Annotated in this window: 50 protein-coding genes (2 of these 50 cut by a window edge); 22 read left to right on the top strand and 28 right to left on the bottom strand. The window is 41.9% G+C overall.

Annotated features, from left to right (window positions below):
• Window positions 1-145, bottom strand: the start of a protein-coding gene (locus FHS57_RS20590) for a SusC/RagA family TonB-linked outer membrane protein (RefSeq protein ID WP_229601404.1). The gene continues 3,179 nt to the left of window position 1, outside the view; the window shows 145 of its 3,324 coding nt (coding positions 1-145); the start codon lies at window positions 143-145; the stop codon falls past the left edge of the window.
• Window positions 146-327: 182 nt separating this feature from the next.
• On the opposite strand from FHS57_RS20590, the gene FHS57_RS20585 reads away from it, so the two are divergent.
• The 4 genes from FHS57_RS20585 to FHS57_RS20570 all read left to right on the top strand — a co-directional run bounded on the left by FHS57_RS20585 (window position 328) and on the right by FHS57_RS20570 (window position 3,894).
• A complete protein-coding gene (locus tag FHS57_RS20585; RefSeq protein ID WP_183976990.1) occupies window positions 328-1,032 on the top strand; it encodes a FadR/GntR family transcriptional regulator in 705 nt (234 codons plus the stop codon).
• Window positions 1,033-1,088: 56 nt separating this feature from the next.
• Window positions 1,089-2,261, top strand: coding sequence for a sialidase family protein (locus tag FHS57_RS20580; RefSeq protein WP_183976988.1), 1,173 nt, complete (start codon window positions 1,089-1,091; stop codon window positions 2,259-2,261).
• A 6-nt stretch (window positions 2,262-2,267) separates the two neighbouring features.
• On the top strand, window positions 2,268-3,452 hold the full coding sequence (locus FHS57_RS20575; protein WP_183976986.1) for a n-acyl-d-glucosamine 2-epimerase: 1,185 nt from the start codon (window positions 2,268-2,270) through the stop codon (window positions 3,450-3,452).
• A gap of 139 nt (window positions 3,453-3,591) precedes the next feature.
• Window positions 3,592-3,894, top strand: a complete 303-nt coding sequence (locus FHS57_RS20570) for a T9SS type A sorting domain-containing protein (RefSeq protein WP_221225683.1) — start codon at window positions 3,592-3,594, stop codon at window positions 3,892-3,894.
• A 63-nt stretch (window positions 3,895-3,957) separates the two neighbouring features.
• Here the strand turns inward: FHS57_RS20570 and FHS57_RS20565 are convergent, their stop codons facing one another.
• The 4 genes from FHS57_RS20565 to FHS57_RS20550 all read right to left on the bottom strand — a co-directional run bounded on the left by FHS57_RS20565 (window position 3,958) and on the right by FHS57_RS20550 (window position 7,372).
• Window positions 3,958-4,671, bottom strand: coding sequence for a LolA-like protein (locus tag FHS57_RS20565; RefSeq protein ID WP_183976982.1), 714 nt, complete (start codon window positions 4,669-4,671; stop codon window positions 3,958-3,960).
• 15 nt (window positions 4,672-4,686) lie between these two features.
• Window positions 4,687-5,475 carry a tryptophan synthase subunit alpha gene (gene trpA, locus FHS57_RS20560; protein ID WP_183976980.1) on the bottom strand — a complete coding sequence of 263 codons (789 nt, stop codon included), beginning with the start codon at window positions 5,473-5,475 and terminating at the stop codon, window positions 4,687-4,689.
• A gap of 85 nt (window positions 5,476-5,560) precedes the next feature.
• Window positions 5,561-6,286 carry a LytR/AlgR family response regulator transcription factor gene (locus tag FHS57_RS20555; RefSeq protein WP_183976979.1) on the bottom strand — a complete coding sequence of 242 codons (726 nt, stop codon included), beginning with the start codon at window positions 6,284-6,286 and terminating at the stop codon, window positions 5,561-5,563.
• Between the two features lie 24 nt (window positions 6,287-6,310).
• Window positions 6,311-7,372 (bottom strand): sensor histidine kinase, encoded by a 1,062-nt coding sequence (locus FHS57_RS20550; protein WP_183976978.1) that lies wholly within the window; start codon window positions 7,370-7,372, stop codon window positions 6,311-6,313.
• 166 nt (window positions 7,373-7,538) lie between these two features.
• Here FHS57_RS20550 and FHS57_RS20545 point away from each other — a divergent pair, with 166 nt between their 5' ends.
• Both FHS57_RS20545 and FHS57_RS20540 read left to right on the top strand, forming a co-directional pair.
• On the top strand, window positions 7,539-8,348 hold the full coding sequence (locus FHS57_RS20545; protein WP_183976977.1) for a helix-turn-helix domain-containing protein: 810 nt from the start codon (window positions 7,539-7,541) through the stop codon (window positions 8,346-8,348).
• A 194-nt stretch (window positions 8,349-8,542) separates the two neighbouring features.
• Window positions 8,543-9,838 (top strand): alpha/beta fold hydrolase, encoded by a 1,296-nt coding sequence (locus FHS57_RS20540; protein WP_183976976.1) that lies wholly within the window; start codon window positions 8,543-8,545, stop codon window positions 9,836-9,838.
• Window positions 9,839-9,907: 69 nt separating this feature from the next.
• On the opposite strand, the gene FHS57_RS20535 is transcribed toward FHS57_RS20540, so the two are convergent.
• From FHS57_RS20535 to FHS57_RS20525, 3 genes are all read right to left on the bottom strand, one after another.
• Complete coding sequence (locus FHS57_RS20535) at window positions 9,908-10,741, bottom strand: TlpA family protein disulfide reductase (protein WP_183976975.1); 834 nt, start codon at window positions 10,739-10,741, stop codon at window positions 9,908-9,910.
• A 173-nt stretch (window positions 10,742-10,914) separates the two neighbouring features.
• Window positions 10,915-11,700, bottom strand: coding sequence for a helix-turn-helix domain-containing protein (locus FHS57_RS20530; protein WP_183976974.1), 786 nt, complete (start codon window positions 11,698-11,700; stop codon window positions 10,915-10,917).
• Window positions 11,697-12,734 carry an SDR family oxidoreductase gene (locus FHS57_RS20525; RefSeq protein ID WP_183976973.1) on the bottom strand — a complete coding sequence of 346 codons (1,038 nt, stop codon included), beginning with the start codon at window positions 12,732-12,734 and terminating at the stop codon, window positions 11,697-11,699. Before FHS57_RS20525 ends, FHS57_RS20530 begins: the two co-directional genes overlap by 4 nt.
• A 118-nt stretch (window positions 12,735-12,852) precedes the next feature.
• Between FHS57_RS20525 and FHS57_RS20520 the strand changes: the two genes are divergently transcribed.
• From FHS57_RS20520 to FHS57_RS20510, 3 genes are all read left to right on the top strand, one after another.
• Window positions 12,853-13,758, top strand: a complete 906-nt coding sequence (locus tag FHS57_RS20520) for a helix-turn-helix domain-containing protein (RefSeq protein ID WP_183976971.1) — start codon at window positions 12,853-12,855, stop codon at window positions 13,756-13,758.
• A 92-nt stretch (window positions 13,759-13,850) separates the two neighbouring features.
• Window positions 13,851-14,693 carry an SDR family oxidoreductase gene (locus tag FHS57_RS20515; RefSeq protein ID WP_183976969.1) on the top strand — a complete coding sequence of 281 codons (843 nt, stop codon included), beginning with the start codon at window positions 13,851-13,853 and terminating at the stop codon, window positions 14,691-14,693.
• 130 nt (window positions 14,694-14,823) lie between these two features.
• On the top strand, window positions 14,824-15,120 hold the full coding sequence (locus FHS57_RS20510; RefSeq protein ID WP_183976967.1) for a DUF805 domain-containing protein: 297 nt from the start codon (window positions 14,824-14,826) through the stop codon (window positions 15,118-15,120).
• A gap of 39 nt (window positions 15,121-15,159) precedes the next feature.
• Here the strand turns inward: FHS57_RS20510 and FHS57_RS20505 are convergent, their stop codons facing one another.
• Entirely contained in the window at window positions 15,160-16,581 is a 1,422-nt protein-coding gene (locus FHS57_RS20505) for an RNA polymerase sigma factor (RefSeq protein ID WP_183976965.1), read from the bottom strand.
• A 189-nt stretch (window positions 16,582-16,770) separates the two neighbouring features.
• Between FHS57_RS20505 and FHS57_RS20500 the strand changes: the two genes are divergently transcribed.
• The 5 genes from FHS57_RS20500 (at window position 16,771) to FHS57_RS20480 (ending at window position 23,867) form a co-directional block, all read left to right on the top strand.
• Window positions 16,771-19,194, top strand: a complete 2,424-nt coding sequence (locus FHS57_RS20500) for a TonB-dependent receptor (RefSeq protein ID WP_183976963.1) — start codon at window positions 16,771-16,773, stop codon at window positions 19,192-19,194.
• Between the two features lie 154 nt (window positions 19,195-19,348).
• Window positions 19,349-20,410 (top strand): AraC family transcriptional regulator, encoded by a 1,062-nt coding sequence (locus tag FHS57_RS20495; protein ID WP_183976961.1) that lies wholly within the window; start codon window positions 19,349-19,351, stop codon window positions 20,408-20,410.
• A gap of 109 nt (window positions 20,411-20,519) precedes the next feature.
• A complete protein-coding gene (locus tag FHS57_RS20490) occupies window positions 20,520-22,025 on the top strand; it encodes a PQQ-dependent sugar dehydrogenase (RefSeq protein ID WP_183976959.1) in 1,506 nt (501 codons plus the stop codon).
• A gap of 79 nt (window positions 22,026-22,104) precedes the next feature.
• The gene (locus FHS57_RS20485; protein WP_183976957.1) at window positions 22,105-23,010 is read left to right on the top strand and encodes a helix-turn-helix domain-containing protein; all 906 of its coding nucleotides are present in this window, start codon (window positions 22,105-22,107) and stop codon (window positions 23,008-23,010) included.
• A gap of 101 nt (window positions 23,011-23,111) precedes the next feature.
• Window positions 23,112-23,867, top strand: a complete 756-nt coding sequence (locus FHS57_RS20480; protein ID WP_183976955.1) for an SDR family NAD(P)-dependent oxidoreductase — start codon at window positions 23,112-23,114, stop codon at window positions 23,865-23,867.
• Window positions 23,868-23,873: 6 nt separating this feature from the next.
• Here FHS57_RS20480 and FHS57_RS20475 read toward each other — a convergent pair whose 3' ends face one another.
• Window positions 23,874-24,218 carry a YrdB family protein gene (locus tag FHS57_RS20475; RefSeq protein ID WP_183976953.1) on the bottom strand — a complete coding sequence of 115 codons (345 nt, stop codon included), beginning with the start codon at window positions 24,216-24,218 and terminating at the stop codon, window positions 23,874-23,876.
• Between the two features lie 45 nt (window positions 24,219-24,263).
• Window positions 24,264-25,109 (bottom strand): AraC family transcriptional regulator, encoded by an 846-nt coding sequence (locus FHS57_RS20470; protein WP_183976951.1) that lies wholly within the window; start codon window positions 25,107-25,109, stop codon window positions 24,264-24,266.
• A 191-nt stretch (window positions 25,110-25,300) separates the two neighbouring features.
• Here FHS57_RS20470 and FHS57_RS20465 point away from each other — a divergent pair, with 191 nt between their 5' ends.
• Entirely contained in the window at window positions 25,301-25,702 is a 402-nt protein-coding gene (locus FHS57_RS20465; RefSeq protein ID WP_183976949.1) for a Dabb family protein, read from the top strand.
• 137 nt (window positions 25,703-25,839) lie between these two features.
• Here the strand turns inward: FHS57_RS20465 and epsC are convergent, their stop codons facing one another.
• The gene (gene epsC / locus FHS57_RS20460; RefSeq protein WP_183976948.1) at window positions 25,840-26,646 is read right to left on the bottom strand and encodes a serine O-acetyltransferase EpsC; all 807 of its coding nucleotides are present in this window, start codon (window positions 26,644-26,646) and stop codon (window positions 25,840-25,842) included.
• 105 nt (window positions 26,647-26,751) lie between these two features.
• Here epsC and FHS57_RS20455 point away from each other — a divergent pair, with 105 nt between their 5' ends.
• Entirely contained in the window at window positions 26,752-27,741 is a 990-nt protein-coding gene (locus FHS57_RS20455) for an FAD:protein FMN transferase (protein ID WP_310587009.1), read from the top strand.
• Here FHS57_RS20455 and FHS57_RS20450 read toward each other — a convergent pair.
• From FHS57_RS20450 to FHS57_RS20440, 3 genes are all read right to left on the bottom strand, one after another.
• Window positions 27,732-28,643, bottom strand: a complete 912-nt coding sequence (locus FHS57_RS20450) for a helix-turn-helix domain-containing protein (protein WP_229601403.1) — start codon at window positions 28,641-28,643, stop codon at window positions 27,732-27,734. The two genes, FHS57_RS20455 and FHS57_RS20450, sit on opposite strands and share 10 nt — an antisense overlap.
• A gap of 130 nt (window positions 28,644-28,773) precedes the next feature.
• Window positions 28,774-29,076 (bottom strand): AtuA-related protein, encoded by a 303-nt coding sequence (locus FHS57_RS20445; RefSeq protein WP_183976945.1) that lies wholly within the window; start codon window positions 29,074-29,076, stop codon window positions 28,774-28,776.
• A gap of 4 nt (window positions 29,077-29,080) precedes the next feature.
• The gene (locus FHS57_RS20440) at window positions 29,081-30,460 is read right to left on the bottom strand and encodes an acyclic terpene utilization AtuA family protein (RefSeq protein WP_183976944.1); all 1,380 of its coding nucleotides are present in this window, start codon (window positions 30,458-30,460) and stop codon (window positions 29,081-29,083) included.
• Window positions 30,461-30,465: 5 nt separating this feature from the next.
• Between FHS57_RS20440 and FHS57_RS32200 the strand changes: the two genes are divergently transcribed.
• Entirely contained in the window at window positions 30,466-30,609 is a 144-nt protein-coding gene (locus FHS57_RS32200) for a hypothetical protein (protein ID WP_183976943.1), read from the top strand.
• A gap of 47 nt (window positions 30,610-30,656) precedes the next feature.
• A complete protein-coding gene (locus FHS57_RS32195; protein ID WP_183976942.1) occupies window positions 30,657-30,989 on the top strand; it encodes a hypothetical protein in 333 nt (110 codons plus the stop codon).
• A gap of 303 nt (window positions 30,990-31,292) precedes the next feature.
• On the opposite strand, the gene FHS57_RS20425 is transcribed toward FHS57_RS32195, so the two are convergent.
• The 10 genes from FHS57_RS20425 to FHS57_RS20380 form a co-directional block, all read right to left on the bottom strand.
• Window positions 31,293-32,588 (bottom strand): CitMHS family transporter, encoded by a 1,296-nt coding sequence (locus FHS57_RS20425; RefSeq protein ID WP_183976940.1) that lies wholly within the window; start codon window positions 32,586-32,588, stop codon window positions 31,293-31,295.
• A gap of 433 nt (window positions 32,589-33,021) precedes the next feature.
• Entirely contained in the window at window positions 33,022-34,647 is a 1,626-nt protein-coding gene (locus FHS57_RS20420; RefSeq protein ID WP_183976938.1) for a sulfatase family protein, read from the bottom strand.
• Between the two features lie 9 nt (window positions 34,648-34,656).
• On the bottom strand, window positions 34,657-35,523 hold the full coding sequence (locus tag FHS57_RS20415; protein WP_183976936.1) for an alpha/beta hydrolase: 867 nt from the start codon (window positions 35,521-35,523) through the stop codon (window positions 34,657-34,659).
• Window positions 35,524-35,544: 21 nt separating this feature from the next.
• Window positions 35,545-36,570 carry an alpha/beta hydrolase gene (locus FHS57_RS20410; RefSeq protein WP_183976934.1) on the bottom strand — a complete coding sequence of 342 codons (1,026 nt, stop codon included), beginning with the start codon at window positions 36,568-36,570 and terminating at the stop codon, window positions 35,545-35,547.
• Window positions 36,571-36,665: 95 nt separating this feature from the next.
• Window positions 36,666-37,673: a sugar phosphate isomerase/epimerase family protein gene (locus tag FHS57_RS20405; RefSeq protein WP_183976932.1), complete on the bottom strand. Its 1,008-nt coding sequence runs from the start codon at window positions 37,671-37,673 to the stop codon at window positions 36,666-36,668.
• A 317-nt stretch (window positions 37,674-37,990) separates the two neighbouring features.
• Complete coding sequence (locus FHS57_RS20400; RefSeq protein ID WP_183976930.1) at window positions 37,991-39,181, bottom strand: esterase; 1,191 nt, start codon at window positions 39,179-39,181, stop codon at window positions 37,991-37,993.
• 93 nt (window positions 39,182-39,274) lie between these two features.
• Window positions 39,275-40,882 carry a carboxylesterase/lipase family protein gene (locus FHS57_RS20395; protein ID WP_183976928.1) on the bottom strand — a complete coding sequence of 536 codons (1,608 nt, stop codon included), beginning with the start codon at window positions 40,880-40,882 and terminating at the stop codon, window positions 39,275-39,277.
• Between the two features lie 35 nt (window positions 40,883-40,917).
• Window positions 40,918-42,273 carry an amidohydrolase family protein gene (locus tag FHS57_RS20390; RefSeq protein WP_183976925.1) on the bottom strand — a complete coding sequence of 452 codons (1,356 nt, stop codon included), beginning with the start codon at window positions 42,271-42,273 and terminating at the stop codon, window positions 40,918-40,920.
• A 32-nt stretch (window positions 42,274-42,305) separates the two neighbouring features.
• Window positions 42,306-43,826, bottom strand: a complete 1,521-nt coding sequence (locus FHS57_RS20385; protein WP_183976923.1) for a carboxylesterase/lipase family protein — start codon at window positions 43,824-43,826, stop codon at window positions 42,306-42,308.
• 134 nt (window positions 43,827-43,960) lie between these two features.
• Complete coding sequence (locus FHS57_RS20380) at window positions 43,961-45,589, bottom strand: carboxylesterase/lipase family protein (RefSeq protein ID WP_183976921.1); 1,629 nt, start codon at window positions 45,587-45,589, stop codon at window positions 43,961-43,963.
• Between the two features lie 115 nt (window positions 45,590-45,704).
• Between FHS57_RS20380 and FHS57_RS20375 the strand changes: the two genes are divergently transcribed.
• Window positions 45,705-46,400 carry an NUDIX hydrolase gene (locus FHS57_RS20375; protein WP_183976919.1) on the top strand — a complete coding sequence of 232 codons (696 nt, stop codon included), beginning with the start codon at window positions 45,705-45,707 and terminating at the stop codon, window positions 46,398-46,400.
• A gap of 63 nt (window positions 46,401-46,463) precedes the next feature.
• Here the strand turns inward: FHS57_RS20375 and FHS57_RS20370 are convergent, their stop codons facing one another.
• The 3 genes from FHS57_RS20370 to FHS57_RS20360 all read right to left on the bottom strand — a co-directional run bounded on the left by FHS57_RS20370 (window position 46,464) and on the right by FHS57_RS20360 (window position 50,291).
• Window positions 46,464-47,291, bottom strand: coding sequence for a helix-turn-helix transcriptional regulator (locus tag FHS57_RS20370; protein ID WP_183976917.1), 828 nt, complete (start codon window positions 47,289-47,291; stop codon window positions 46,464-46,466).
• Window positions 47,292-47,562: 271 nt separating this feature from the next.
• On the bottom strand, window positions 47,563-49,563 hold the full coding sequence (locus FHS57_RS20365) for a sensor histidine kinase (RefSeq protein WP_221225681.1): 2,001 nt from the start codon (window positions 49,561-49,563) through the stop codon (window positions 47,563-47,565).
• Between the two features lie 32 nt (window positions 49,564-49,595).
• Entirely contained in the window at window positions 49,596-50,291 is a 696-nt protein-coding gene (locus FHS57_RS20360; RefSeq protein ID WP_183976913.1) for a LytR/AlgR family response regulator transcription factor, read from the bottom strand.
• Between the two features lie 875 nt (window positions 50,292-51,166).
• Between FHS57_RS20360 and FHS57_RS20355 the strand changes: the two genes are divergently transcribed.
• The 3 genes in view from FHS57_RS20355 to FHS57_RS20345 are tightly spaced (at most 49 nt apart) and all read left to right on the top strand, a layout consistent with a single transcriptional unit that may run on beyond the window.
• Window positions 51,167-53,254, top strand: a complete 2,088-nt coding sequence (locus FHS57_RS20355; RefSeq protein ID WP_183976911.1) for a hypothetical protein — start codon at window positions 51,167-51,169, stop codon at window positions 53,252-53,254.
• Between the two features lie 49 nt (window positions 53,255-53,303).
• Window positions 53,304-55,430, top strand: coding sequence for an RCC1 domain-containing protein (locus FHS57_RS20350; protein ID WP_183976909.1), 2,127 nt, complete (start codon window positions 53,304-53,306; stop codon window positions 55,428-55,430).
• 29 nt (window positions 55,431-55,459) lie between these two features.
• A protein-coding gene (locus FHS57_RS20345) for a cadherin-like domain-containing protein (protein WP_183976908.1) crosses the window boundary here: on the top strand, window positions 55,460-57,671 show its 5' portion. The gene runs 1,253 nt beyond the window's last position; the window shows 2,212 of its 3,465 coding nt (coding positions 1-2,212); the start codon lies at window positions 55,460-55,462; its stop codon lies beyond the right edge, outside the window.

The raw sequence follows: 57,671 nt of genomic DNA, 5'->3' as shown, positions 1-57,671 counted from the left end.
TAGCTCCAGGAAGTGATTGTTGGCGAGCGTCTAAAATCGTACCTGTTACTTGAAATTTAGCTGATTGGCCCTTTGCATCAATCATGAGCAACCAACTTACAATAAGTATGACATATTGTAGGGTTTTGTAAGAAATTCGATACATGTGTAACATAAAAAAGAGAATTGGTTTTATATGTATGATGTAACAAAGGTAATAAATAATACATAATGTCAAGAAAAATTGAAATTATTTTCAAAAAATAGGGTGTTTTGTTGCTTTTGACGAGAAGGTAGGCTAATTTAGCCGCATCGTTTCTGATATTAAGTAATACATATTATAAGCAAATGGATTATTCAGACATTCAAAATGATTTGCAACTGACCGATAATCAGACATTGGTGGACAAGGCCGAAACAAGTATGTTGGAGTTTTTTACCGAGCAGCGTTTCAAGGCAGGGGATGTAATTCCGAAAGAAATGGAATTGGCCGCTAATTTAGGCGTAAGTCGAACGGTGGTTCGGGAAGCAATTTCAAGGCTACGGATGAGAGGCTTGTTGGACACCCGAAAAAAGCGTGGAACGGTGATTACGAACCCCGATTTGTTGTCGTTGCTTGAAAAAAATCTTTACCCAGGTATTCTTGATGACACTACCCTTCGGAATATTTTTGAGCTACGAATGGTACTTGAAATTGGAATGGGCGATTTGATTTTTGAACGAGTGACTCAAAAAGACATCGACGAATTGTACCGCATTGTGGAAACGGAACCGACCAATACCGAAGAAATGATTTTTGACATTGAACAGGAGGTAAACTTCCACGGAAAGCTCTACGAAATCACGGGGAACGACACCTTGGCGCGTTTTCAGCAAATGTTGTTGCCCGTATTTGAGTACGTTCACAAAAGTGGAATTCTGCGAAAACAAGTGGTGCAAAAACGATTTGTGTCGCACCGAGGGTTGGTCGATGTCATTCAACATGGTACGCCCGAAACGTTCCGAAATGCCATGAGGAATCATTTCGAAAATCATTTTCAGCGGATTTTTTAAGCCAAACTTCGCTTGAGTACAAGCCTTAGATTTTAACCTAATAACACGCTAGTTCTATGTATTTACTATTTCTATTTACGTTTCTCCTCAATGTGGGTGTTGGGGAAACTGTTGAAAGTCAACAGTCATTACCTCAGGAGGTTACTGTATTTCAAAATGGACTTGAAGGATATAAATGTTACCGAATTCCTGCCATCGTCAAAGCACCTAATGGCGACTTGCTGGTTTTTGCTGAAGCACGCCGCAACAATTGTGGCGATTTTGGCGACGTGGAAATTGTAATGAAAAGTAGTTCTGACCAAGGAAAATCGTGGTCAGCGCTGCAAGTGGTGGCTGATAATGGTTCCGACCAAGCGGGAAACCAAGCGCCCGTTTTTGACCTTACCGATAAGCGCTACCCAAAAGGCCGCCTGTTCTTGTTTTACAACACAGGCACCGCCCACGAACAAGAAGTGCGCGAGGGAAAAGCCATGAGGGAGGTCTGGTTCAAAACAAGTATTGATAATGGACGTACGTGGACTGAGGCGGTCAACATCACGACGCAAGTATCAAAACCTAACCATCCAGCTACCAATCCAGCGTATCGTTTTCAAGAAGATTGGCGCTCGTATGCCAATACTCCTGGGCACGGCTTGCAAATTCAGAAAGGTACCTACAAAGGTCGAATCTATATCGCAGCCAATCATTCGGAAGGCTCTCCGCAGCCTAAGTCAAGAGATTACATTGCGCATGGGTTTTACACCGATGACCACGGCCAATCATTTAAACTATCTCCCAATGTAGCCTATGCGGGTAGTAATGAGGCGATTGCGGCAGAAACATCGGACGGCAGTTTGCTTTTTAATTGTCGCAATCAGTCGGGAGATGCCAAGTATCGAATTCAGGCTTTTACCAAAAATGCGGGTGAAACGTGGTCAGAAGTGAAAGTGATGACCGACTTGCCTGATCCCGTTTGTCAGGGAAGTATGATTGATTTTGAGCCCAAAAAAGGGAAAAAAGTGTTGATTTTTTCCAATTTAAACAGCCAAACAAAACGCGAAAAATTGACGATTCGGGTGAGTGAAGACGATGGGAAAAGCTGGTCGGCTGGTAAGGGAATTTATGCAGGTGCAGCGGCTTATTCCGACTTGGTGGTACAAAAAGACCAGCAAATTGGGGTTTTGTATGAAAAAGATGATTATACCAAAATCGTCTATGCTGTTTTTGGATATAACTGGTTGATGAATTAAAAAAACATGAAAAACAGCATTAATTCTTACCTAGCGCAATACCGTCAAAACCTCTTGGAAGACGTTATTCCCTTCTGGACAACGCATTCGCTCGACCGAGAAAAGGGGGGCTACTTTACTTGCCTCGACCAAAAAGGAAAAGTATATGATACCGATAAGTTTGTTTGGCTACAAGGCCGCCAAGTGTGGACCTTTTCGATGCTTTACAATCGCGTAGAGCCGCGTGAAGAATGGCTGGAAGTAGCCAAACACGGAGCTGATTTTCTGGAAAAATACGGTCGTGCCGAAGACGGTAGCTGGTATTTTTCGTTGACCCAAACGGGCAAGCCGTTGGTGCAGCCGTACAATATTTTTTCGGATTGCTTTGCCACGATGGCTTTCGGACAACTGTCGAAAGCGACTCAAAATCAGTACTATGCCGATATTGCTAAGCGAACTTTTGACCAAATTTTAAGCCGTCGAAACAATCCAAAAGGGAAATGGAGCAAAGCCGTAGCAGAAACGCGACCGCTGAAGAATTTTGCTTTGCCGATGATTTTGTGCAACCTCTCCCTTGAAATTGAGGAGTTGTTGGATTCAGAATTGGTTAATCAAACCATTCAAGCATGTATTCGGGAGGTGATGGAGGTGTTTTATGAGCCAAATTCTGGCCTCATTTTGGAAAATGTGACACCCGACGGGAAGTTTTCGGATAGCTTTGAAGGACGCCTGCTCAACCCTGGGCACGCCATTGAGGCCATGTGGTTTATCATGGATTTGGGCGTACGACAAAACGACGTTACGTTGATTGAAAAAGCGGTGAAAATTACCTTAGATACCCTTGAATACAGTTGGGATAAAGAATTTGGAGGAATTTATTATTTTCTCGATTTGAAGGGAGCGCCTCCGCAGCAACTAGAATGGAACCAAAAATTGTGGTGGGTACACGTAGAAACCCTAATTGCGTTGCTCAAGGGTTATTTGCATACCCAAAACCCCGCCTGTTGGGAGTGGTTCGAGCGGGTCCATGCTTATACGTGGAAACATTTTCCAGATGCTAGTCACGGCGAGTGGTTTGGGTACCTAGACCGTCGTGGGGATATTTTACTGCCACTTAAAGGTGGAAAATGGAAAGGTTGTTACCATGTTCCGAGGGCATTGTACGTTTGTTGGAAAACGCTGGAAGAGATAAACGCCAAACAAATGGGTTAAAGTTGCACACGATTCGTATAAAATAGGGTATTTTAAGGTATGTTTTAGGTAAGGACACCTGCCTTCTGACAATCTATGTGTATATTCGTACGTTTGATACGAAAAAGCCAATTGCCCTACTATGAAAACCCGATTATCCATGCTCTTCGTTATTTGGAGCTCGTTGGTGCAGTTGGGAGCGATGCAGGAGCCTCAGTGGAAAGTGTACCCCAATCCCGCCACGGAGTACGTAACAGTTGAATTCAAACTGCAATTACCTTCGCGAGTGGTTGTTAAAATTCTTGACCCCAACGGGCAGCTTATACGGTTATTGACCAATGATTTATACCCTACGGGGACGCACTTTATAAAGACCACGCTGTTTTCAATTCCAACGGGTTATTACCTTATTCATTGCGAGCGAGGGGATGAGACGTGGACAAAGAAATTGGTTGTCAAATAAAACTTCGTAAACAAAAATAGCCCTTCTGAAAAGGGCTATTTTTGTTTATCCACTTAATGGAAACTATTTCTTCGGCATCGCAAATATGCTTTCGTCGATGGTTGGATTCAGTTCTAGTTTGGTAATAGTCGTTACGATTGCACCCGCTTGAGGGTTTGAAATCTCCGTTGTATGGGGAAACGAAATTCCATCGACCACTTTATAATTTGACATTTTTGTATCAACCTCTACCGACTGCCCACTCACCGTTACCTTAATGGATGTTTTGGCCGTAAGATACGTTTTTGTATCAATGTAGTGGGTCATAATGGTGCCGTCTTTGGAAGTAAGTTTTACTTTAAATGTTTCGTTTCCGTCCAAGGTTTCTTTGCCCATTAATTCGGCAACAGCACCTGACTCTTTGATGTTGGCCATACCCGATAAGTCCAATTGCGATGCTGTGGCTTTGACTTGTTCGTCTGGAAGGGCCACGGGGTCAGAACCCTGCATTGGATTAATGGTCCAGCCTTTGTCGCCGTCGATGGCAACAACGATGCTCTGACCCATCACTTGAATGTCGTTGCGCATTCCGCGCTTATGGACAATGACCGACTTGGAGGCCAAATCCATACCCATGACCGACGTCGTGCTTTCCATTCGCATCGATTTGAGGGCGTTGAGTTTGGCCGAGCCACCACGGGCATCAATGGCCTTAGAAATAATTTCATCGGCTGTTTGTGCGAAACTGGCAGCTGCACTTGCAAAAACGATGGTTAAGGAAAAAAGTAGCTTTTTCATGATTTTATTGGGAAGTTAAACAAGTGCTGAGGCGCCTTTTACGCCCTGAACGTACGAAGTGATGTCTTTTTCAAGCTCAGTGCTTTCTTGCAAAACCCGAATGAAAGCACTACCGATGATGGCGCCACTTGCGTGTTCACAAGCTTTGTTGAAGGTTTCGTTGTCTTTGATACCAAAGCCAATTAAGCGCGGGTTTTTGAGGTTCATGGCATTGACACGCGCAAAATAAGCTTCCATGTCGTGGCTGACGCCCGACTGAGAACCTGTCACGCTGGCCGACGATACCATGTAAATAAATCCTTCACTTGATTCGTCGATTTGGCGAATGCGTTTTTCGGTAGTTTGAGGCGTAATTAAGAAAATATTGAGTATGCCGTACTTGTCAAACGTAGGTTTATAATAGGCTAAGTACTCATCTACGGGCATATCAGGCAAAATAAGCCCATCGACGCCTACCTCTGCACATTGCTGGCAAAAATTTTCAATGCCAAATTGGAGAACGGGGTTGATGTATCCCATTAGCAACACGGGCAGCGTTATTTCTGAACGCATTCCACGAAGTTGCTCGAATAGTTTCTTGACACTCATCCCGTTTTCAAGCGATTGCTCGTTGCTTTTTTGGATGGTTTCACCGTCAGCCACGGGGTCAGAATAGGGCATACCAATTTCAACCAAATCCGCTCCTGCTTCTTCGAGGGCTTTTAGCACACGGCGGGTGTCGTTTAATTGTGGAAAACCTGCCGTAAAATATACGTTTAGATTGTGGGTGGGGTTCTTCTGAAAAAGTTGAACAATTCGATTCATGCTGGGTTTATTTTTTTGGTAAATGTAGGATTTTCCACTACGACAACCAAAATTTAGGGTGTGCCTATTTGGACGGCAAAGCGTACTACTTGGCCAGCAACCTGTTTTTGACAACCACCTCCAATACCCGCTCGCGGAGGTTGCGGCTGATGGGAATGAGTTGATTCTGAATAGAAAGCTCGGTAGGCTCGATGCGCTCGATTTTGGCAATAGCCACCAAATATGATTTATGAACCCGTAAAAATTGGCTTGGGTCGAGGTACTCTTCCACGGTTTTTAGGGGAAGTAGCGTCATAAATTTTCCCCGCAGGGTGTGAATTATCACGTAGTTTTGAAGGGCTTGAACAAACAGAATTTCGTCCACCAAAATTTTCTCGTACTTGCTTTCACATTTGATAAACAGATAATCGGGTTCGCTGTTTTGAGGTGAGTTTTGAAGCGCCTGATTCTTTAAAAAGTACAAATCTTTGGCTTTGTTGGTGGCTTTAAAAAAACGATTGAACGTGATGGGTTTGAGCAAATAATCGACCACATCAAACTGAAATCCTTCTAAGGCGTAGTTAGGGTAGGCCGTTGTCAAAATGACCATCGGAAGGTTTTGTCTGATTTTTAGAAAATCTAGCCCCGTCATGTGGGGCATTTGAATATCCAGAAATAGAAGGTCAATGGATTGGTTATCAAGTATTTTATTGAGTTCGAGTGGATTTTCTGCCACACCTACAAGGCTTAGGTAATCGACCACCTCAACGTACTTCATAAGCCCTTCGCTGGCCAAAGGTTCGTCGTCCACTATAACGCATCGTAATTTCATAGCTGCCTTCTCCAAGGGGAGTTTTTATAGATGGATGGTTAATGTAACTTTAAAAAAATTCACTCCTCGTTCTATGTCTAAGGTATGTCGATTTGGGTATATCAAATTGAGCCTTCGTTCGACATTTTTTAACCCAATACCCGAATTTCCGTCTGTTTTCTCCGCATTGTGACTGTTTTCGAGGTGCAACTGAAGTACTTTTTCGGTGTCAACTTTCAAATCCAATTTTATAAAATTTTGTTGGGTTTTTCCCTTCGATACGTGTTTAAAGGCATTTTCAACAAAAGGCAACAAAATAAACGGCGCTATCTGATGCCCTGCTGCCGACTCATGGTTTACTTCAAACGCTAATTCGGTTTGATTTTCGTTCAAACGCAGGGTTTCTAATTCGATAAAGTTCTCCAAAAATTGAAGGTCTTTGCTTAACAAAATCTCTTGGTCGTTGCACTCATAAAGCTGATAACGAAGCATTTGTGAAAAAGATGCCAGCGACTCAGAGGCTAAATCGGGGTTTTTGTGAATCAGGACAAAAATGGAATTTATGGTATTGAACAAAAAATGGGGGTTAATCTGCGATTTTAGGTACTTCAGTTCGGTTTCGAGATTGGCTTTTTCAAGGGTGAGACGTTTTCTTTCTGCATTTAGCCAGTTTTTGCCCAATTTTATACTCATGGCTAAGGTCATAGAGCCTACCGTAGAAGGCAAAGCCGCCGTAGAAAAAATGACAAACCATTGGTCGGGACGTTTGCCAAATAATTCAAAAAATGTCAGTTTTGAATAATAAGCGTTCAAAAAATAACCTGCCGTAATGAATGCCGTACACACCAAAACGGTGAGGAGTACTGCCAAAATATAGCTACGATATTTGCCCACATACAAAAACTTCGGGATTAGATAGTATAGAATAAAATAAGCTCCCGCTGCTTGAAAAATAATGTATCCGATGAATTTGACAGGCAATTCTCCTTTAAAAAGATAATTAATTACTCCTTCAAAACTACCTACATTAATCATCATCCAAGCCAGATGGTTGGTAATCCAAAAGGGAATGTGGTGAAGTTTGTATTTGAAAAACCAATGTTGCATTTTCGCCTATTTTAGACTGAAAAATAACAGTTTATGACGTACCAATGCCCCAAAGATTGATGTAGTGTCGAAAATAATTGACGAAACTTTAATTATTTTTATTACTGAATGCCACTTTAGTTGGCAAAATGTGTCTTTTTTATTGAACAAAGTCTTTTGATTAACCATGATAGAAATTTTTGATAATATACGGAAGCTCTATGATTTTGCCCGACCTTGTGTCGAATTGGCAGATTTCGTAGAGTTTTATTCAGAAACGTCTCCGCAGTCTGTCGAAAGACATATTGATACAGAATCATTTTCTGTAAAACTTTTCCCCAGTTTTACACCTACATTATGGATAAATTTAGGAGAAGAATATTACTTAAAAGGGCTAAACTCAAATCACAGCATTGCTAAAAATCGGGATGTTTTGGTACTGAGGGGTGAAACGTTAGAGCGTATTGTTCGCTATAATGATCGAATCTTTACCATAAAATTTCACCCGCTGGGCTTTGAAAGAATATTTGGGTATAGCCAAGCACGAATTGGCGAAGGTAAATTTGGGGCGGATGATATTTTGGGTGAAAATACAGTGCAAAAGCTAAAAGCAATGTCGGGTTTAGGAGAAAAAGTCAAATGGATCGAAGCTATTTTGTTGCATACGTTTCATCAAAACAAAAAATCAAGTTATTACCTTACCCCCCTGCAACAAAGCATTGAACAGTATATTCAATCAGATTTCAGTAGCAAAATGCACCAAATTTCTACCTCCCTCTGTCTGACCGAAAAAACATTTTATCGGCAATTTCAGTCGGTAATCGGTACAAATCCGCGCTATTTCTTCAGTATTCTTCGCTGTCGTTCGGCCCTTACCTGCTATCAAAACGACAGAGCCAATTTCTCCCCTTTTGCCTATGGTTATTACGATTGGGGACATTTTTCAAAAGAAATTCAGGTTTTTACGGGTCAAAAGCTAAGTTTGTATGGGATTTAAAGTAAAATGTCTGATTTTTACTTTAAGGCACTCTGTCGTTTTCAGAACTTTGGGGCATGAAAAATTTATGGCTTCCCCTCATTTTATTAGGAGAGCTTTCAACGCTCGCCTACTCTCAGAATTACAAACCCGTCATTGAACCTTGTCCTTGTTTAATGAAAGTGGACTCCCGCCTCAAAACCCGTTGTGGCTACTTGGTTGTACCCGAAAACCGGGCAAAACCCAAAGGTAATCAAGTTAAAATTTCATTTTTATTTGCTTGGCAACCCCTCCAAGATTCTACAAAAAACATTTTACTCCATACCGCTGGTGGACCGGGTTATGCCACTATCAACGCAGGCGATAGTCTGAAGTATAATGCTGATTATTTTGCCTACGGCGGCGTTGTACTTTTTGACCAGCGAGGTACAAAAAACACACAGCCTTGCCTTGATTGTGAGGGCATTAACGAAGCTACTCGTGAAGCATACCGAAAAAATGTAAGTTCGGATAGTTTAAAAATGATAGCCATAACAAAGTGTCGTGAGAAATTCATTAAAAACGGAATTGATTTGTCAGCCTATAATGAGGTAGAATCGGCGGCGGATATTGCTGATTTAAGAAAAGTGCTTAACATTGATTCGATGATACTCCTCGGTATTTCGTATAGTGGCGGTTTGATGCTCAACGTAGCTCGAAATCACCCCAAGGGTATAAAAGCGTTGCTGCTCAATTCACCTTTGCCAAGCTATGTCAATTATGAAGAACACGCCCTTTTTAATCACAATGAAGCCTTAGAGCAACTTTTTAATAATGTAGCGGCAGATACAGTTCTGAATACAAAATTCCCCCATTTGAAATCACGTTTTCAAAATTACTTTATCAAAATTTCGGGGAAACGATTCGTTATAAAATACTATGATACTGAGCAAAAAGATAGTATAGACGTAGAATATGGCAAAAATGAGCTGTTGGATGCGGTGTTTTTTATTATGAATAACAGATGGGTCTCCACAGTCCCACAGACTATTGATGACCTTGTAACCGGAAAACACCAAGTACATATTACCAAAGTGTTGAACAGTAAATTCAGGGGTGATAACGGCATTTCGTATGGGATGAGATTGTCCCTTTATTGTTCTGGGCAAATCGCTCACTCTGACCCATTACTGGTCAAAAAACAAGATGAGATTTTACCTTGGTTGGCACAATACCCCTTCAATTCTCCGACTCACCAAACCTGCAATTGTTGGAAAGTAAAACCTGTAGCTAACTATATAAAAGAACCTGTATATTCCACGATTCCCACCTTGGTATCACAAGGAGCTTTAGATATTTGGACTCGTCCGCACTATAGCCAGACCATCAAACGAACGATGCCCAATGCCCAAGCCATAACCGTACTTGACAGAACCCACGTGGCGGGATTTGGCAATGGTATTTTAAACCAATTCATGGCAAATCCTTATCAAAAAGTTGTCTCAAGTACAAAAAATGTTGTGGTGGAGTAAAGTCATTGGGATTTACTCAAAATGAAGATGTTCAAAAGCTACCATTAATACCAGCTGAAGCAGGATGATTTAGTAGATTTCAAATAAATATTTTTCTAATTGAACATACAAACTATCACGGTCGCTGGGTCTTTTGGCGTTTGATTCTACTAATTTTCCTTTTTTGTCGATGATTAAATAGCGCGGCATCAGTATTGTACTATCTTTGGTAGATTGCCGATAGAGTTTGGCATATTGGTCTTCACTAATAAAAATATGATTTCCCTCTACATTGTATTTTTTGATTTGCTCACGCCAGAGGTATTCATTTCCTTGTGCTACGTAAAGGTATTTAATGTCCTTTCTTGTGCGATATTTCTCCTTGAGAGGCTTGGTAAAATTCCTAAATTCTTGTAGGCAAGGGCCGCAAGTAGTACCCCAAAAATCCACATCCACAACACTACCTTTAAAATGCGTGTTATAAATCTCTTCAAACGAAGAAGTATTTGGGTTGATCGAGATAAGATTCACATTTTCAATGGAATCGACTCTATTTAGTGCGAAAATTTTTATTGATAAAAAACAAGCCACCATTCCAATCGTATAAAGCAAAGGTTGCCAGACTTTGGGTTTTGTTTGTTTTTGATAACGCCAGAAAAAATAACTACTCCCTACCACGAAAAGCAGAATAGCAAAGCTTTTGACATACATAAGAAACATTAAAGCTTGGTTTCGCACAAACACTCGGTCTAAGATGTTAGCTTTTTGGTCTTTGGTGAAAGTATATAGGTTTTGTACAACAATGATAAGTTCTTCTCTTACTTCTTTTTTCCAATCAAGGTAGTGGTGTACAATGTCGATTATGAAGCAGGGAATGATAGCGACCATAAGTGCGGCTAGCCAGAAATAGGGGGATTTTATCATGAGAGTGTTAAAGTTTTGAAACGCAAGTTTAGCGCATACATCTCTCGTGAAGTAAAAAGTGGTTTGAAATGCCCCAAAAATGGGATAAAACAAGGGGTGCAGGAATGAAGATACCTCAACTCAGTGCTAATAAGTTTTAATTGCGTTTAACCTGCTGATAAAACGGGGGTACTTTAGGTATTCTTTTCAATCAAAGCTGTGGGGTTTAGACCAAATCGTTTTTTAAAACTGGTTGAAAAATGAGCTAAAGTTTCAAAACCCAGTTCTAAATAAATTTCGGAGGGTTTCCGATTTTTCTTTTGCAACAAAAAGAAGGCTTCCTCTAGCCTTCTTTGCACCAACCAACGACTTGGGGTTTCGTTGAAAATTGCCTTAAAATCTCTCTTAAAAGCCGATAAACTTCTTCCTGTCATGTACGAAAAGCGTTGGAGGCTGACATTAAACGTGAAATTTCGGTTCATAAAAGCTTCCAAATTGATTTTTTCAGGAATTCCAAAATCAAAAAGAAGATTGGCAAGTTCAGGCTGATTTCGAAGCAGAATGAGCAAGAGCTCTTCGTGTTTGAGCGCTTCAAACGCCTCGTCGAGTTCCATCACATCTTTATGATAAGGCTTCAACGAACGGATGAATTCATCAATCAACATCGTTGGAGCAACGTTGATAAACGCATTTTTGGATGGATTTGCCGCGATGGCACGTGGGTGTTTTTGCAAAAAATCTTTTAAAAATGCCTCTTCAAAACAGATGATGATGGGCTCAAACTCGTCGATTGAATCAAGTAAACTAAACTTTGCCAAACGATTTTTAAGGGCAATGCCACATTGGCCTTCGTGGAAGGGGTAGTTTTGGTCGCCATCAAAAAAACGTATCCCTCCTTTTTGGATGTAAAAAAAAACGTGGTCAGGGATAAATTGTTCTCGTAGTATCGCCGACTTTTTATCTTTGGTAATTGCTCTCATGGGAATTTTCGGTATTGAACCATACTTTCTGCCGCTGTCAAAATAGTCTGTTCTTGGGTGGCAATGGGTGTCCAGCCCAATAAAGTTTTGGCTTTTTGATTGCTAACATTACGATTCACGTTTCGTAGCATTGCCCCTTCTTTTGCTTTGGTATTGAATAAAGATGCAAAAGAAAGTAACCAATCTGGAAGTTTTTTGGTAGAAACTTTTTGAGAAACTGCGGGAAGGTGTTTTTTCAACAATGTCGCAATGGCAGGTATGGAAATTTGCCCGTCGGCAGAGGCGATAAAGCGGTGCCCGTTTGCAAGTGGGTGGGTCATGGCACGGATATGCAAATCGGCAACGTCGCGAACATCGACTACGTTGAGGGGAATGTTAGGGACGACTTTCATCGAGCCATTCAAAAGGTTTTCGAGCAAATGGAAGCTTCCCGAAAAATGAGCGTCGAGCGATGGCCCTAAAATCGCTACGGGATTGATGGTTGCAAATTCTAAATTACCCCCTTTGCTTGCTATAAAATCCCAAGCGGCCTTTTCGGCCAGCGTTTTTGATTTTTCGTAAACCGACAAGCCCTTGAGGTGAACGTCGGTCCAGTCTTCTTCGGTGGTTTGGGTAGTTTTATCAACATGGCTAAATCCAACTGCTCCAAAATTAGACGTCATGATGACTCGTTGTACCCCTGCTTTTTTTGCAAATTTCAACACCCGAAGAATTCCTTCCACGGCAGGGCGAATGGCCTCTTCTTCGTTTTGGGGAACGTCAAAAAAAACGGGTGAAGCCACGCTCAAGACATACTTGCAGCCGTTCATTACTTGCGCCCAATGGTCATCTTTGGTCAGTTCTGCCTGAACAAATGAGAGGCTTTCAAAGGACTCAATTCCGTGAGATTTTAGAGTAGTGATGATACTTTCTTGGTTGGCAAGGTTACGAATGGTGGTTCTAACCTGATACCCTTTTTGCAAAAGTTGGAGGATAAGTTGTCTTCCTACAAAACCTGTTCCTCCTGTGACTAATACTGTTTCTTTGGTTTTCATTTTTATTCAGTTTGTGTCACAAAGGTCTGAATAAGAATCATGCCTCGCTTTTCTGAAAAGTCCAAAAGTGCTTTCTTGAAAAGCCCATTTTTTTGTTTGATTTTTGTAATTTTGCTGGATGAACAGAACCGAAACAATCGAGGATTTTTATAAGCTCAAACTGAACTGGATGCCTCAAAATTTGGGGAAAGAGATGGGGCATTTTAATGTTTTCAGACTGGAAGACTTTGTGGCAAAATACGCGCAATGTATCCCGTATAGTCGGAAAGATTTTTTCAAAATAAGCTTAATTATTGGAAAAAACAGGGCGCATTATGCCGATAAAACCATTGATATTGACAAACAGGCATTGATTTTTTCTAATCCACAAATCCCCTATAACTGGGAATATCTACAGGAGGAGCAGTCGGGCTATTTCTGCATTTTCACCGAAGCGTTTTTTAACCAATTCGGAAATATCAAAGAATACCCTGTTTTTAAACCTGGTGGAAACCCTGTATTTTTGATAGAAGACGAAGATTTAGAGCCGATAAAAACAATTTATCTAAAAATTTGTAGAGAAATTGAGTCGGACTATCTCTATAAATATGATGCTATCCGTGCTTTAGTGCTTGAATTGATTCATTTGGCACAGCGAATGCAGCCCGCAACAGTTCTGTCTAACCACCAAAATGCGGCTACGCGTATTTCATCCGTATTTATGGAATTGTTGGAGCGTCAGTTTCCGATTGAGTCTCCTTTTCAACAAATGAAATTTCGTTCACCTACGGATTTTGCCGATCAATTGGCCGTTCATGTCAATCATTTAAACCGTGCGTTGAAAGATATTACGGGCAAAACCACATCGCAGGTGATTGCAGAACGTATTGCCCAAGAAGCAAAAGCACTGTTGAAACATACCGACTGGCAAATTGCGGAAATAAGTACTTGCCTTGGCTTTGAAGAATCACCTCATTTTATCAATTTTTTCAAAAAACACACGCAGCTTACCCCTAAAGCCTTCCGAAGTGCACAAGTTGTTTGATTTTTGCAGTTATTGGTTTGCTTGTTACAACCTCACTCGGGCGTCTTGCTTCTACTTTTGTGCCATCAAATAATCGAAAAACAGAACAAAAAATGGACACACAAAAAGTTTGGTTTGTAACAGGCGCATCGAAGGGTTTGGGGCTTAGTTTGGTGAAAAAACTAGTAAACGAAGGCTACAAAGTAGCGGCAACTTCAAGGAAATTGGAAGACTTAACGCAGGAAATGGGGGAAGGCTCAGATGTATTTTTGCCACTTCAAGTTGATTTAGTCAATGAGCAAAGCGTAGCAAATGCCATTGCTGAGACGGTGGCAAAATGGGGGACAATTGAGGTCGTGGTCAACAATGCTGGGTATGGGCAATTGGGTACGTTGGAAGAATTAAGTGATGCCGAAGCCCGTCAAAATTTTGATGTAAATGTTTTTGGCTCCCTCAACGTAATTCGGTCGGTTATGCCACATTTTAGGGCGCAGCAATCGGGTAATATTTTCAATATTTCATCCATTGGGGGCTTTACGGGCAATTTTCCTGGTTGGGGAATTTATTGTGCTACCAAGTTTGCCGTCGCAGGTTTTACCGAATCGCTTGCGGCCGAAGCAAAGGCGTTTGGCATAAGTGCAACAGTGGTGTATCCAGGTTATTTTCGCACCAGTTTTTTGTCGAAAGAATCGCTCAATACACCCATAAATGAGATTGCTGCGTACAAAGAAGCAAGAGAAGTTCAGGCATTGCATGAGACCCAAATCAGCGGAAACCAACCTGGCGACCCCGATAAAGCAGCCGCAGTGTTGATTGATGTGGTTAAAAACGGTACGGCTCCTTTGCATTTATTTTTGGGACAAGATGCGTATGAGTTGGCAAAATCTAAGTTAGTCACCATTCAAAAAGACTTGGCAGCCCACGAGACATTGGCTACTGCTACTAATTTCAGTTGAGGCATTTTAAAGGCGATTAATAGTAGCTAATCCTTCCTTCTGACCGTCTGTCTAATTTTTGGGTTTACCGTATTTACACTTAGTAACTTTGGCTAAGGTCGTTGGTATTTACTCTAAACTTTAAACGAAGATGTTCAACAATGTTTTTTCTTTTGAAGGGCGCATAGGACAAAAGGAGTTTGGCTTTACCCTGATTGTATTTGTGATTGGTATGTTTTTGATTCAAACCCTCTCCGCACTTGCCATCGGTACCAAACTCCTGTCCGAAGAAATTGTAATCCCTGTTTTTTGCCTACTCGTGCTGCCTATTGTTACGTTTTTATTGGCTCAAGGTGCAAAACGGTGCCATGACCTTGGACTGAGCGGTTGGTTTCAACTGATTCCATTTTTTGCGATTTACCTCCTTATGGCTAAAAGCCGCCATTAAGTGCTAAAACAGGATGATTATCGGTAGGCCCAATTTTTTTTACTCTGCTATGTCTATTTCGATTGCGCCATTTTTACCCGAATCACCATACTTTGCAAGGGCAGTTTGGGCCGATAACGACCTGAGGCTGTATTTTTTGTTGGTTAGACTTATTATATCACCCAATTTTGCAGGTTTGCCATCTATTACTAAATAAAATACCTTACCCAGAAAATTTATTCTACCATTCGTAATGGTATTATTTTTGCCAAATTTGATAATGGATTTTCCTTCAAAATACAGCTCGTTATTTTCTGACGACCAATTGAGTTTTTCGCCATAAAAAGTACCTGAAATATTGGTGTTTATAGGATTGTCCATAACAGTTTTTTGTCGTTTGTCGGTATGTATTTCGACTGGATTATCCAAAACAACCATTTGTCGCTTTTCGGTATTTACACCGACTGGATTATCCAAAATAACCGTTTGTGGTTTATCTACAATTGTTTCCATTTTAGCGGTGGAGTTTGTAGAAATTTTTGTCTGTGCATTGCTATTTACGGCAAAACTTGCGACTGTGGCTGTTACCAGCCCGATTGATTTTAAATTTTTCATTGAATCTGAATTTATAGTTAAAGAATCTTTTTGACTATTGATGCGATTTTCTGAAATGGTGGCAGTGTCTTCTAAAATATTATTTTTTTTTGCTTCAATTATTGAACCTTTTTGTTCAAAATTTGCCCAAAAAACCAAGTAGGCTACCCCGATACTTAAAATGGGAACCACGGCACTCAAATAAGTATAAAAAAAAGGGAGTTGAGGGTTAAATAGGGGTTTAGAAACACTGGAATTTGTAAATAAATCGAATGAAATACTTTTGGAAGCTGAGATTTCAAAATACTCGAAACGGTTTCTATATAGTTCATCAATATTCCAAAAAAGTAATAAAACGGCTGATTTTTTCTTCTTTTGATTGAGTAACTCCTTGATTCTCTTACGAGCCCTCGCCAAATGCGATTTTGAAGTACCTTCGCTAATACCAAGTTCTTTGGCAATTTGAGCATGGCTAAAGCCATCAATCACATAAAGATTAAACACCATTTTATGATGCTCAGGCAATCGGTTAATTACCGCTAAAAGTTCTGCTTCTGAGAAGTCTTGTTTTTCTTCGTACGTTGATTCTTCGTTATTTTCCACCTCATGTTGCAGATAATCAGTTATGTATTTCTGTTTTTGTTGACCACGTAAATATTGCAAGCATTGATTCACCATGATTCGCCGTAGCCATGCTTCAAATGGTCCTTTTCCTTCAAACTCACCCACTTTTTCATAAGCCAACAAAAAGGCATCGTGGGCTAAATCTTCGGCTATTTCCCTATCCGTCGTATAGCGATAGCCTATACCAATCAATTTGTTGATGTTTTGGCGGTAGGCTTTTTCCCAAAATGTTTTTGAGGCTACTATCAAATTTGACTGTTCCATAGATTACATGATGCAAAAAATAGAAATGGTGGCAGGAAAGAAAAAAATAAATTTATTAAAAAAATTGATGCTTGCTCGAAAGTAGATACATCCCTAATGCTTGCATTTCATCAATCAATCCTCGCACTTCGTCAATCGTATCTAGTTGAAAGAAAAAGACTCACTTGCTTTGAGGAAAAAAACAGCAAAATGAGGACACTATTGTTTTTAGCATTTTTTTCAAACGTCGCCTTTGCGCAAATCACAGGCAAAATTATCACTCCCAAAAGAGAAGCTGTTCCGTTTGTCAACGTGCTGCTTTTGGCTGCCTCCGACAGCAGTTTGGTATCAGGTACCACCACCAATGAAGGGGGAAACTATCAACTTTTGTTGCCAAAAATGGGGCGTTTTTATTTGAAAATCAGTGGGGTAGGGTATCAGACGCGATTTTCTGAGGCGTTTGAAGTAAATGCTTCCAAATCGACCATTGCGCTGGCTGATTTGACACTTTTGGAAGAAGAAAATACCCTGAATGAAGTACAGGTTTCAACTAAAAAAGAGCTGGTTCAAACCACGCCGTTGGGCAAAATTATCAATGTTCAAAGTAGCCTGATGACCAAAGGAAGCAACGCTTTGCAGGTACTGGAGCGCCTGCCGGGCGTGATTTCTGACCGACGAAACAACCAATTTAGCTTGAACGGACAAAGCGGTGTAACGATCATGTTCAATGGCCGAAAGGTGCAGATGCCGATGGAAGAACTGATGGCGTTGCTTGAAAATACGGTGGCCGATAACATCGAAAAAATTGAACTTATCACTTCTCCCACTGCCCAATACGACGCCGACGGAGGAGCGGGGATTATCAATATTATCTTCAAGAACAACGAACTATTGGGGACGAAAATCAATTTTTCGGCTACGGCAGGGTATGGTTATAAAGAGAAAGTCCTTACCACAATTGGCATTTCTCATGGAGTTAAAAAGCTAAATCTTAATGCTTCCTATTCGTTCAATCATGATGTTCGGAAATCTGGATATGCAGGTGATGGTACAGCAGGGGCTTCGTTTATGCTGGGCGAAACCTACAATACTTTTTATGGAATTGCTCGTCGATACCAAAACAATCATAATCTAAATTTTGCGGCACAATATCAGCCTAATCCCAAAACTACACTTGGTGTAGATTTTGTTGGAAGTTTTGATAAATCTCATAATTTGGTAAACAATGGAGGCACTTACCAGCTAAAAAGGGGTGATTTTTTTGAAGTAGCGATGCTTTCAGATGGCTTGACGACCAAGCAAAACAATATCTCGTCGTTTTATCTAAAACAGACTTTTTCGCCTAAAACACAATTCAATGCCGATTTTAGCTACATAAATTATTCCAACAACAGCCCCGCAGGTATTTCTTTGGAATATTTTGATGAACAAAAACAGCCGATAAAACCCCAGTTTTCAATTTTTACGTATGGAAATAGAGGCGAAAGTATTTCTAAAATACATGTGGGTGTTTTTAAAGCTGATTTGACTACGCAGTTTAGCGAAAAAATCAATGCTGATTTTGGTATAAAAACAAGTTTTGCACAAAATGAAAACGACAGCAAGGTAGAAAGAAAAGTGAACGATACTTGGGAAATAGATCCACGCTCGCAAAGCCAACTCAAAAGCCTGGAACGGATTGCGGCGGCATATTCTCAATTCAAATTTTTGCTTAATGCTAAAACTAATCTTCTTTTGGGGTTGCGGTATGAATATTGGAAAAGGGATTTTAGTAATCAAGAGGAAGTATTTGAGATTTCAAAATTCTTTCCATCGGTGCTTTATACCTATGCCATTAATCAAAATACGTCGGTAAATTTCAATTATAGTCGCCGTATCAGTCGCCCTGCCTATACCGACTTGATTTCCAATTTGTTTTACACCGACCCCACTTTTATTTTTTCTGGAAATCCATTGCTAAAACCTACGCTTTCTGATATACTCAAAATCGAGTATGTAAAAAATGGTTTGAGCCTTGGTATTTCAGCTCAATACGATTTGAATCCTATTTTGAGGTATCAGATTACCTCAAACGCCACCAAAGATGTAGGCATATCTTCGCCACAAAACCTGGATTACATGAAAAGCCTGAATCTATTTTTGAGTTACCCTTTTCAACTTGCAAAATGGTGGAAGGTTACCCTCAATACCTTCACGTCTCTCCGAGATTATAAGGTGTCTTACAGTCAATTCCCTGCCGAAAAGCGGTATGTGTTTCAGAATCTCAATTTTTCACAACAAATCAACTTACCTAAAAACGTTGAAGTCGAGCTTTCGGGATGGTACAATATGCCCTATTTTGAAGGCCCAAATACAATCAAAGGCTTTGGAGTAGCCAATGTAGGAATTGCTAAAAAACTTAAAAATGACAAAGGAACCTTATTGCTTACTTTACCCGATGTATTTCGTTCGTTTAGTGTACATTCACACAACGGCGGCATGACGCCTATTGCGTTTGACATCAATACGGTGTCAAATTGGCGTGACGAAACGGTGTTTTATCGGGTTATCAAATTGACCTATGCACGAACCTTTGGTAAAAACACCCGCAGCGTGAAGTACGACGCAAAAGATGAAGAAAGGGAGAGGTTTTAAAATCTAAGAAAACAAAAGATAAGACAAGTATCCACGCCCTTTTTTCAAAAGTAACTGCTTCTGTGTAGTTTTGTTGGATGAAAAATAGAATTCAACTTCTATTTTGTTTAAGACATAAATTCTTGGGTTAACTTAGGAATAACTACTCAGAAAAATGGCCTTTGGAGATAAAGTATTATTCTTTTTTAGTGCATTAGGGGCGTTTAACGGTCTGATTCTGAGTCTTTATTTTTTCTTTTTTACAACAAAAAAATACCTGCCAAATTACCTATTAGGGGCGTTGTTGTTGGTGCTTAGCCTCCGAATTGGGAAATCAGTTGTGTATTTTTTCGACGCCAATTTGCCTAAAATATACCTCCAACTGGGGCTTACAGCCTGCTTTTTTATTGGCCCTTTTTTATATTTCTTCATTAGGGCCGAAATTCAACAAATTCAAAAGTTGCCCAAATCGTGGATAGGTCAAACGGCTTTTTGGGCTTTCGTCATTGTGGTGGTCGGAGTGGTGTATCCTTATCAAGCGGTTCCTTACTGGTGGAGGCATTACATCATCCCGCTTATTTATTTGCAGTGGGGAATTTACGTCATTTTTTCGGGGGGAGTAATTTGGCCGCTTCTTAAAAAAATACGGCAAAAAGAAAGCCTGAAAGCTTTTGAAAAATGGGTTTTAACCATTTTTGGTGGCGTTTTGCTATTGTTTGTCTCCTACGTTTGGGCTATTTTAAATATCATCAAAGGAAGTTACATCTTTGGGGCGCTTTATTTTTCTCTCATCATTTATCTGGTCGTATTTATTTTGCTCTACCGTAAGAAAACAAACGATTTGTCTTCTTTTTCATCCCAAAAATACGTCGATAAAAAAATGGATGAGCAGGAAGTTGAGCTGATGGTTGGGAAGCTAAAGCGCGCGATGGAAGAGAAAATGCTTTATAAAGACCCCAATCTGAAATTGAACGACCTTGCCAAAGAAATTAACCTTTCGGGGCATCAATTGTCGCAGCTTTTAAACGACAACTTGGAAAAAAACTTCTCCCTGTTTGTCAACGAATACCGAATTGAAGAAGCCTGTAAAATGCTTTCGATGAACGTGCCACTTACCATTGATGCCATTGGAGACGAAGTAGGGTTTAATGCTAAATCTACCTTTTTTGCTGCTTTTAAAAAGATTAAAGGCTTGACTCCCAGCGCTTACCAAAAACAACGAATTCCAGATTTATAAAACCGTACTACTGATTTTAACTTCCTGAACTTTCATCATCAAAGTTTCTTGAATTTTTGAGGTGCAAAATGAAGCGTTTTCATTTTGATAAACTCAAAAGAACTTTACGATGAAAAAAGGAATGTTGCTCCTAAGTTTATTGATCAGTTGCTTCTCGGCGTTTTGCCAAGAGAACCTCTCAGAAAGGCAACAAATTGAGACTACGATTCAGCACTATTTTGATGGCTGGGCAACTGGCGATACCACCAAAGTAGGGAAGGCCATGCACGCTTCTTGCCACCTGAAAAATTACCGAGATGGGAAGTTTATCAACTATTCAAGAAATCAGTACCTCAGCCTTTTCAGGCCACACCCACGACCCAAAAACCTGACTACGCGCATTGTAACCATTGACGTAACCGACAATATGGGAAGCGCAAAAGTGGAAATCAGTACTGAAAAAGACCTGTTTACCGATTATTTTAACCTCATGAAAACCAACGAAGGCTGGTTGATTGCGGATAAAGTTTCTACTCGAAAGTCGCACAGAGTCTTTGATGTAAACGCCATTCAACTCGAAAAAGAAACAATTGTGGAAGGACTAAAACGCCCTTGGAGCATGGCTTTTATCTCCGAAGAAGAAGCACTGATTTCGGAAAAAGAGGGCGATTTGGTGCTGTTGAATTTAGTGACTAAAGAACGAAAAAATCTTCAAGGCTTTCCGACCGACTTGGAAGATAGCCTTGGGAGCTTTGGGGATAATACGGGTAAATTTGAGGTATTGCTTGATCCTGATTTTAAAAATAATAACTACCTCTACTTGTCTTATGCTGCCAAAAGTGCGAAAGGTAGAACCACCAAAATTGTCAGAGCTGTGCTAAAAAATGGGTTTTTGAGCCAAATAAAAGTACTTTTTGTGGCCGAACCTTTTACGTCTGAACGTGTACATTATGGTGGAGGAATGGCCTTCGGTAGCGAAGGGAAATTGTATTTTACCATTGGCGAACGGCTATTCAACGAAAAAGATGAGCCTGTACTTCCCATTGCTCAAAATAAAGAAGACAAACGGGGGAAAATATACCGCATCAACCCTGACGGAACGATTCCTAACGACAACCCTACTTTTGGAGAAAATGCCATTGCTGGTTTGTACGCCATGGGGATTCGGGCTGCGCAAGGAATCACCCTAAATCCTACAACCAACCAACTCTGGTTTAGTGAGCACGGAACGCACCAAGGCGATGAAATCAATGTGCTCAAGGCAGGGGCTAATTACGGCTGGCCGATGAAAACCACAGGGAAGTATCGTTTTGCCGAATTTGACCCAAAGCCCATTGCGGGAAATGTTTACACCGACCCCGTTTGGTCGTGGTCTCAAACTGTCGCCCCTACGGGATTGCATTTTTATGCGGGTAGCGAATTTGCCGCTTGGAATCAAAACTTACTCGTGGGTGGCTTGGCAAAAGGCAGTTTGTGGCGGTTGGTGATTGAAGGCGAAACCGTGAAGAGTGCCGAAGAACTGTTTGTCAATGACCGCTTGAGAATCCGTAAAGTGATACAAAGCCCGTTGGGGAAATTGTACCTGCTTTCGGACGAGGTAAATGGGAAATTGATTAGGGTAAAGAATGCGGGATAATTTTCAACTTTTGTCCCTTTTGAACCGATTTAATTGCTTGAATGTTTACGGGAGTATATTTGAATTTTACAACACAAAGATGAGCATCACATCGGTAGAAGAATTTTACAATGAGATACACCTTCCGTTTCCTGAGGGCTTCAAAAAAGAAATCGGGCATTTCAATGTATTTGAAATTGACGAATTTATCAGGGGGCTGCGTGAAAAAAATAGTATGCCCTACAATCGTCGGGCCTATTATAAAATTAGCCTTATCCTTGGGAAAAACCGTGCTGAATATGCCGATAAAGTCATTGACATCGAAGAAAATGCGTTGCTCTTTGCTACTCCTTTGATACCGTATCATTATGTGCCACAAGATGCCGATCAAAGCGGCCATTTTTGCGTGTTTACTCCCGACTTTATGCTCAAAAGTAAGACGGGAGTCTCTTTGGATGACTTGCCAATTTTTCGACCAGACGGCTTTCCCATTTTCAAATTGAGTGATGAAAATGTGGAAGAGCTCAAGGCAATATTTAAAAAAATGCACCGCGAAATCGTGTCTGATTATGCGTATAAATACGATTTACTCCGTAATTATGTTCTTGAATTGATTCATTTTGGACAAAAATTGCAACCTGCAACGGCCCTGTATTCTTCGCATAATGCCGCGGCGAGGGTTTCTTCTTTGTTTCTTGAATTGTTGGAAAGACAATTTCCGATTGATACGCCGCATCAAAAACTCAGCCTCCGCACTGCGAAAGATTATGCCGATCGCTTATCGGTACACGTAAATCATTTGAATAAAGTGCTAAAAGATAACACAGGAAAAACGACGACGGAGATTATTGGTAGTCGTGTGACGCAAGAAGCTAAAATTTTGCTTCGACAAACCGATTGGCACGTTTCGGAAATTGCGTATTCGTTGGGTTTTGAAGAAGTTGCCCATTTTTCTAATTTCTTTAAGCGCCATACTTCTATTTCGCCTGCTCAATTTAGAGCGTAGAAGAAGGGATATTTGATTTTTGCAAACATTGCTTTCGTTTTTGCAAACAGCGAGCCCGTAATTCCTCGCAATTTTGCATCAACAAATTAATCACATATCCCATGAACAAAATTGCATTAGTAACGGGCGGAAGCCGTGGATTAGGAAAAGATGAAGCCCTTCAGTTGGCAAAAAAAGGTTTTGATGTTGTTATTACCTATCAAAGCAACGAAATCGAAGCCCAAAAGGTAGTTGTAGAAATTCAAAAATTAGGACAGAAAGCAGCGGCTTTGCCGTTAGATATTTCATCGACGAACAACTTTAATGCGTTTGTTGATGAATTGCAACGAGCACTAAGCGAAACATTTGGTACTCAAAAAATGGATGTTCTCATCAATAATGCGGGAACAGGACATTACGGTGCTTTTGCAGATACTACCGAAGAGGATTTTGATAAAATGGTCAATATTCATTTGAAAGCGCCTTATTTTTTGACCCAAAAACTGCTGCCTTTGATAAATGATGGCGGTGTAATTTTAAATACCTCGTCGGGGTTAGCTCGTTTTTCATACCCTGGCTCGTCGGCCTACGCTATGATGAAGTCGGGGATAGAAACACTAACGCGCTACCAAGCCGCAGAGTTAGGACATCGAAAAATTAGGGTAAACGTGATTGCGCCAGGCGCTATTGCGACCGATTTTGGCGGAGGTAGAGTTCGGGACAACCAAGAACTGAACGGGGCCATCGCCTCCCGAACAGCGCTTGGCCGAGTGGGTTTAGCCGATGATATTGGAAGTGTGGCTGCTTTTTTGTGTAGCGACGAGGCAAAGTGGATTAACGGCCAACGCATTGAGGTTTCGGGGGGAATCCACCTTTAAAAATGGTTAAGAACTCGTTTCGTCAAAATAGCTAATTGCGACGCTGATGATGCTCAAAATCGAATAGATAACGGCGAAACGAGTTTTTTCTAGCCCTATAAAGGCTAACGTCCCGAGCGAAAACATCGCGATTTTGAACAGATTTAGCCACGGAAATCGAATGCGCATGGAAGATTTGGGGGCGGCGTATATTCCCCAAAGTGCAGCAACTGCAACAAAAAGTATGATGGCAAACGCCCACTTGGTCAATGTCGTTTTTCCAGAGGAATAACCCCAAAAGGCAACACTAAAAATAAGGACAAGCTCCAACCCAAAGGCTAACAGGTAATTGATGTAGCGGAGAGTTTGCATAAGTAGTTCAAAATAAGAGGAATAGTAAAAAAGGAACAGACAAATTTACAAAACAGGAGCTACATTTTTTCGAAAGGCGGTAGGATTGTTGCCCGTGTATTTTCGGAATTGTTTGCAAAAATGACTTTCGTCCGTAAACCCAAATTCATGCGCAATTTCGGTCAAGGTCATGGAGCTGTAGAGAAGCCTGGCTTCAATCAATTTAATGCGGTGTTTGACAATAAATTGCTTGAGCGATTCTCCCGTTTGTTTTTTGAAAAAGATACTTACGTAGGAAGGCGCTAAGTGAAACTCCTCGGCAATTCGTTCCATACTGAGTTTTTGTGGTTCATAAATGTGTTGTTTGATGTACCTCAATATCGCCTCGGCGGCATTCGATTCTTCCGATTTGGCGGGAGTTTGTTGGGAGAGGTTACGAGCCAAAATCAGCAGAATACTCCGCATCAAGCTGTCTCGTATCATTTCAAAATGTGCCGATGGTGGGTTGTCGTACTCACTTTCAAGTACTTTTAGAAGTTGGTGTAATTTTTGTTTTTCTTCTTTGTCATGTACAATCGTTCCCCGACTTTGGGTAGAAGTCAATAGCAACGACTGGAAAATTTGTTGCCAATATTTGTCCGTAACGCTGTGGGTTTTGCTGTAAGATTCGTTGAAACGGATAAAACAAAACTCTGTAATTGACACTATATCAAACGAATGAAAATCTTCTGGGCCTAACAAAAACACATCTCCTTGCTCGTAAGGGTAGGTATTGCCATTGATGTTGTGGTTGCCAAACCCCTTCAAAATAAAAATGATTTCGTAATAGGTATGTTTGTGTACGGGGTGTTCCCATTGGGCTGCTTCAAAGTGGTAGATGTTAAAAGGACTGTGCAAAACGTAGCGTTTCATCGAAAGAAGGTGCGTTATTTTTACCAAAATAAAATGGATTTTTACAGAAAGTAGCAACTCTGTCCTCTCTAATTTTGCCGAACAATGCTTAAATGAACTTTTTCTCGCATTGACCTATAATGAAATAGTACAGAATCGGCCACAAAACGCTAAGGCTGAACGGATGAATTAGAACAAAAAAACGACAAAAGATGAAAGTGGTAAAAAGACGCTCGATGCTGAAAAAAGCCCTCCTTGCCTCGGCGGCTTCGATGGCTACCTTGTCAGCGGAAGCAAAAAAAGACAAAAAAGTGTTTGTCCATCACGTATATTTTTGGTTGAAAAACCCTTCAAATGAAGCCGACCGCGCCAAGTTAATCGAAGGCTTAACGGCCTTGGCGAAGGTACCAACGATTCGGATGCACAACATTGGCACGCCTGCAACCACCAATCGTAGCGTTATTGAGCGCAGCTATGCCGTGTCTTGGTTGTGCTTTTTCGACAATTTGGAGGAAGAAGAAGTTTACCAAAAACACCCTATTCACATCAAGTTTGTAGAAGATTACTCGCACCTTTGGGAAAAGGTCATTGTGTATGATTCGGTGCAGGTGTAGTACAGGTAGGAAGTATTTTCAAAGGGAACATGCCAGGCTATGTTCCCTTTGAAAATTTATAATTCTAAGTAATCAAGAGCAAAATTTAATATAATTCGTCGATTTTGAACTGATAACGATTAACTTATACCTTACACCTAAAATACCGTTTGACGAATTTTGACTTCGCTTTGGTGATAAACCTGCGAGTACGGTTGTACGCTCGCCGTTACCCAGGCGTTTCCGCCGATGATAGAATCGTTGCCAATCACGGTTTTTCCACCTAAAATAGTGGCATTGGCATAAATGACCACGTTATCTTCGATGGTTGGGTGTCGCTTGGTTTCTGCCAATGATTTTGATACGCTCAAAGCGCCCAGTGTGACCCCCTGATATACTTTTACGTTGTTTCCAATTTCGGTTGTTTCGCCAATGACGACCCCTGTGCCGTGGTCGATAAAAAAAGATTTTCCAATGGATGCTTTGGGGTGAATGTCAATGCCTGTCAAACCATGGGCGTATTCGGTCAACATCCGTGGTAGAAGTGGAACGTCCAAGTCAACCATTGCGTGCGCTAAACGATAGACTGCAATGGCATAAAAACCTGGATAAACCGCAATCACTTCTTCAATACCGATGGAGGCGGGGTCGTTGTCAGAGATGGCCTGTGCATCCAGCAGGAGATTTTCATAAATATCGGGAAGCTGCTCCATAAACTGCTCCGTTACCGCTTCATGATTTGTTCCAAGGTTGCCGTTTAGGGGTTCTAACAAACACAAAAGCCGTTGCTGAAGCTTGGCGTAGGCATCAGGTAAATTGGTGGCTGAGCGCGAACAATCTTGGGTGATGGGAAATAAAAACCGCATCATTTCTTCGACAAACTTCCCAACTTCGTTGCGGGAGGGCAAACGATACTGATAGCGGGTGTTTTGCTCGGCGAGACGTTTAAAAAAAGTGTTTGACAACGTATGGAAGAATTTTTATACTTGAGATACCAAAAACCGTGCAAAAAGGTTCAACTTTGGCCGTTATTTGAAAAATATATCTACCTATTCATAAATTCATTTTTTGTGCGTCGCTTTTGTTTGTTCATTTTTGCTTTAGTGTGTTTTGTTTCGTTAAAAACGTCAGGACAACAACCTTCATCGCTTCGTCGATATGCCTACGCCCGCAATGCCATGGGCTCGGAGTTTAATCTGGTTTTTTATGCGCCAAGCGACTCGCTTGCAAAAGTAGCCTCCGACAGCGCTTTTGCGAGAATTCAATTGCTCAATAACCTATTAAGTGATTACCTAGATGGAAGCGAAGTGAACCGCCTTTCGGAAACAGCAGGGACGGGACAGCGTTTTTATGCGAGCGCTATTTTGTTTGATATTTTGGAGAAATCAAAGCACCTGAGTGGCAAAACCAATGGCGCATTTGACGTGACTGTGGGGCCAATCGTTCAGCTTTGGCGAAGGGCGATTCGGCGCAACTATTTTCCCGATAAATCCCAACTCAAAGAAGCGCGCGCTGCTGTTGGCTATCGTTTGGTTCAGCTTCGAAGCGAAGATCGCTCTGTTGTTTTAAAACGTAAAAAAATGCGGATAGATTTTGGGGCAATTGGAAAAGGATACGCGGCCGATGACGTGTTGAAGGTGCTAAAATCGTTTGGAATCGACCGAGCCTTTTTGGACGCAGGTGGAGATTTGACCATTGGTGACGCCCCACCAGAGAAAGATGGTTGGCGAATTGAAGTGAGTTCGGGAGGAGGCGATACCACCGCTACGCACGTACTGACCTTGAAAAATTGCGGGGTAGCCACTTCTGGAAGTACGTATCGGCATTTCGATTACAAAGGTGTTCGCTATTCGCATATTGTGAGTCCTTACACGGGAGTAGGTCTAACCACACATACACGCACGACCGTAATCGCCCCAACTGGCACGGACGCCGACGCCTTGGCTACTGCTTTTAGTGTGCTGGGAATAGAAAAAGGTAAAAAAGTAGCCAAGCGTTTGAAGGGAATTGAAGTGTGGCTTTTGGAACAAAATGCCAGCAAAAAAGCACACTACAAATAGGGAGTTTGTCGGTATTCTTTTGGGGTTTTTCCTGTTTCTGCCTTGAAAAACCGACTAAAGTCGCTAGGGTCGAGTTTCCCAATTTTGAAGGCAATGTCAGCGATGGAGAGGTTACTTTGTTTTAATAAAACTTTGGCTTCCAATACCCGCATTTCATCCAGCAAATCGTGGGCACTTTTTCCCGTGACAGCCTTCACACATTTGTGGAGGTGATTGGGGGAGACAGACAATAGCTCGGCGTATTCGGATACGGTATGTTTTTCGTAAATGTGCTGAGACAGTGCTGTTTTGAAACGTTCCGTCATCCGAACAGCAGCGTTGCCAATGGGTTTTTCTAGGGGACGAACAAATTGGTTTACCTCCGTAAATAAAGTGAATAGATAGGAGGCAATCAGACAAAATTGTTCTTCGCAAATCACTAGGTTAATTTCAAGGAGCCGCTCAAAGATTAGCACGATAGCTAGGTGACGCTCTTGGCTCAGTTCAACTACTGGTGAACCCGCTAATTGAAGAAAAGAAAAGGTCTGTAATGATTCTGATTTCCAGGGTGACATGCTAAAAATGTCGCTGCTAAAATGACAATAAAAACCTTCGGCGTCGTCGCTGATTTCATCCAAAGTTGTGATTTGAAAAGCGGGTAAAAAAAAGAACGAACCTGCCTTAATCTCGTATTTAGTAAGTGCTTTTCGGCGGGTAATGCTACCTTTGGTTAAGAAAATAAAAAACGTAACCGAGCGTCGATGAGGAGCTTGTGGAATGATGAGGTGCTTTTTATAATCTTCTAATCGAATGACGTGGAACTGATTAAAAAATGGCCGCTGCGTGTTTTTCCATACCAAGGTATCAAACACATAGTCATCGAATTCGGCGGGTTTAAGAAGTGGAATTTGGGTGGCTTTCATACAAATAAGACATACATGTCGCAACATCTACTTTGTTAAAAAGGGAATAGCGCGCATTTACTACTATTGCTAAAGACAGTATGAACCTAACGAAATGTTAGTTGGTGATTTGTTGAGTGAAATAGATAAATCAGTCAATCACCATTTCTAACAACGCATAACTCAATGCTTTTCCGTGGGTATCTATGGCCAGTGAGGTAGTTACGCCTGTTAGCAAGGCGTCTTGACACACAAACAATAACGACGAGATAGTGGGCAGTTCGTACCGTACAATTTCACCCGAAACGATGTCTTTTAAATGTTCTTTTACCCGTTCTACCGTTATTGCTTTGCACAAAAATTCATAATCTTTCGCGTCGTACGGAATCAACGATAGGGTAGAGGTATTGCCTTTGTCTCCAGCGCGGCTGTGGGCGATTTGATGTAACTTCATATTTTTAAAAAAGTATTACTTCTGGACTCACTTTCTTTCTATTCACCAAAACCGAAACAATTCCGACGAGCTCAGTGACGTACTTCCTAGCCCCCCCGCCACCTGCTGGGCCATTGGTGTAAAGGGCTTCTACTTCTTCGCCGATGATAGCGGCTTTTTGGGCGGTTGCGGCGTTGGCAGCTAGGCGTAATCGCACTTCATAAGGTTCAAGGTGATGGTTAAAATCAGTCCGATGAATGGCCGAAACGCCGACGTAATCGGTTCGCAAATCGGGAAAATCAGCTTTGAGCCTTTTTTCGAGGGTATCGCCTGCCAACTGCGCCCTTGCGAGGGCATTTGCCCCCGCGTATGAGATTTCGCCTTCCCCCAAAAAACCAGCCTGATAACCCACGCTTACTTTGAGCGTTGACGGTTTTTCTTGGCCAGTGCCACCCCATACTTTGACTTGATTATCACCTATTTCTTCCAAGTGTACCGTCGTAAAATTAGCTGATACATCGGGCGTAAGGTAGGCATGTGGGTTGACGACTTCGTACAATAATTGCTCTTTGACCGTAGCCAAATTGACAACGCCCCCCGTACCTGCAACTTTGCTAATGATGGCCGAGCCGTCCGCAAAAACATCGGCAAAAGGATGACCCAAGGTGTCTAGGTTCGTTACGGGTTTGGTGATTGGGTCGGCAAAATATCCGCCAGTTATTTGCCCCGCACATTCTAATAAATGCCCGACAATGGTTCCTTGTCCTAACAAATTGTAGTTGTCGGTAGCCCAGCCAAATTCATGAATCATGGGGGCTAGAAACAACGATGGGTCGGCGACTCTTCCCGTGATAATGATTTGAGCATCAGACCGTAATGCTTCCAAAATCCCTTCCACTCCCATGTACGCATTGGCAGAAATAAGAGAGGAGGGAGGAGTGTTGAGAGAGGAGGGAGGAGTGTTGAGAGAGGAGTGATGAGTGATGAGCGCGATGGCAAAATCTTCATTATTGAATTTAGAAATCTCATCACTTATTGCTACTAACTTATCGCTCAATTCGTCTCCGATAACGGCGGCTACTTTTACTGAAATGCCTTGTTTCTGAGCGATTTCAACGATTTTTTTTGCACCTTCAATGGGGTTAGCTGCTCCCATGTTGGTAATGAGACGAATGTTATTCTTTGCCAAAATAGGTAACAAACCCTCAATGCGGCGTTCCAACAACGGGTCGTAGCCTTTGGTAGCATCTGCGCGTTTTCGTTTTTGGGCGAGGGCAATGGTGCGTTCGGCCAAACATTCCAACACCAAATAATCTAAATTGCCTTGTTCGGCCAAAATAATGGCAGGTTCTAATCTATCCCCCGAAAAACCCGCCCCGCAACCTATTCTGATTTTATTTTTCATTCCGTATGAAATTTATCGTTATTCCAATTTTTGGGGTTGTTTTCGATGTAATCATTGATGCGTTGGTATTCGGCGTCATTTCGGATAATATGATCATGAAATCTGGATTGCCAACCAAATACAACCCCATCACTATCGGTCAATTGTAGCCGATTACAGTGTTTTGTAACGGCGGATTTATAGGAACCAATGATGGATGAAACGGTATTTTGCCCCTGATTTTGAAACCGTTGTTGGGCAGGGGATTGCGATTGTATCGGTGGTTGTATCGGCGATTGTATTGACGATTGTATCGGTGGTTGTATTGGCGATTGTATTGGTGGTTGTATCGGCGATTGTATTGGTGGTTGTATCGGCGATTGTATCGGCGATTGTATCGGCGATTGTATCGGCGATTGTATCGGCGATTGTAGAGACAAGGCATGCCTTGTCTCTACGTTATTTCGGACGTCATTACGGTTATTTCGGACGTTATCGTGGACGTTATTACGGTCATTATCGTGGATATTATCGCGGACGTTATCGTTAATAATATTATTGGTAAACGGTTCATTTTCAGGTTTATCCAATATCAAAATACCATGAATGTGATTTGGCATAACCACAAACGCACCCAATTCAATATTCTTTGCATGGTTTTTAATCTCGTGCCAAAATACGTCGGCCAGAACACCGATGGATGATAATTGCATTTTATGATTGATAATTTTACCAAAAAAATGCTCGCGATTTTTAGTACAGATAGTAATAAAATAGGCACCGTTCCATCCATAATCCCACCAAGAGGCACGTGCCGATGCAATACGGTATTTGTGTTGAAATTTTTCCATGATTACAAATGTATTGACCCCGTCAAAAGCGCCATAATCATCATCACAATGGTCGTACCCCATGCCCAGAAAAACGTGTGGCGTTGGTGTTCGCCTAAATCCACCTCAGTGAGCCCCACCAGCAAAAAAGTCGAAGCCGTAAGCGGACTGATGGGAAAGCCGACGGTCATTTGACCTAGCAAGGCCGCACGACCAATTTCGAGCGGGTCAATGCCGAATTGGGTAGCGGTCTGGCTCAAAATAGGGACAACCCCAAAATAATAAGCATCGGGAGTAAACAAAATGCTGGCGGGCAAACTCGTGAGCGCAGTCAGGGTAGGTAGCCAATTGGCGTGCTGCTGAGGTATGAGCGCCACCAATGAATTGGCCATGGCGTCAATCATTTTTGCCCCCGTGAGGATGCCAGAAAAGATACCTGCGGCAAAAATCATACTCGAAACCAAAAAAATATTGGTACCGTGGCTTTTGACGACCTTTTGTTGGTCCGCAAGTTTGGGGTAGTTGACGAGCAATGCAATCATGCTCGCAATCACAAACAGTACGGGAGCGGGAAGCCATCCTTTGGTCAACGCAATAATGAGTGAGATAGTAAGAATGGCATTGATAATGAGTAGGTTGGGGCGGCGTAGCTGATGCTGTTCTGTGTTTAAGTTGTCTTTGTGATTGTACTCAAACTCAATGATTCCAAGGCGTTTTCTTTCTTTTTGGCCAAACCAATACGCAACAAAAAGCACCCAAACAATACCCGCTACAATGGCTGGAATGTTGGGGTTGAAGATGTGAACCGCATCGCTCTTTAACGTAGAAATCGCCCGCGCGGATGTCCCCGACCACGGAACCAAATGTAAGGGGCCGACGCTCAGGGCCACGATACTCGCCAAGATTTTTCGGTTGATTTTCAGTTGTTTGTAAATGGGCAAAAACGCCGACAACACAATCATAAAGGTGGCTGTACCGTCGCCGTCGAGGTGGACAATCATGGTCAGAATCGCCGTTCCCAAAATCACCTTGAGCGGGTCGCCCTTTACTGATTTAATGATAGCGGCAATGACAGGGTCAAAAAGCCCTGCGTCGAGCATGGTGGCAAAGTACAACACCGCAAACATCAATAAAACCCCCGTCGGTGCTACCTGTTTGATACCTGCTAAGGCAAAATCGCCGAGTTCTTTGGGACTAAAACCAGCCAAGAGTCCAAAAACAACGGGCGTAATAACCAAGGCAGTCATCACCGACATTTTTTTTGTCATGATAAGTGCCAAAAAAACAAGAATTGTCGCAAAGCCGAGGAGGGAAAGCATTGATAATTAGGAGTTTTTAATTAAAAATTAGGAGTTGTGATTTTTTAGCGTTTTAAGAATTGCTCCTCTTATTTTTAAAATTTCGTCGCAATTTTTCAATAAAGAAGAAGCCTGAGATGGGTCAAAGTAATCTGTATATTGATAAGCACGGACAACACGAATCGCAAAAGCGCAAAATTTTTGCCGCAAGATATTGTTGCCTTTCATCCTAATTCTTAAATGCTAATTCGTAATTAAGTAGTTGAGCATAAATTTTAGTGTATTTGTAGTTTATATCGCTTCGGAGAAGCATAACTTGTTGCTTTGTTATGCTTCCGCACAGGCGGCCCTGTCCGAAGCAAAAATTAAAAAATCACCTGCTGTTACTACAAATGTTGTGCCTCTACCGAGGCTGCTTTGAATTCCTCAAAAACTTGTGATTAAATACTTCAAATCAACCTCTCTTCAACTGTTTATATTTCTCAATGTACATCTTATCCAGTGCCTCTGAGTCTTTGTATTTGACGCGGAGCGCTGTCAATTTTTTGTGCATTTCTGCCTTTATTTTGGCGTATTTAGGGTCGTTATAGACGTTCTTGAGTTCGTTTTTGTCGTTAGTACGGTCGTACAATTCCCATTCATCAACATCATGATAGAAATGCACTAACTTGTATTTTTCGGTTACGATACCATAATGGCGTTTTACCATGTGAATCCCTGGATATTCGTAATAATGGTAATAAGCCGCATCCCTGAAATTTTTGCCTTGTCCTTTAAAAATCGGAATCAAACTTTCTCCTTGCATGTCGGCAGGAGGTTTTACACCCGCAGCCTCCAAAAACGTTTGTGCATAGTCAAGATTTTGAACCATTTGCGAGTTTTTAGACCCTGCTTTTATTACCCCAGGCCACTTGATTAACAAAGGTGTTTTGAACGATTCATCAAAAATAAAACGCTTGTCAAACCAGCCGTGTTCTCCCAAATAAAAACCTTGGTCGGAGGTATAAATGACGATGGTATTTTCCTCTAAACCATTCTCTTTCAGGAAGTCTAATACCTTGCCAACACCTTCGTCCACGGAGGCGATACAGCCCAAATAATCCTGCATATAGCGCTGGTACCGCCATTTCATTTTGTCGGTATCGCTCATTTTAGGATAATTTTTGATAAACTCCTCGTTCATGTTATCGTAAGTGGCATCCCAAACTTTGCGCTGTTCAGCATTCATTCGACCAACGGTGTAGTCATAATTGCGTTTATCGTACGGGTGCGATTCCTTGATGCCCAATTTATCCATGTTTTCGGGCTTGATTTTGGAATCACCCGCCCAGTTCATGTGCGTGAGCAGGTTCATTTCGGCCTGCTTAGAGGCACTTCCACGGCCTTCATACTTGTCAAAAAGGGTAGAGGGTTCAGGGAATTTTTTGTTGATAAACTCCTTAAAGTGACGTTCAGCGGGAAGCCATTCGCGGTGAGGGGCTTTGTGCAAATAGGCTAAGAAAAATGGTTTTTCTTTATCTCGTTCCTTTCCTAACCAGTTGAGAGTCATGTCTGTGATAATGTCCGTGACATAGCCCATGATTTTCTTTTTACCCTCTTTTTTAGTGATAAAGTCGGGGTTATAATAATCGCCTTGGTCGGGTAAAATTTTAAACTCGTCAAATCCTTTAGGGCTGTTACCAAAGTGTAATTTTCCAAACATGGCAGTTTCGTAGCCATTTGCTTGAAGTAATTGTGGAAAGGTGATATTGGTGGTGTCAAACGGAAAATTATTGTCAATTTTTCCGTTCAAATGACTGTGTTTCCCCGTCAAAATCACGGCCCTCGATGGTGCACAAATGGAGTTGGTGACGCAAGCATTGCTAAAAAGCATCCCTTCCTTGGCAATACGGTCGATGTTAGGAGTTTGGGTGAGACGGTTGCTGTACGCCGAAATCGCCTGATACGCATGGTCGTCTGACATGATAAAGACGATGTTGGGACGACGACCCTCTTGGGTTTTCTTGGTAGCCTGCTTGAACGAAAACATACCAATAGCAATGATGGCTACAGTTGCGATGGAAATGGTGAATTTTTTCATAAATACTTTTTAATCAATGGTTACACCATTACTTTTTAAAACTTTGTGAAAGAAAAGCACGTGAAATGGTAACGAATTTTCCCAATATGGCCATGTGTGCGCACCTGGCCTTTCAGTATAATCGTGTGGAACATTGGCATAAAGTAAACGGCTGTGAAGTTCTCGATTGGTATCAATCAAAAAATCATCCACACCACAATCAATGATAATGGGCATGCCGTTTTTCTTAATGGCATCCACCATATTGACGATTGAATTTTTCAAAAAAACATCTTGAGAAACATCCGATGTACCTAAAAGTTTTTCGAATCGCTCTTTTGTTGAATTTATATACTCACTGCTGATTTTGAACTTGGTATAATTTATGTCCATGGCACCGCTCATTGTTCCTGCTGCACCAAATAACTCTGGGTGGCGAGTCGAAAGATACATTGCACCGTGCCCGCCCATTGAAAGACCTGTAATTGCTCTGCCTTTATTGCTTTTTATTGTTCGGTATGTGGCATCAATTTTTTGAATAACTTCTTTTGTTATGTAAGTCTCAAATTGACTATTCTTGTTAGATGGGCTATCTAAATACCAACTATAAATTTCACCGTCTGGCATAACAATAATGATATTGTATTGGTCAGCTAAGTTTTTTACCAGATTCTTATTAGGTGTTTTTGTTAACCAATTACTGAAATTCCCTCCAGCACCATGCAGTAAATATAAAACTGGATAATTTGATTGATTTTTGGCGTAAGACGCAGGTAAAACTACTGCTGCTTTGTAGGTTTTGTTCATGACTGCACTGGGTACATCAAGGCTATCAACAGTCGCGGCTTTTGCCATAAAAGCAAATAAAATCAGGATTAAGCAGATGAAATTCCGCATGGTATTATAGGGTTAAATGAATCAAAACGTCAAATAATCATTAAAAAATGGTAGTAAATCGTTTAAAACACGTCCGTCAGTTGTCCAGATTTTATTGCCGTGGTCGCCGATGTATTCTTCAGAAAAGTGATTAATCCCCAGGTTCTCTAAACGCTGGCTCAACATCCCGATTTGGACAGGAAAACGGGGAGAGTCATTTCGCCCCCAATCCAATTTGATAGCGGTTAGTTTGCGCAAATTATCAGCATATTTATTGATCATGTAAACGGGCATATTGGCCTCCCATTTTTCCAAAATTGCTTGATTGACAATCATTTTATCGCCTTCGTAGCTAAACGGAAAGTCGCAATAAAACGGAGGTTTGTTTGGATTGGGCGACCACGCCCGCGCTACGGCCACCAATACTTTGGGGTAATAGGTTTTCTTTAAATCTTCTTGCGTTTTTACGTTTTGAACCTCTTTGAAAGACGGACTGTTGGGGCCAAATTCCTTTACCATTGCCAACAACCCTGGACTCAACGCATAAATGCTGCTAAATACCTCTGGGTGCAACATGCCAATTTTGAACGCACCGTAGCCACCCATCGAATGCCCAGCAACCCCCCGACTCTCGCGAGTGGCAAGGGTTCGGTAGTTTTTGTCAACGTATTCGACGAGCTCTTTGGATTCAAATTCGTCCCAATTTCCTGTCAATGAAGAGTTTGAGTAGAAACTGCCTTCGTAAAGCGTGTACTGGTCGGCTTGAACAAAAATAAAAGGTTTGATTTTGTTACGTTTGATACCTTCGTCGAGGATAGCTTGCATTTGCGGAAAAATATTATCCTTCCCCATAAAGCCATGCAAGTAATAAATGACAGGATAACGTTGCGTAGAAGCATCATAATTGGGCGGAAGATAAACCGAAACCTTACGATTTGGGTCTTCGCCGCCCGTATTTTGAAGAGCTTTGGAGTTGAGTACGAAACTGACGACTTTGCCTTGAGCCAAAGCCTCACTTCCCCCAACGGAGAAGCAAAAAATGAGAATTAAAAATAAAAGTTTTTTCATCGGGTTAGTTTGAAAAAATAACCTTCCCGAAAGTTTCAGAACTTTCGGGAAGGTAGCTTATTCGGTAATTGCTATTTTGCTAATTGCTTTTTGACTTAGCTCATCAAAATATTCTTAGCAAAAGCTACGCATTTTGCTACTTCTTTGACCGCATCCGAACCTTCGGGGATTTGGTACTCAAGCTCAACCGAAACGGGAAATTTGTATTTGCGGTCGCGAATCATCAACAAAATTTCACGGATAGGCGTGTCGCCCGTGCCCCACGTCAAGTTGCCTGCGCCGTGTTCGGGCGTAGTGCGGTCTTTTAAGTGCATGGTCGAAATACGGTCGTGCTTGTTTTCGATAAAGGCCATAAGCGCCTCTTTGGTGTTTTTACCCCCCGCCGCAAGGTAGTGACCACAGTCAAAATTAATCGAGTTGTAAGGCGATTGACTTAGCGCGTTATCCCACAGTGTATCAGTAGCTTGGGTGTGATTGTGGTAGCCTACATACACCTTGTTTTTTGCCCCCAAATCACCCAAACGTTGGGTTTGTTTGGGGTCGGTGGGTAGTTCTAACGTTACCGAAGTAGCTCCGAGTACTTTGGCCACTTTCATACCGTATTCAACCTCGCCATCGGTATTGGTTGGGCTAAAGGCGTTGGGTTTGAAGGCATAAATAGAGATGCCCGCTTTGTCAAACTTCTTACGAACTTCTTTGAATTTATCCATCGAAACCGTACTGCGCCATTCCGCAACTTGTTTGTTGTAGTCGGCCATTTGGGCTTTTTGCTCGTCGGTCAACTGTGGGCGCTGGCCAGGACGTGCATTACGGAAAAGCTGCGCCATGTCAATCGGCGATTTTGGTTTTCCAGCATATTCTTCCACCGAATCGCCCATCAATTCGATGGCACTGAGGTTGGAATCAATGCAAAACTGAATCAATTTATCGACATCATGCGGCATACTACGGAATGAATAGGTAATAGCGCCAATTTGCACACCTTTAAACTTAGAGTTGGGTTTGTCGGCCAATGCCCATGCTTTATTGACGTTAAACAGGCCTCCCATCGCAGTGAGTGACGCCATTGCTATAAAATTTCGGCGAGATACTTGTGTATTCATAAGTGAAAAGGGTTTTATAAAGAATGATGGTTTTATGAATTATCATTAAAAGAAAAACGCGTCTGTTTTTTCCTGATTAATTGTTCCTCTATTGCCCAAATATGAATAAATAACGCTAACGTGCATCTGCATCTATCTTCAAACCCCATGCCTTTAGGCTGGGGTTTAAAAAAAAAGTGTAACTTAGGGCTTCAGCCCTGACTTTTTAAACACTAAGGCTATAAAAGTCAGGGCTGAAGCCCACGTAACATGTTCCTATTGCATCCCCAGCCTAAAGGCGTGGGGTTAAAATAGAAAAAGCCTTATACTTTGCGTAGTTAATTAAATAATTTCGGAGCAAATTGGCTTAAATAGACCCGCCAGTTTCTCCAAATATGCCCACCTTCCGATTCCACATACTCGTATTTCATTCCCATACCATCTAGTTTTTTGCGGAAATCGACATTGGCTTGGTAAAGGAAATCGGTTTTGCCAATGGCTATCCAGTAGAGCTTGGTTCCGTTTTCTTTTTGTACTTTCAAGGTTTCATCAATGTTGCTATACACCTTTGCCGTAGCATCTTCGCGTGGCATAATGGCAGCAGAAAACAAGCCGACGTAGTCAAACGTATTTGGATAAAACCGTGAAATGTGCATTGAATGAAAGCCGCCCATGGATAAGCCTGCAATAGCTCTGCTCTCTTTTTTGGCGTTTACGCGGTAGTTTTTCTCCACAAATTTTACAATATCCATAAAAGCACCTTCATACGAACCTTCCATGGTACGAGGAGCCATAAATTGCGGTTTGTAGAAGCCCGTATTTCCTTCACCAGGGGCGGCATCTTGCGAAGCGTTCCCGTTTGGCATGACCACAATCATTGGTTTGGCTTTGCCTTGAGCGATAAGATTGTCCATAATTTGTGCCGTGCGTCCGAGTGCTATCCAAGCCTCTTCATCGCCACCCGCGCCGTGCAATAAATAAAGTACGGGGTAATTGGCTTTGCTGCTTTCATAACCTGGAGGGGTGTAAATGGTGAGGCGGCGGTTGATGCCTAAGCCTGGTGAGTCGTACCAACGTCGGGTTACGCTACCGTGCGGAATGTCGTTTACTTTGTAAAAGTCAGCCTGAGTACCTCCCACAATAAAAATATTAGTAACAGTCGCTACATCACGGTTTAAAAATGGATTATTTGGGTCGATGCTACGAAGGCCGTCCACCGTAAATGAATACGAATACAATTCAGGGGCGAGTGCATCGGAAGTAAAAGTCCAAACGCCTTTCTCATCTTTTTTCATCAATGCAGGTTTTGGAACATCCACTAAACCAAAACGCGATTTAATTTTCATGGTAGGTAAGAAATCCCCTGTTACAAAAACAGAGTCGGCTTTTGGGGCAAAAAAGCGAAACGTAACGGTTTTGTCCGCATTGATTTCAGGCGACTTGAGGTCGGCAGCGTTGAAAAGAGCTTCTTGTGAAAAAGCTAAATGGCTCAATAGTAGGCCAAAAAGTAAAACAATTGATTTTTTCATGTTTTGATAATTTAGTTTAAATATCACCGCCAGTGAGTTTGAAAACCCCCTGACGGTGACGGAACGAATTGAACTTTGATAGGTAATTGAAATTTATTGTGGCGCAACGACCTTCATCAACTCTTCGTCGTGGTGGTACCGAATGCCGCATTTATTGTCGAAAAACATCGTCGTTCCTTTTTCGGCCGTATAAGCATCCCATTTGGGAAGACCAGCATGATTTGGGTTGCCCGTTTTGGCGAAATTAATCCACGATTGGCTCATTTTATCGGCCAACACGTAAGCGTCTTTGAAACCTCCCGTCATTTCTTCGCAGCGAGCGATGTTGTTGAATACAAACGGAATTTCCATGCAGTGGACAGCCTTGTATTTTCCATCCATCACAGGCGACTGCCAAGTAAACATAAACATGTAAACAGGTGCCCCGCCTGCCAACGACGACTTTTGTTTGGCTTGAGATACGGCCCCTGGACGGAAAGTTACGTCAATGTCCAAAACTGCTGAAGGTTTGGTGTCTTCGGGGAATGCTTTTTTTGCGGCAGCAATGTACGCTTCAGCTTTGTCGCCATACGATTTTTTGACCAGTTCCAATACTTGCTCAGGGGTGCTGTTGGCGGGGGCCGCTCGGAAAGCGGCAAACTCATTTTTAGTTGTGCCAATCAATAAAGGAATGTTTTTAGAAAGTTCAAAAGCTTCATTTGAAAACAATTGGTAGGGGAGAACCTCGCCGTCCACGCTTGGCCCCCAGCTCAAACCAAAGCCAATGACAGGTTTTCCTTCTGCTTTCATTTTATCGGCAATGGTTTTTAAGGCTCTTTTGCCCGCATCGCTCAAGGTTTGGAAAGGTACTTTTTGAACTTCATCCACTTTGTCGGTCGAAATGTTGAGTTCCTTTAATACCTCAGCACCAATGGCTTGGGTTGTTTTTTTGTCGAGCATGGCGGCACGAAAAGCCCCACTTTGGTTGATGGCTTTGTGGAATAGTCCTTTGGCCGATGGCATCGCCATGAGCGTATTTACCTTCGCTCCCCCGCCTGACTGTCCAAAAATGGTGACGTTGTTGGGATCACCGCCAAAGTTCGCAATGTTGGTTTTTACCCATTCCAGCGCTACTTTCATGTCTAGCACGCTCAAATTGGCCGATTGTTTGTATTTATCACCGTAAGCCGACAAATCCAAATACCCTAAAATATTCAAGCGATGGTTGATAGAAACAACAACGACGTCTCCTTTTTTAGCCAAATTTTCGCCATCGTACGAAGGTAGTTCTTGCGATGAACCTGCCGTAAAGCCCCCTCCGTGAATCCAGAACAACACAGGGCGTTTTTTGCCATCGTTGATACCAGGTGACCAAACGTTGATGCGCATGCAGTCTTCACTTGTATAGCCCCAACTATGGTTAAAAACGAACTCTGGCTCGTCCGTCACCGAAGTAGTGGGGTCCATCAGCGGTGCAACGGGGCCGTAGCTCATCGAGCTTCGTACATTGGTCCAAGGCTTTGGTTTTTGAGGAGCTTCAAAACGTTTTGCTTCGGCATACGGTATTCCCTTATACGTAAAAATGTCATTGTGAATATAGCCTCTAACTTTGCCCGCATCGGTATTGGTGACAGCTACGTTTTCGCCCGTTTGCACTTGAGCGAAAGCACTATTTAGGGTGCAGGCGAGCGCAACAGCGCAAGATACAACCAGTTTTTTCATGTGTTAAAAATGTGTTTTGATAGGTGTTTGAATGGTTATTTTTCTAATTTTTTCAACGTGTTCTTAATCTCCTCTTTGGAAAGCCATTTGCCATTGAGCATCACCCCTTCTACCTCACCCACAGCGCTTATATCTTTCATTGGATTTGCATTGAGCAGAACCAAGTCGGCTACAGCCCCTTTTTTGATGACCCCCAAGTTGTCGTTCTTAAAAAACTGTCCAACGTTATAGGTGCCTGTTCTGAGTGCTTCGTAAGGAGTTAGTCCTGCCTCCACCAAGTAAGTTAGCTCGTGTTTGAGTGAAAACCCTGGGACGCTAAAAACTTGCGGCGCATCCGAACCCAACAACAGCCCAACCCCTTGTTTTTGGCATTCGTAAATGACTTTCTTACGGATTTCGTTGTATTTTAATACAGATTCGGGTTTGTATTGAGGGCTTTTAAAGGTGTTTTGTTTGGCCGTTGCCCAACTAGCTAACTGGGCTTTGCTCATGTATTTCATCTCGGGTGCTGCTAGCATATCGTCCACCGAGCGTTTGGGCGATTGCCAATGCTCGGCAAGGGTTTGGGTTGGAACAATCCAAATATGGTGTTCACGAATGGCTTGTAGCGCTTTGTTGAGTTGGCTTAAATCAGCCCGATGCCCAGCAAACATTCCAAAGAGCCCCACTTCGTCTTCGCTGAGGGTGTCCAAGCGGGGGATTAAACTTTGAACAATACCGTCTAAGTGGTCAATGGTGGCATAATTGGCCTCAATGGAGCGCCAAAGTCCTACATTAAACGAAACGTGCCCGCCGTAGGTCATGCCCTCCTCATTGGCAGCTTTGATTACTGCTTCAAAATTGCTTTTGGAGAGCCCGGGGTGCATTTTCATAAAATCATACCCAGCCCGTTTTTGGCTTCTTACGCGCTCAATGCCTTCTTCTGGCGTTTTGACACTTGCACCGCTGAACGAAGGCCCTGAAGTATATAGCCGAGGCCCCAAAATGTCTCCTGTTTGTATTTTTTTGCGTAGCTCCAAGTGCAGTGGATGCCCCAACATTCCTCGGATGGTTGTGACACCGTTGGCAGCAAAGAGCAACAATACTTCTTTCATCGGTTCAATGTCATCGACGGGCGGAACGTGGGCGTGCATTTCGGCCAAGCCAGGCAGTAGAAATTTACCTTTGGCGTCGATGACCAGCGCGTCTTTGGCGTAAACAACTTTTGTCCCCATTGCAGAAATTTCCCCATTTTTAACCACCACCGTTTGGTTGCTGAGAACGGTTTCGGTATTCATGGGAAGGACTGACACGTTTTTAATGACGATTTCGCGTTGACGAGAATCAACAATTTTTTGGGCGTTTAAGCCCCAAGCTACAAGTAGCGCAAGAAGTGTAAGTAAGTGTTTCATTGTCGTCGTGTTTTTGTACTACCAAAGCTACGCTAATTTGCTTCTAAAAAGTCAAATTCGCGTTTAAATAAGCCTTGTTGGGAATAGGTTTTGGTGTCCAATACAAGAATATTGCCCGTGGCTTTGTCGTAGGTTTTCCACTCAGGAAGTCCTTGGCCGTTCGGGTTGCCTGTTTTGGCAAAATTGACCCAATAAGACGACATAATGTGCTCTAATTCTTTGTCTTCTGCTTTCCAAGGACGGTTCCATGTGTGTAACGTATGTAACGCATACGGAACTTCGGAAGTGTGAAAAGCGCCATAATTTGGGAAATTAGGCTTGTCGGGTGGAACGTGGCTGAACTGATATAAATAGCTTGGTTTGTTGGTATAAGTAGCCAATAAGTGCGAAGGCATTGCGGCAAAGCCCAGCAAAGTTTGTTTTTGTTTGATTGCCTTTACTTCATCATTGGTGGTAGCGGGAAAAATACGCAGGTAGTCAGCGGCTTTGTCACCGTAGTTGGTTTGCGCTTCTTTTTGATATTCCTCCAAGGTGGTTTTGCTTTCACCTAGAAAACTGCCATCGCCCGTTACCCAGCCTGTAAGTAGTGGAACTTGGTTGTGTTTGCCGTTTTTAAAATGAGCCAAAATATCTGTGGGCAAGACGTATCCGTCCATTGTTACCCCAAACCGCCCTGCATCTTGGGCATTGCTAAGTTTTTGAAGTTCGTCTGCTGATTTACTGCGCAATTCGGCGAGGGAACTACACTTGGCTTTTTCCATAAATTTAAGCCCTTGTTTTTCCGCATCGGTGAGGTTGTAACTCAAACGGTTTGATAGCAACCCGCCACTTTGTGGAATGGCTTTGTGAAATAAGCCTTTGGCCAAGGGGGAAGCAATCAGGGCATTCACACTAAAAGCGCCTGCCGATTGGCCTGCAATGGTGACGTTGGCAGGATTTCCTCCAAAATTTGCAATGTTTTGTTGAACCCATTGAAGTGCCGCGATTTGGTCTAAAAACCCGTAGTTTCCTGAAGCATGGTAGCCCGATTCTTTGGTAAGGTCAGGATGAGCCATAAAACCCAATACCCCCACGCGGTAATTGATGCTGACAAAAACAATGCCTTTCTTAGCCATTTCTTCACCGTTATAAATGTCGCAATTGGCCGAGCCACTGTTTAGACCGCCGCCATAAATCCAAACAAAAACGGGTAGCTTTTCTGCTTTTGATTTGGCGGGTGTCCACACATTGAGATACAAACAATCTTCACTTAACGGCTCAGGTTTGGCAATAAACTCTTCAGACCAACAGTAAAAAGGCTGGGGTTTGTTTTGAATTGGACTTGCTGAAAATTCGGTACATTTTTTTACGCCTGTCCAATTTTGTACGGGTTGGGGGGCTTTCCAGCGCAAGTCACCAATGGGTGGTGTAGCAAAAGGAACTCCTGTGTATATACGTAAATTTTCTTTAACGTAACCTTCGACTTTACCGTTGGCGGTTTGAACGACAAGTTGTCCTTTTAGAATTGGGATGAGTGATAAGTGAAGTGTGATGAATAAAATGAGCTTTTTCATTTTTCGTATAGTTTTTCACTTTGGGAATCGGGACAAGCGGGAATCTTGATTGGTAAAGAAAAAATGCAGGCAAGCTTACGGTCGTTTACGGTCTGACTATCGTCTGACCATAAACTCGCCCACGTATAGATAGGTTAGTTTTTATACGCTTTGTCAAGAAACAAATAACGAGCATCGTCTTTGGCACTTTCGGTACGAGACTCAACATCCAAAATCATCACGGGTGGGGTACTCTCTCCCGCCTTTGCGGCTTTCCAATTGGGAAGTTTATCTCCGTTTGGATTTCCTGTTTTGACAAAATTGGCAAAATAATTCAGCATCGTATCCGATACTTTAAAATCATCGGCAGTCCAAGCATATTCTTTCACTAGCGGAAGGTTGCCCATCGCGTATTCAATTTCACAGGCGTGTGGTGCCCCTACGGCTTTGGGAGGCTTGGGGGCATTGGCGTCGGCCCGTACTGTACCACCAGCTAACCCAGATGCCAGCGATTTGTCCACCAAGTCAGGGCGAAGTTTGCTGTATAAATAGCGGTAAACAGGTTGAGAACTGTTGTTGCGGTGCAAATCAAACCATTTCCAAGTGCTGTAAGAAATGAATCGGTCGGCTGCTAAGGCCGTTGCGGAGAGTTCAATTTCTTTTTCTGAGCCGTGGGGATATAATTTTAAAACTTCCTCAAAATCAGTAGGATACTCTTTTTTGACGCGTGCTACGTAGTTTTCTTCTTTATAGGGTTGTCCTTGCATGAAGGCTTGCCCTGGAATTTCGGCAGAGTTCCAGCCGACCAACAGGGGAACTTGCGCTTGTTCTTTGGCAGCGAAAACCTGAGGTAATGTTTTGGTTAAGAAATAGTTATCAATTACAATGGGGAATCCAAAGCGGCGAGATTCGTTGTAAATTTCGTAAATCTCACGCGTTGACATTCCTCTCAATTCTTTGATGGATTTTATTCCAGCTTTTAGCAAAAACTCAGCGCCTTGTTTTTCACCTTCTGCCAGCAGTACGGGTGCCATCGTTGGATTGATACCTGCACCACTTTCACCAATAGCTCCTGCAATCAAATTTCTCGACAAAGGAGAGGCCATCTGGCAACTTACGCCAATTGAACCAGCCGATTCGCCCGCAATCGTTACTTTTTTAGGGTCGCCACCAAAGGCTGCTATGTTTTTTTGAACCCATTTGAGGGCGGCAGCTTGGTCAAGCATTCCGTAATTACCAGAAGCTTTGTAAGGCGCTTCGGCGGTGAGTTCGGGGTGTGTTAAAAAACCAAAAATATTCAAACGATAGTTGCAAGTGACGACCACTACTCCCTTTTTAGCCATGCTTTCGCCGTCGTAGCGTGGTTCTGAGGCATCGCCAGCTACATTGCCGCCACCATAAAAGTAGACCAGAACGGGTAAATCTTTGGTGTTACGTTTGGCAGGTGTCCATACATTAAGGTATAAACAGTCCTCGCTGACGCCATTTGAGCGGGAATTCATGTCGCCAAACACAACGGTTTGCATCGGACGAGCACTAAATTGTTTGGTTTGTTTTACCCCTTTCCAATTGTCGGCGGGCTGGGGGGCTTTCCAACGTAGTTCGCCAACGGGAGGTTTGGCAAAAGGTACGCCAAAATAGGTTTGAATACCCGTTTTTGTATCATAATTCCCTTCAATGACGCCATTTTCAACGGTGGTTTGCACCGAAAATGCATTATTTTGAGCTTCGGTGGGCATTTGGGTAGCTAAGAAAAGTCCTAACAAATAGACTAATTTCTTCATAAACTTTGATTAAATTTATTTATTGTCTCATTTTGTGACAATAATAATTGCTTTTTGAAAATTATCCTATTTATTTGAAAAAAATTTACATTTGTCGGTTAAAAATCAGTCACCAGTGAAGCAAACAGCGTATTTAAGACACATTGCCTACGATTCGGTTATCTTTGGGTTTTCGGGAGAAAAACTCAAAATATTGATTACAAAGTACCATAATACAGGGCTTTTTGCTTTGCCAGGGGGCTTTGTGAAAATAGATGAAAACCTAAACGATGCGGTGCGCCGAGGTTTGAAAGAACGGACGGGCTTGGATAATATTTACCTAGAGCAGTTTTATACCTTTGGGGACGTGGCTCGATTTCGACCAGAAGTGATGCAAACGATTCTTGAAGCCAATGGGCATTCCATCCAAACGTACGAATGGATGTTGGATCGGTTTATTTCGGTAGCCTATTATGCCCTTATTAATTATAGTGAGGTGGTTCCTACGCCTGACGCACTTTCTGATTCATGTGATTGGTACAGTTTAGACGACCTTCCCGAACTGATGCTTGACCACGGCAACATAGTGAACAAAGCCCTACAAACACTACGCGACAACTTAGAACGACAACTTGTTGGGATGAACTTATTGCCACCGCTTTTTACGATGGGAGATCTCCAAAAGGTCTATGAAGCTATTTTAGGTGAAAAACTTCACCGTGGGGCATTTCAGCGTAAAATGTTGGGATTGGGGATTCTAAAGCGCCACGATAAGCAGTATTCGGGCGCAGCCCATAAAGCACCTTTTTTATACAGCTTTGAAGCAAAATAGAAAAAAAATGTCCCAACTCATCAACCAATGAGCTGGGACATTTAATTGTTATTCATTCGGGTATCAAAATTGTCCTTGTACAAACTGTTTTGGGGTAATGTTGTAACGTTTTTTGAAGACAATAATGAATTTGATGGCTTGCGTATATCCTAAGCGTTCAGCAACTTCTTGCACTTTAAAATATTTTAAAAGCTCGCAGGCTCTTTCAAGCTTTCGGTCAAGGTAATATTCGTAGAGTGATTTATTGTGAACTTGTTTAAACTTGTTTTGGAGCGTTACTTTGTGCATGTTGAGTTCTAAAGCTATCTCATCAATTTTGGGTAAAAAACCTCCTTCTAAGTGATTCTCAACAAGTTCCTCTAAGTGCTTTACCACCTTATTGGTTGGTGCAGAAGGGCTGTTGAGGTCAATTGACGAGCAAGCCTGCCGTAAAAAGTCATGAATAAGTTTTTTTGGGGAGACAAACTCCTTCAAATCGCCCGTGGCCCAGCCAGTCAGAGCTAACAGAGACGTAAAGCAGGCGGGGGGGAGCGGATAGGATGTTTGGTTCATCCGTAACTCATTGGTTTGTAAGGCGAAACTTTTTTCTAAATAGTCATCTTTTGTGACGATAAAGAACCCTTTCCATTTGGTGTGCGGCCCTACCCCTTCAAACCACGTAATGGGTTGATTTGGATAGAGGGCGCAATCAATAAACTTAATGGAGGGGGTAGGTGAGATAAATACAATGGCAAGTTTAGCCCCTGAATTAGGCAATGGGTACTGAAACCACTGATGCGAGGGTAGAATTGGAAGGTTAAACTCATTCCATTCAAAATCAGCGTCTGAGTATAATAAATTGACGTTAAGGGTTGACTCTGCGGCAGTTGTCATGAAAGTATATGGCTTCATTGCATCGGCAGTTAGTAGGTTGGAACATTGGATAGTTGTAAGTTTTGACGCAATGTGAGTACCAAAGATACCTAGAGATAGTAACAAATTAAACCAATTGGCAAGTTTTATAGCGAAATAGGACAAAAAGTTTAATAAAATGGCTATTTATGGTCAATGACAAAATAATTATCTTGGTATTTGTGGGGCATAAATAAGGATATATTTGGGGTATGTAATTGATTTGAAGGATAAAATTACTTGATTTTGGTATCGATAAAATTGCTAACGTTTATATATTAGCGTTCAATACGTTGACGGTTACCAGTGCCCCACACGCTGTATCTGTCGTCTCAAATTCCCCATTGTTGATTTCTAAAAGAGATTGCACGAGGGTGAGTCCTAGTCCCGAACCTTTTTGTTTGGAATTGGCTGTATTGCCAAACCCAGGGCCAGAATCAAGAATTGAAAGGGTGATAAATGGTGGTTGTGTACCAGAAGTGATGGTAATAGATGTACCATTTGGTGAGAATTTGATGGCGTTTTGAAGTAGATTTCTAATAATGATTTTAAAATGATTTTCATCCATAATACATTCTAATGTTGGGTCAACTTCATTGACAATAGATAGCTCATTTAATTCAATATTGGTTTCAAGCAATTCTAAACACTCTTCAACAATTTCAAGCAAGTTACATTGTACGGGCTTTCGTTTAAAAGATTTTTGTTGGCTATTAGACCAATATAGAAGGTTATCGAGTGTTAGCAAAAGTGTGTTGAGCCTAACCATTTTTGAATGGAGTGAATTTCTGATTTCTTCTGCGGTTAATTCTGGGTTGTTGATGACCCGTTTTATGTTTGTATAAGCGGCTAAAACGGGGCTACGTAAATCGTGTCCAATAACTCCAAAAAGAGTATTTTGAGTGGAAGTTAATTGGAGTAGTGTGTTTGTTTGTTTTCGGTTTTTTCTTATTTGAATGCCAATAACAATGAGTGAAATGAATAATATCACAATTGATAAAATGAGTCCAGAAAATTCTTTAAGTTTTTGGGCTTGAAATTGCTCCGATTCGTATTTTTTTAATTCAATTTCTTTTTGAAACTCTTTCAATTTTAAATCACTTGCTACTTGTTCTTGAAGTAAAATAAGGTTAAAGCCAGCAAATAATCTATTCAGGCTATCTTTGATAGGAATGAGATTTTTGTAAACGTCAACACTCTTTTTTAACTCATTTTTTTGTTCTAGAACTGATAACTGATTGATTAGAAAGTCGTACCGATGAGTGATAGATAATGTAGGGTGTTTTAATAAGATATTTTTGGCCAATAAATTGCAGTAATTGGCTTCATTAAATTGTTTTCTTTTAATATAATATGTTGCAAAATTATTATAATATGTAAGGCTATCTGTTCTTCCTGGAAGTAAATAAAGTCGTGGCTTGAGTTGAGACGCTATTTGGGAATTTAAAGAAGGATAACTGAGTGACTCCCGCATCATATCGCTGATATAATAGGCATAGACCATGTCACTAAGTTCTTTATTGGCATGAAACCTAGTCAGGTTTTCGAAGCATTTTTTTGCATTTTCAATGTCTTTTTTATAGATAAAATACCCAAAATAGATAATTTGATAATTAATAGATGTAGGAGGTAATGGGTTGCTTTTTAAATGTTTATCGAAAAATGAGTAGTAACTAGAATCTTGTTTATAGGTGTAGTATATATCCTTAAACAGATAAATAGTTTTATATAAACTCTTCTTAGATTTTGATATTTCAGAAAATCGTATGTTCTCGTATAATTGTTTTACTAAATTTCCTTGACTTGCTTCGCTTGTACTACTTCCCAAGAAAATATCCGAGTACACTGTCAGTTTCTTGTAGTTTATTTCTTCAATAAATAAATTGTCTTTTCTCTTCTCAGCCCAATACAAAGATTTGTTAAACATTTCAAGGGCTTTATTCCAATTGTATTGCGTATGACCTCTATAATATTGGCCGTATTGAAAGTAAATTTCAGGGTTAAAAACATCTATTTTATTTTTCTTTGAAAACGAACTGATTTTGTCAAGATATATCAAAACACTGTCGTGCTGAGCGTCGTAGTAAAGCGTAGTGATTTTGGTTAATATACTGCGTATATAGGTGGTGTCTTTTGAGTAGTTATTTGCAGGCTTGTTTCTTGTAGATTGTGAATGTGAGAAATTGCAACAAATCAATAAGACAAACAAGAAAAAATAAGCTCGCGTGGACATGAGATTAAGAAGCTTATGGATAGTGATACTTAAAAACATGGTTTTAAGTATCACTATCAAATTGTCATGGTTTAGAAATTAGGATCCACATTTAAGTATTCTGCCAAACGACCTCGGTAGCTAACACCCAATGCAAATTTTTGATTGCCAATCCATAAATGTCGGCTATCAAAAGAAGCGATATGGATACAATTATAAATATAAGATTTATGGAGTCGTACAAGCTTGGTGTGTTGTAGTTGCTTTTCAACTTCCGAAATATTACTGTTGATAAGGCTTCGTTCTCCAGACTTCAAATAAATCATACTGTAAATTCCATCGGCCTCAATGTATAAAATTTCGTCAAGTTTATACTGTTGATTTTTGTGTCCTGCTTTAAAGTAAATGGTATTTTCGTCTATCTTCTCTACTACCTCCTGCATGGCCCTGCGGATTGCTCTGCCAATACGCGTGACGGTAAATGGTTTTTCTACAAAATCGACCACGTCGTCGAGGTCAAAACACTCGGCGGCATATCCTGGATGGGACGTGACCACAATGGTTGGTGGCAGCGCCAGCGACTTGAGGAGTTCTATTCCACTAAGCTTGGGCATCTCCATGTCCAAAAAAAGTAAATCGTACTCGTTTTCAAGGAGTTCGGCGTAGCCTTGGGTAGAGTCATTGATGATTTTGATGGAAAGAAAAATAGGTAATTTTTCTAGGATACTTTGAAGGTGTTCTGCTTGTTCCGGGTCGTCGTCAATGATTAATGCGGCCAAATTTTTCATAAGGTTTTCTGCTTTAAATGCTTCAAGAAGGGTAAGTTCAGAATAGGACTAACACTTTGGGACAAAGTAACATGTTTTTTTGAATAAAAATACAGATGCTCTTCGTTCATTTTTTCTGGAAAATAGGATATACAGCGTGTGCTTATTTGGGGTATAATTCATGTTTTAGACATTACATTATATAAAATAGCCATTTTGATTTATATTTTTATGATTGTTGGTTCAAATGATTTGGCATAAAATTATACGATTTGGAGGGGGTAATGAGGTTATTTTTGGGACATAGTATTGATTTAGCTCATTAAAACTTTTTAACATGACATTTTCGTCAAAAAAAGTGCTTTAAAGCCGATAATTTCCAATGGTATGTTTCTGTTAGTAGGTAATTTAAGTAGATTGATGGGGTGAATATCTCATGAATTGCCTTCTTTAGGATGCCTTAGCCTGTTGTATATCTATGAAAAAGGGTTTGTTTATAAAATGGCATAATTATTGATAAAGGGGATTTTAATAAAATTTGTCCTTCTTTATCATTGATGCTATATAAGCATATATTCATGTCAATAACTAGCCATTTTATGTAATAATTGGTGCATTTCTGGTGCAGAAAATAAATACTTGGTAAGCTTATTGATACGTTAATTGTCTTCTTATTTGGTATATATATCTTTGGTGAAGTATATAGCCATTTCATTTGGTTAAGTCGCCATTTGGTTTAAAATCACAGTTACTTCTTTCATTCTTGGTGTCATTTTAGTGTGCTTTTAGGGGTGCAGTTTATTACGTAGCTGCGCTATTACTATTGCCAAGTTCAAGCTATTTACCTCTTATCCTTATTTAGTCCTAGGGTCAACAACCTTAAAACAGTATTGTATATGAAAGCATTTTATTACCCCTTGCTCTTGAAACGATTGAAGAATCGCAGTACCTTTTATTTTGGAATGAGTCTCCTACTTGCTAGGATCACAAGCTTTGACTCCTTTGCCCAGTCAGGCTTTGAATTAGGCGACCCAGCCTACTCTACGTTGTCGTGGGATCATATTTCTACGAATGATAATAATGACGTATCTGCTGCCATTGGAAAAACACGCGATGGACGTGTATATACTTGGGGAAGTAACAAAGGTTTTTATATAAAAACTGGGCTTTCAAAAGACAACAAATACATATTTCAAGTAGCACCTTATTTTGTGCAATTGCCCGCGGGCGAAACTGCCGCAAAAGTACGTATGGCGATTTCAACTGGAGCATCGGCAGCTGCTGGGGCAGGTACTTATCCTAATTTTTTCTGCCTTACTACTAGCGGCAAAATGTACGCTTGGGGTATAAATAGAGGATTGGCGGGTAGTGATCTTGCAACATTTCCGAGATACACTTCATCCATTGCCGATAACGATTCTACCAGAGCCAAACGTTCGCCCATATTAATGACTAACATTGGGGAAAGCACTTTTGTAGATATGGATTTTTCCTCACTGAATGGTTATGGGGTGGTGATTGGTGCATCGGGTACTGCTTACCACATTGGCACGCACGGTAGTAGTAGTACATTCCTCACCACCTTCGCGGCTATGCCCAAGCCAGCAGGGGTAAGTGCTGGCTTTAAATATACAAATGTATGGGTATCTCATGCTGCTGGCTATATTCTCATTTACTTGAAAGGTGATGATGGCAATGTTTATTTTACTGGGTCGATGAGTGGCAATGCTCTTTCGGGCGTTCCTTCGATTTACTATAGGAATACGCCTGCACCTACGCTTACAAGTGATGAAACTGCTGGGAACGTCAGAAATATTACGCCTAGGCTGGTTCCTTTTCCAGCGGGAGAAGACATTATTGAGATAAAGACCCGTTCGAAAAGTATTTATGGGAATACGTATGCCATTAGTGCCAGTGGAAAAGCATATACGGCTGGTGCTTGGCGTTTTGCCAGATCGGCAGGAGGGACAAACCCGCCTGGAAGCGATTATTTTCATTATGTAGTTGCTCCATTGAAAACAGCACCTCCTGCGGCTCAATTAGATGTATGGTCACCTAATAATACGTTCCCTATAGATACGGTTTATACACTCAAACAATTTACGGAAGTAGCCATGCCACCAGGTGTAACATCTATATTGGATATTCAGGGGGGCAGAGATTATGGCGAACAAAATTATGGCACGTTGATAGTTGGCAATAACAACAAGGTGTATTGGAGTGGAACAGGAACTGGTTTTAATATAAATGACAAAAATATTGGTAATTACTTACAAGTGTCATCTGCAAGTCGATTAATGCCTGATCAATGCAAAGAAGTGACTTATGGACATTCTACTTCCTATTATTCCTGGTCGTATGAAGCAATTAACTTTCGGGGTGCTCATAAGCTATTTGAGTCCCAATATATGCAGAACCAGTTGGGTATCATTGCAAAATCAGGCAGGGGCTATTTTGTGGGTTATTTGTATCCCAATACAGGGGCAGGGAAAATACAATCAGTAACTGATCCCTGGGCTATCTATCCAACTCCCATTGCCAATGAGCTTCTACTCAGCTGCAACGACAGCCCAGGCACGGGTGGTCCGCTTGGTGAGCCAGTATCAACCCCAGCGGTAGGAGTGATTGATTGTTCAAAAACGAAATTGTATCCCGCTCCCGTGCAAGGAACACCTTCGGAGTTGTCGCTGCTCGTAACGATTAATGTCACTACCATTGGTGATTTTTCTCCGATTACTATTAGTGGATCAGGCATGAGTTTGGTGAGTGGTTTTGATAAAGTAACCGCCACAACGACGGGCGTTCAAACCTTCCACATTCCGATAAAATACAATGGCAGCACGTTGACCAATAATTTTCAATTTACGATTGGTTCAGCAGGTAGCTGTTCGGCCGACTTAACCAATAAGCCTTCCAACGAAATTACCAAAGTGTGGAGTTTGAACAATTGTACGGCCATTACGCCAGGCGTACTTTCAAAATAAGCAAGACGTTAGGGAACTCACAGTTGATACATCCTAAAATCGATACAAAATGAATACATCATATTACCCCTTACTTTTAAATCAGAAACAGCCGAGGTTGTCAGGAGATACGCTTCGTCGTGTGTATGTTTGTTTGTTGTTTTGCTGCTCGCTTTTGGGTGGGCACAACGTAGTGGCCCAGTTTGGGTCAGATTTGGGAAAACTGGCGGTTTCTACCTTGGCTTGGCAGGATATATCTTCCCACTACACCAATAACGAAACGATGGCTTCCATTGGTTTGACAACCGATGGGCGGGTCTATACTTGGGGGGGGAACATGTATCATACGATTCATGCTAATCGGAATGGAACCACGGCAACGCTTGGAAACTCCTATCAGGTAACTCCTTATCATGTGCGTGTGCCTGGAAATGAAACAGCGACAAAAGTGAGAGTACTCATCTATGAGGGGGCTACGTACAATAATGCCAACACCTTTTTCTGCTTGACTTCTACGGGAAAATTGTGCGCGTGGGGGATTAACACAGGGCTGGTGGGGACGGTAGCTGGGTGGACGTTGGGTGTTCCCACTAGTTATGCTGATACAGTTATGGCAAAGAGGACTCCCATCCCACTGACGATTTTGGGGGAAAGCCAGTTCGTTGATTTTGATACGCCTAGAAACTCCTTATTTTGGGTATCGGTGGGGGCGTCTGGAAAGGCCTATCACATTGGGGTAGGAGGAACATCCAATACTTCGACATTTGCGGAAATTCCTAAACCATCGGGCACGGATGCCAGCTTTAAATATACAAGAGTTTGGGTAGGTAAAATTAGTAACACCCTCCCAATTATTTACCTCAAGGGCAGTGACGGAAAAGTCTATTATACAGGACAAATGATTAATATGTACGCCTTGGGGGTACCATCCCTTTTTTCTCCAAATGGACCTACTTTGACCACCAATGAATCTCAGGCCAAAGTAGCCTTGATCAACCCACGGGAAGTTCCCTTTCCAGCTGGCGAAGATATTATTGATATAAAAGTGGGGAAACCAGATATTTATGCTTCTACTTTTGCGATTGCAGCCAGTGGCAAGGCGTATGCAACGGGAGTCTGGAGAGTATCAAAGCGTTATATTGATGCAGCTTACACCAAACCAGGGGTGTATCCTTCCAACTATGTCATTGCACCGTTAAAATCGGCCCCTTTGGCAGCAGATGCTTACATGCGAAATCCCTCGGGCACCGATTCTTTATTTTATCTCAATCGTTTTGTGGAGATGGCCATGCCCTCAGGGGCGTCAAAAGTGCTAGACATCGCATCGGGGCGAGAGTTTGGGAGTGATTATGAAACAGCAACGCTGGTAGCTTGTGATAATGGGAAAGTGTATTGGACTGGCAAAAATGATAGTAGGGCGGCTAATACCATTTATTCGGGTAACTTTCTTTCATTAGTCAATGCGCAAGGTGAAAAAGCAGTAGGACAGGTGGGGGAGTTTGCTGATGATTGTAAAGATGTGTTAGCTGCTAACTCAATCTCGCGGTATTCTTGGACGTACGAAGCGGTGAATTATTCGGGCGCCGAAAAATTAATTAGACCAGGGAGTGGGAACGGGGATCAGCTTCTTATTATCTCTCAGTCGGGTCGAGGGTATGCAGTTGGAAATTTAGCCGCCAATTCTGGTGTTGGAAAAATTAGCTATGACAACTTTGGAACTAGCCCTTACTTTTCTCCCTTTCCTGTTCCTATTGCCAACGAACAGTTATTAAGCTGCAACACCAGCCCAGGTACGGGTGGTCCGCTTGGAGATCCTGTTTCTACCCCAGCGGCAGGGGTGATTGATTGTTCAAAAACGCAATTGTATCCCGCACCCGTGCAGGGAACACCGTCTCAGTTGTCGCTTTTGGTGACCATCAACGTAACGACGGCGGGCGATTTTTCACCACTCACCGTGAGTGGGTCAGGAATCAGTCTCGTGAGTGGATTTACCAAAGTAACGGCCGCTTCAACGGGAATTCAAACCTTCCACATTCCGATTAAATACGATGGAAGCACGTTGACCAATAATTTTCAATTTACGATTGGACAAGCGGGTAGCTGCGCGGCTGATTTGACAAAAACACCAACGAAAGCGATTACTGACATTTGGACGCTGCAATGTGTGCCATCGGTAGGCCCTATGCTAAAGAAATAAACTATGTGCCCTTTTTACAATACCCCTCTATGAACAAGAAAATACATTCTTTGAACAGGGCCATAGGTCTATTCCTCGTCATACTTCTGACGGTGGTTGGGCAGGTATTCTCCCAAACACCCTCCGTAAATATCACGACCTATCAGCCTACAACTGTACCGCAAGGGGCAACCTTTGAATGGCACAGTGATTTGCCCGTCAGCGCTGCTAACCTAATGACCCCCGCGCAAGCACAAAGTGCCGCTCCAGGGGTATATTATGCGGTTTACAATTTGGGTGGAAACCCCGTATGTTACAGTCAACCGACGGCACTCAAAGTAGCGACGAATGTTTGTCCTGCTACGACCGTTGAATTAAAAGCTTCGGTGGATAGTACGGGTAAACCTAGCGGTTCGATTGTTACCTTTCATACTGACCCCCTAGCAACGGATGCCAACCGAATTACGAATACACTGATTACGACTACTTCAACAGCAGTGGTGTATTTTGTCGCGTACCGAGATGCCGCAGGTTGTTATACTACTTCCAATTCAGCCATCGTCGCCATTGCCACAACTTGTAGTGTCCTTTGTTTAGCGGGAAGTTCATCACCAGTATTGAGTAGCTCGACAAAAAGTAACGTATGCCCAGCTACGGTAGCTAATTTAGAGTCAATAACAGCCTCAAATTTACCAGCAAATACAACCTTGACGTGGCATACTTCTAAAGTAGCTACTACTGCCAATAAATTGGGCAGTGTGTCAGGAGTAGGAGCAGGAAAATATTATGCTGCTTTTTTTGATGCCACCAATAACTGTTACAGTCCAGCTGATTCAGTGACAGTAACCATTAACGCATGTAGCTGTCCTGCGGGTACAACAGCACCCATCATTACGGCCACTTCGCTGCAAAATTCTTGTCCTGCCGTCACAGTCTCGCTGGCAACTCTAACAAATACAGGAACAAAACCTTCGGGTACAACGCTTGTTTGGAGTACGCACAAAGTACCTACCTCATCGGCAGATACATTGACCAGTTTAACAGTGAGCGCAAGTGGTAAGTTTTATGCCATGTATTATCACAAAGTGGCCAATTGCTTTAGCCCAGCGGACTCAGTAGCGGTTCAAATCAACGATTGCGAGTCACCCATTCCACCTTTGCCACCAGTACCAACAGCTTGTGATTACAACGCCGCCCCCGCTAACGTAACGTTAACGGTGTCGAACGAACCCGCAGGTTATTTGAAAACGTACTTGTTGGTGGATATGGCCAATGGTCAAATTGTTAAAATCAACCCAACTAGCCCAAGTTTTACGGGGGTAAATGCAGGGAATTACTATGTTGTTGGCGCTTATTACGCTGATACATTGAGAGATGCGACGGTTGGTAAGCGAATAACGGAGGTGTATAGCACCAGTGGTTGCTTAAAATATTCAACTCCACTTGCCTTTAGAGTATGTGGTGCGTGTGATTACACAACAGCACCTGTTACCATCACTTTTAACGCAACTCCAAGCGCAACAGCAGGTGTAACTACCTCGTATGTGTTGATTGATGAAAAAACAAACACAATCAAAGCCATCAGTTCAACCGCGTCTTTTGCGGCGGTAGATACGGGCTATTATGCAGTAGTAGCCGTTTATAGAACCAAACCCATTAATTTTGTTGTGGGCGATGTGCTTTATTCAAAAGTGACGGTTTTGGATAGTTGCTATGAGGTATCAAACTCTGTGCATTACCGCGTTTGTTCTACTTCTAATTTACCACCTATTGCAGTCAATGATATTTTTAATACGGTTCAAGACAAGCCAGTCTCGGGAAGTGTACTGACAAACGACCGCGACCCAGAAGGAGGGCCGTTGACAGTGACCACAACGCCAGTAACGCCCCCTTCAAAAGGTACGGTCGTGTTGAATGCCAACGGAACGTTTGTATATACGCCAAATCCAGGGGTGACGGGGCAAGACGTGTTTTGTTACGAAATTTCGGACAATGCAGGATTGAAGTCAACAGCGTGCGTGACTATCAATATTTTACCTGCACCAACTGTTGAAAATAACAAGCCAATTGCGGCCGACGATGCTACTGAAACCTACCTAAATACAGCGGTGGTGATTAAGGTAAAAGCCAATGACGTTGACCCAGACCCAACAGGAACGCCAAACGGGACATTGGGAAATCCAACCAAGTTGACAAACCCAACAAACGGTACGGTGGTGACGAATCCAGACGGAACATTTGCCTACACACCGTCACTTGGAT

Origin of the sequence: Runella defluvii, assembly GCF_014195535.1 — a bacterium.
In the GTDB taxonomy this organism is placed as follows: domain Bacteria; phylum Bacteroidota; class Bacteroidia; order Cytophagales; family Spirosomataceae; genus Runella; species Runella defluvii.
This window is presented reverse-complemented; position numbering and strand designations above follow the sequence as displayed.

What these genes read in the sequence shown, in the direction of transcription:
- FHS57_RS20585 (WP_183976990.1), top strand. Translation starts at nt 328, where the DNA reads ATGGATTATTCAGACATTCAAAATGATTTGCAACTGACCGATAATCAG.
- FHS57_RS20580 (WP_183976988.1), top strand. Translation starts at nt 1,089, where the DNA reads ATGTATTTACTATTTCTATTTACGTTTCTCCTCAATGTGGGTGTTGGG.
- FHS57_RS20575 (WP_183976986.1), top strand. Translation starts at nt 2,268, where the DNA reads ATGAAAAACAGCATTAATTCTTACCTAGCGCAATACCGTCAAAACCTC.
- FHS57_RS20570 (WP_221225683.1), top strand. Translation starts at nt 3,592, where the DNA reads ATGCTCTTCGTTATTTGGAGCTCGTTGGTGCAGTTGGGAGCGATGCAG.
- FHS57_RS20565 (WP_183976982.1), bottom strand. Translation starts at nt 4,671, where the DNA reads ATGAAAAAGCTACTTTTTTCCTTAACCATCGTTTTTGCAAGTGCAGCT.
- trpA (WP_183976980.1), bottom strand. Translation starts at nt 5,475, where the DNA reads ATGAATCGAATTGTTCAACTTTTTCAGAAGAACCCCACCCACAATCTA.
- FHS57_RS20555 (WP_183976979.1), bottom strand. Translation starts at nt 6,286, where the DNA reads ATGAAATTACGATGCGTTATAGTGGACGACGAACCTTTGGCCAGCGAA.
- FHS57_RS20550 (WP_183976978.1), bottom strand. Translation starts at nt 7,372, where the DNA reads ATGCAACATTGGTTTTTCAAATACAAACTTCACCACATTCCCTTTTGG.
- FHS57_RS20545 (WP_183976977.1), top strand. Translation starts at nt 7,539, where the DNA reads ATGATAGAAATTTTTGATAATATACGGAAGCTCTATGATTTTGCCCGA.
- FHS57_RS20535 (WP_183976975.1), bottom strand. Translation starts at nt 10,741, where the DNA reads ATGATAAAATCCCCCTATTTCTGGCTAGCCGCACTTATGGTCGCTATC.
- FHS57_RS20530 (WP_183976974.1), bottom strand. Translation starts at nt 11,700, where the DNA reads ATGAGAGCAATTACCAAAGATAAAAAGTCGGCGATACTACGAGAACAA.
- FHS57_RS20525 (WP_183976973.1), bottom strand. Translation starts at nt 12,734, where the DNA reads ATGAAAACCAAAGAAACAGTATTAGTCACAGGAGGAACAGGTTTTGTA.
- FHS57_RS20520 (WP_183976971.1), top strand. Translation starts at nt 12,853, where the DNA reads ATGAACAGAACCGAAACAATCGAGGATTTTTATAAGCTCAAACTGAAC.
- FHS57_RS20515 (WP_183976969.1), top strand. Translation starts at nt 13,851, where the DNA reads ATGGACACACAAAAAGTTTGGTTTGTAACAGGCGCATCGAAGGGTTTG.
- FHS57_RS20510 (WP_183976967.1), top strand. Translation starts at nt 14,824, where the DNA reads ATGTTCAACAATGTTTTTTCTTTTGAAGGGCGCATAGGACAAAAGGAG.
- FHS57_RS20505 (WP_183976965.1), bottom strand. Translation starts at nt 16,581, where the DNA reads ATGGAACAGTCAAATTTGATAGTAGCCTCAAAAACATTTTGGGAAAAA.
- FHS57_RS20500 (WP_183976963.1), top strand. Translation starts at nt 16,771, where the DNA reads ATGAGGACACTATTGTTTTTAGCATTTTTTTCAAACGTCGCCTTTGCG.
- FHS57_RS20495 (WP_183976961.1), top strand. Translation starts at nt 19,349, where the DNA reads ATGGCCTTTGGAGATAAAGTATTATTCTTTTTTAGTGCATTAGGGGCG.
- FHS57_RS20490 (WP_183976959.1), top strand. Translation starts at nt 20,520, where the DNA reads ATGAAAAAAGGAATGTTGCTCCTAAGTTTATTGATCAGTTGCTTCTCG.
- FHS57_RS20485 (WP_183976957.1), top strand. Translation starts at nt 22,105, where the DNA reads ATGAGCATCACATCGGTAGAAGAATTTTACAATGAGATACACCTTCCG.
- FHS57_RS20480 (WP_183976955.1), top strand. Translation starts at nt 23,112, where the DNA reads ATGAACAAAATTGCATTAGTAACGGGCGGAAGCCGTGGATTAGGAAAA.
- FHS57_RS20475 (WP_183976953.1), bottom strand. Translation starts at nt 24,218, where the DNA reads ATGCAAACTCTCCGCTACATCAATTACCTGTTAGCCTTTGGGTTGGAG.
- FHS57_RS20470 (WP_183976951.1), bottom strand. Translation starts at nt 25,109, where the DNA reads ATGAAACGCTACGTTTTGCACAGTCCTTTTAACATCTACCACTTTGAA.
- FHS57_RS20465 (WP_183976949.1), top strand. Translation starts at nt 25,301, where the DNA reads ATGAAAGTGGTAAAAAGACGCTCGATGCTGAAAAAAGCCCTCCTTGCC.
- FHS57_RS20450 (WP_229601403.1), bottom strand. Translation starts at nt 28,643, where the DNA reads ATGAAAGCCACCCAAATTCCACTTCTTAAACCCGCCGAATTCGATGAC.
- FHS57_RS20445 (WP_183976945.1), bottom strand. Translation starts at nt 29,076, where the DNA reads ATGAAGTTACATCAAATCGCCCACAGCCGCGCTGGAGACAAAGGCAAT.
- FHS57_RS20440 (WP_183976944.1), bottom strand. Translation starts at nt 30,460, where the DNA reads ATGAAAAATAAAATCAGAATAGGTTGCGGGGCGGGTTTTTCGGGGGAT.
- FHS57_RS32200 (WP_183976943.1), top strand. Translation starts at nt 30,466, where the DNA reads ATGAAATTTATCGTTATTCCAATTTTTGGGGTTGTTTTCGATGTAATC.
- FHS57_RS32195 (WP_183976942.1), top strand. Translation starts at nt 30,657, where the DNA reads ATGAAACGGTATTTTGCCCCTGATTTTGAAACCGTTGTTGGGCAGGGG.
- FHS57_RS20425 (WP_183976940.1), bottom strand. Translation starts at nt 32,588, where the DNA reads ATGCTTTCCCTCCTCGGCTTTGCGACAATTCTTGTTTTTTTGGCACTT.
- FHS57_RS20420 (WP_183976938.1), bottom strand. Translation starts at nt 34,647, where the DNA reads ATGAAAAAATTCACCATTTCCATCGCAACTGTAGCCATCATTGCTATT.
- FHS57_RS20415 (WP_183976936.1), bottom strand. Translation starts at nt 35,523, where the DNA reads ATGCGGAATTTCATCTGCTTAATCCTGATTTTATTTGCTTTTATGGCA.
- FHS57_RS20410 (WP_183976934.1), bottom strand. Translation starts at nt 36,570, where the DNA reads ATGAAAAAACTTTTATTTTTAATTCTCATTTTTTGCTTCTCCGTTGGG.
- FHS57_RS20405 (WP_183976932.1), bottom strand. Translation starts at nt 37,673, where the DNA reads ATGAATACACAAGTATCTCGCCGAAATTTTATAGCAATGGCGTCACTC.
- FHS57_RS20400 (WP_183976930.1), bottom strand. Translation starts at nt 39,181, where the DNA reads ATGAAAAAATCAATTGTTTTACTTTTTGGCCTACTATTGAGCCATTTA.
- FHS57_RS20395 (WP_183976928.1), bottom strand. Translation starts at nt 40,882, where the DNA reads ATGAAAAAACTGGTTGTATCTTGCGCTGTTGCGCTCGCCTGCACCCTA.
- FHS57_RS20390 (WP_183976925.1), bottom strand. Translation starts at nt 42,273, where the DNA reads ATGAAACACTTACTTACACTTCTTGCGCTACTTGTAGCTTGGGGCTTA.
- FHS57_RS20385 (WP_183976923.1), bottom strand. Translation starts at nt 43,826, where the DNA reads ATGAAAAAGCTCATTTTATTCATCACACTTCACTTATCACTCATCCCA.
- FHS57_RS20380 (WP_183976921.1), bottom strand. Translation starts at nt 45,589, where the DNA reads ATGAAGAAATTAGTCTATTTGTTAGGACTTTTCTTAGCTACCCAAATG.
- FHS57_RS20370 (WP_183976917.1), bottom strand. Translation starts at nt 47,291, where the DNA reads ATGAAGCCATATACTTTCATGACAACTGCCGCAGAGTCAACCCTTAAC.
- FHS57_RS20365 (WP_221225681.1), bottom strand. Translation starts at nt 49,563, where the DNA reads ATGTTTTTAAGTATCACTATCCATAAGCTTCTTAATCTCATGTCCACG.
- FHS57_RS20360 (WP_183976913.1), bottom strand. Translation starts at nt 50,291, where the DNA reads ATGAAAAATTTGGCCGCATTAATCATTGACGACGACCCGGAACAAGCA.
- FHS57_RS20355 (WP_183976911.1), top strand. Translation starts at nt 51,167, where the DNA reads ATGAAAGCATTTTATTACCCCTTGCTCTTGAAACGATTGAAGAATCGC.
- FHS57_RS20350 (WP_183976909.1), top strand. Translation starts at nt 53,304, where the DNA reads ATGAATACATCATATTACCCCTTACTTTTAAATCAGAAACAGCCGAGG.